The 55,856-nt window shown below is 71.0% G+C and carries 54 protein-coding genes and 3 pseudogenes (1 of these 57 running past the window's edge); 22 read left to right on the top strand and 35 right to left on the bottom strand.

Translation table 11 applies throughout. The features are described from left to right. On the top strand, window positions 1-79 hold the 3' end of the coding sequence (locus tag AB0J66_RS46560) for a hypothetical protein (protein WP_364675002.1). It extends 227 nt beyond the left edge of the window; only the last 79 of its 306 coding nucleotides appear in the window; the start codon falls outside the window, past its left edge; it ends in the stop codon at window positions 77-79. Between the two features lie 441 nt (window positions 80-520). Here AB0J66_RS46560 and AB0J66_RS46555 read toward each other — a convergent pair whose 3' ends face one another. From AB0J66_RS46555 to AB0J66_RS46540, 4 genes are all read right to left on the bottom strand, one after another. Next, the gene (locus tag AB0J66_RS46555; RefSeq protein ID WP_364675000.1) at window positions 521-1,021 is read right to left on the bottom strand and encodes a hypothetical protein; all 501 of its coding nucleotides are present in this window, start codon (window positions 1,019-1,021) and stop codon (window positions 521-523) included. Window positions 1,022-1,064: 43 nt separating this feature from the next. After that, on the bottom strand, window positions 1,065-2,087 hold the full coding sequence (locus tag AB0J66_RS46550) for a GntG family PLP-dependent aldolase (RefSeq protein ID WP_364674997.1): 1,023 nt from the start codon (window positions 2,085-2,087) through the stop codon (window positions 1,065-1,067). Continuing rightward, window positions 2,080-3,486, bottom strand: a complete 1,407-nt coding sequence (locus tag AB0J66_RS46545; RefSeq protein WP_364674995.1) for a class II 3-deoxy-7-phosphoheptulonate synthase — start codon at window positions 3,484-3,486, stop codon at window positions 2,080-2,082. Before AB0J66_RS46545 ends, AB0J66_RS46550 begins: the two co-directional genes overlap by 8 nt. 81 nt (window positions 3,487-3,567) lie before the next feature. After that, complete coding sequence (locus AB0J66_RS46540; protein ID WP_364674993.1) at window positions 3,568-5,046, bottom strand: glycosyl hydrolase family 18 protein; 1,479 nt, start codon at window positions 5,044-5,046, stop codon at window positions 3,568-3,570. Window positions 5,047-5,265: 219 nt separating this feature from the next. On the opposite strand from AB0J66_RS46540, the gene AB0J66_RS46535 reads away from it, so the two are divergent. Then, window positions 5,266-5,943 (top strand): DUF429 domain-containing protein, encoded by a 678-nt coding sequence (locus tag AB0J66_RS46535; RefSeq protein WP_364674990.1) that lies wholly within the window; start codon window positions 5,266-5,268, stop codon window positions 5,941-5,943. Here AB0J66_RS46535 and proC read toward each other — a convergent pair. From proC to AB0J66_RS46510, 5 genes are all read right to left on the bottom strand, one after another. Next, window positions 5,930-6,751 (bottom strand): pyrroline-5-carboxylate reductase, encoded by an 822-nt coding sequence (proC, locus tag AB0J66_RS46530; protein WP_364674987.1) that lies wholly within the window; start codon window positions 6,749-6,751, stop codon window positions 5,930-5,932. The two genes, AB0J66_RS46535 and proC, sit on opposite strands and share 14 nt — an antisense overlap. A gap of 61 nt (window positions 6,752-6,812) precedes the next feature. Then, the gene (locus AB0J66_RS46525; RefSeq protein WP_364674984.1) at window positions 6,813-7,841 is read right to left on the bottom strand and encodes a 6-phosphofructokinase; all 1,029 of its coding nucleotides are present in this window, start codon (window positions 7,839-7,841) and stop codon (window positions 6,813-6,815) included. Window positions 7,842-7,988: 147 nt separating this feature from the next. Further along, window positions 7,989-8,486, bottom strand: a complete 498-nt coding sequence (locus AB0J66_RS46520) for a pyridoxamine 5'-phosphate oxidase family protein (protein ID WP_364674981.1) — start codon at window positions 8,484-8,486, stop codon at window positions 7,989-7,991. Window positions 8,487-8,515: 29 nt separating this feature from the next. Beyond that, the gene (locus tag AB0J66_RS46515) at window positions 8,516-9,007 is read right to left on the bottom strand and encodes a polyadenylate-specific 3'-exoribonuclease AS (RefSeq protein WP_364674980.1); all 492 of its coding nucleotides are present in this window, start codon (window positions 9,005-9,007) and stop codon (window positions 8,516-8,518) included. A 63-nt stretch (window positions 9,008-9,070) separates the two neighbouring features. Next, entirely contained in the window at window positions 9,071-9,925 is an 855-nt protein-coding gene (locus tag AB0J66_RS46510) for a phosphotransferase (protein ID WP_364674977.1), read from the bottom strand. A 263-nt stretch (window positions 9,926-10,188) separates the two neighbouring features. Here AB0J66_RS46510 and AB0J66_RS46505 point away from each other — a divergent pair, with 263 nt between their 5' ends. Continuing rightward, a complete protein-coding gene (locus AB0J66_RS46505) occupies window positions 10,189-10,878 on the top strand; it encodes a Crp/Fnr family transcriptional regulator (RefSeq protein ID WP_364674975.1) in 690 nt (229 codons plus the stop codon). Here AB0J66_RS46505 and AB0J66_RS46500 read toward each other — a convergent pair. Then, complete coding sequence (locus tag AB0J66_RS46500; RefSeq protein ID WP_364674973.1) at window positions 10,849-11,583, bottom strand: lysophospholipid acyltransferase family protein; 735 nt, start codon at window positions 11,581-11,583, stop codon at window positions 10,849-10,851. The two genes, AB0J66_RS46505 and AB0J66_RS46500, sit on opposite strands and share 30 nt — an antisense overlap. 147 nt (window positions 11,584-11,730) lie before the next feature. Here AB0J66_RS46500 and AB0J66_RS46495 point away from each other — a divergent pair, with 147 nt between their 5' ends. Continuing rightward, window positions 11,731-12,531 carry a DUF308 domain-containing protein gene (locus tag AB0J66_RS46495; RefSeq protein WP_364674971.1) on the top strand — a complete coding sequence of 267 codons (801 nt, stop codon included), beginning with the start codon at window positions 11,731-11,733 and terminating at the stop codon, window positions 12,529-12,531. Between the two features lie 47 nt (window positions 12,532-12,578). Next, window positions 12,579-14,057, top strand: coding sequence for a trehalose-6-phosphate synthase (locus AB0J66_RS46490; protein ID WP_364674969.1), 1,479 nt, complete (start codon window positions 12,579-12,581; stop codon window positions 14,055-14,057). On the opposite strand, the pseudogene AB0J66_RS46485 reads toward AB0J66_RS46490, so the two are convergent. The 6 genes and pseudogenes from AB0J66_RS46485 to AB0J66_RS46460 form a co-directional block, all read right to left on the bottom strand. Then, window positions 13,952-14,395 (bottom strand): annotated as a pseudogene (locus tag AB0J66_RS46485) (alpha/beta hydrolase); the annotation flags it as partial. The gene AB0J66_RS46490 and the pseudogene AB0J66_RS46485 sit on opposite strands and share 106 nt — an antisense overlap. 464 nt (window positions 14,396-14,859) lie before the next feature. Then, complete coding sequence (locus AB0J66_RS46480; RefSeq protein ID WP_364674966.1) at window positions 14,860-16,203, bottom strand: NAD(P)-binding domain-containing protein; 1,344 nt, start codon at window positions 16,201-16,203, stop codon at window positions 14,860-14,862. Between the two features lie 46 nt (window positions 16,204-16,249). Continuing rightward, window positions 16,250-16,933, bottom strand: coding sequence for an endonuclease/exonuclease/phosphatase family protein (locus AB0J66_RS46475; protein WP_364674964.1), 684 nt, complete (start codon window positions 16,931-16,933; stop codon window positions 16,250-16,252). Window positions 16,934-16,937: 4 nt separating this feature from the next. Next, complete coding sequence (locus tag AB0J66_RS46470) at window positions 16,938-17,888, bottom strand: ROK family glucokinase (protein WP_364674961.1); 951 nt, start codon at window positions 17,886-17,888, stop codon at window positions 16,938-16,940. A gap of 859 nt (window positions 17,889-18,747) precedes the next feature. Then, window positions 18,748-19,374, bottom strand: a pseudogene (locus tag AB0J66_RS46465) (hypothetical protein); the annotation flags it as partial. Window positions 19,375-19,396: 22 nt separating this feature from the next. Next, the gene (locus AB0J66_RS46460) at window positions 19,397-19,849 is read right to left on the bottom strand and encodes an SRPBCC family protein (RefSeq protein WP_364674959.1); all 453 of its coding nucleotides are present in this window, start codon (window positions 19,847-19,849) and stop codon (window positions 19,397-19,399) included. Between the two features lie 152 nt (window positions 19,850-20,001). On the opposite strand from AB0J66_RS46460, the gene AB0J66_RS46455 reads away from it, so the two are divergent. Next, complete coding sequence (locus tag AB0J66_RS46455; protein ID WP_364675058.1) at window positions 20,002-21,627, top strand: GAF domain-containing sensor histidine kinase; 1,626 nt, start codon at window positions 20,002-20,004, stop codon at window positions 21,625-21,627. Window positions 21,628-21,634: 7 nt separating this feature from the next. After that, window positions 21,635-22,303 (top strand): response regulator transcription factor, encoded by a 669-nt coding sequence (locus AB0J66_RS46450; RefSeq protein WP_020512124.1) that lies wholly within the window; start codon window positions 21,635-21,637, stop codon window positions 22,301-22,303. A gap of 49 nt (window positions 22,304-22,352) precedes the next feature. Here AB0J66_RS46450 and AB0J66_RS46445 read toward each other — a convergent pair whose 3' ends face one another. Together AB0J66_RS46445 and AB0J66_RS46440 are read right to left on the bottom strand one after the other, a co-directional pair. Then, a complete protein-coding gene (locus tag AB0J66_RS46445) occupies window positions 22,353-22,757 on the bottom strand; it encodes a DUF4395 domain-containing protein (protein ID WP_364674956.1) in 405 nt (134 codons plus the stop codon). Window positions 22,758-22,783: 26 nt separating this feature from the next. Then, window positions 22,784-23,287: a MarR family transcriptional regulator gene (locus AB0J66_RS46440; protein WP_364674955.1), complete on the bottom strand. Its 504-nt coding sequence runs from the start codon at window positions 23,285-23,287 to the stop codon at window positions 22,784-22,786. Between the two features lie 69 nt (window positions 23,288-23,356). Here AB0J66_RS46440 and AB0J66_RS46435 point away from each other — a divergent pair, with 69 nt between their 5' ends. Next, window positions 23,357-24,595 carry an MFS transporter gene (locus tag AB0J66_RS46435; protein ID WP_364674952.1) on the top strand — a complete coding sequence of 413 codons (1,239 nt, stop codon included), beginning with the start codon at window positions 23,357-23,359 and terminating at the stop codon, window positions 24,593-24,595. Window positions 24,596-24,599: 4 nt separating this feature from the next. Here the strand turns inward: AB0J66_RS46435 and AB0J66_RS46430 are convergent, their stop codons facing one another. Both AB0J66_RS46430 and AB0J66_RS46425 read right to left on the bottom strand, forming a co-directional pair. Then, window positions 24,600-25,004, bottom strand: a complete 405-nt coding sequence (locus AB0J66_RS46430; protein WP_364674951.1) for a thioredoxin family protein — start codon at window positions 25,002-25,004, stop codon at window positions 24,600-24,602. Window positions 25,005-25,442: 438 nt separating this feature from the next. Beyond that, complete coding sequence (locus tag AB0J66_RS46425; RefSeq protein ID WP_364674948.1) at window positions 25,443-27,440, bottom strand: ABC transporter ATP-binding protein; 1,998 nt, start codon at window positions 27,438-27,440, stop codon at window positions 25,443-25,445. Window positions 27,441-27,689: 249 nt separating this feature from the next. On the opposite strand from AB0J66_RS46425, the gene AB0J66_RS46420 reads away from it, so the two are divergent. Further along, window positions 27,690-28,541: a hypothetical protein gene (locus AB0J66_RS46420; RefSeq protein WP_364674946.1), complete on the top strand. Its 852-nt coding sequence runs from the start codon at window positions 27,690-27,692 to the stop codon at window positions 28,539-28,541. A gap of 101 nt (window positions 28,542-28,642) precedes the next feature. Here AB0J66_RS46420 and AB0J66_RS46415 read toward each other — a convergent pair whose 3' ends face one another. The 4 genes from AB0J66_RS46415 to AB0J66_RS46400 form a co-directional block, all read right to left on the bottom strand. After that, window positions 28,643-29,770 (bottom strand): glycosyltransferase family 4 protein, encoded by a 1,128-nt coding sequence (locus AB0J66_RS46415; RefSeq protein WP_364674944.1) that lies wholly within the window; start codon window positions 29,768-29,770, stop codon window positions 28,643-28,645. Continuing rightward, window positions 29,770-31,020 carry a M48 family metallopeptidase gene (locus AB0J66_RS46410; RefSeq protein ID WP_364674942.1) on the bottom strand — a complete coding sequence of 417 codons (1,251 nt, stop codon included), beginning with the start codon at window positions 31,018-31,020 and terminating at the stop codon, window positions 29,770-29,772. Before AB0J66_RS46410 ends, AB0J66_RS46415 begins: the two co-directional genes overlap by 1 nt. A gap of 38 nt (window positions 31,021-31,058) precedes the next feature. Further along, complete coding sequence (locus AB0J66_RS46405) at window positions 31,059-31,280, bottom strand: hypothetical protein (protein WP_364674939.1); 222 nt, start codon at window positions 31,278-31,280, stop codon at window positions 31,059-31,061. Between the two features lie 95 nt (window positions 31,281-31,375). After that, window positions 31,376-32,746: an NYN domain-containing protein gene (locus AB0J66_RS46400; RefSeq protein ID WP_364674937.1), complete on the bottom strand. Its 1,371-nt coding sequence runs from the start codon at window positions 32,744-32,746 to the stop codon at window positions 31,376-31,378. A gap of 105 nt (window positions 32,747-32,851) precedes the next feature. Between AB0J66_RS46400 and AB0J66_RS46395 the strand changes: the two genes are divergently transcribed. The 4 genes and pseudogenes from AB0J66_RS46395 (at window position 32,852) to AB0J66_RS46380 (ending at window position 38,044) form a co-directional block, all read left to right on the top strand. Then, window positions 32,852-34,651 carry a DEDD exonuclease domain-containing protein gene (locus AB0J66_RS46395; RefSeq protein WP_364674934.1) on the top strand — a complete coding sequence of 600 codons (1,800 nt, stop codon included), beginning with the start codon at window positions 32,852-32,854 and terminating at the stop codon, window positions 34,649-34,651. A gap of 89 nt (window positions 34,652-34,740) precedes the next feature. Next, on the top strand, window positions 34,741-36,531 hold the full coding sequence (locus AB0J66_RS46390; protein WP_364674931.1) for an HD domain-containing protein: 1,791 nt from the start codon (window positions 34,741-34,743) through the stop codon (window positions 36,529-36,531). Window positions 36,532-36,551: 20 nt separating this feature from the next. Then, window positions 36,552-37,001 (top strand): annotated as a pseudogene (locus AB0J66_RS46385) (NUDIX hydrolase); the annotation flags it as partial. A gap of 200 nt (window positions 37,002-37,201) precedes the next feature. Next, on the top strand, window positions 37,202-38,044 hold the full coding sequence (locus AB0J66_RS46380; protein WP_364674929.1) for a sugar phosphate nucleotidyltransferase: 843 nt from the start codon (window positions 37,202-37,204) through the stop codon (window positions 38,042-38,044). A 32-nt stretch (window positions 38,045-38,076) separates the two neighbouring features. On the opposite strand, the gene AB0J66_RS46375 is transcribed toward AB0J66_RS46380, so the two are convergent. The 5 genes from AB0J66_RS46375 to AB0J66_RS46355 all read right to left on the bottom strand — a co-directional run bounded on the left by AB0J66_RS46375 (window position 38,077) and on the right by AB0J66_RS46355 (window position 42,668). Continuing rightward, entirely contained in the window at window positions 38,077-38,364 is a 288-nt protein-coding gene (locus AB0J66_RS46375) for an Lrp/AsnC ligand binding domain-containing protein (protein ID WP_364674926.1), read from the bottom strand. Between the two features lie 100 nt (window positions 38,365-38,464). Next, window positions 38,465-40,072, bottom strand: coding sequence for a ubiquinol-cytochrome c reductase cytochrome b subunit (locus tag AB0J66_RS46370; protein ID WP_364674923.1), 1,608 nt, complete (start codon window positions 40,070-40,072; stop codon window positions 38,465-38,467). Beyond that, complete coding sequence (locus AB0J66_RS46365) at window positions 40,069-41,172, bottom strand: Rieske 2Fe-2S domain-containing protein (RefSeq protein ID WP_364674920.1); 1,104 nt, start codon at window positions 41,170-41,172, stop codon at window positions 40,069-40,071. Before AB0J66_RS46365 ends, AB0J66_RS46370 begins: the two co-directional genes overlap by 4 nt. Next, window positions 41,169-42,017: a c-type cytochrome gene (locus AB0J66_RS46360; RefSeq protein WP_364674917.1), complete on the bottom strand. Its 849-nt coding sequence runs from the start codon at window positions 42,015-42,017 to the stop codon at window positions 41,169-41,171. Before AB0J66_RS46360 ends, AB0J66_RS46365 begins: the two co-directional genes overlap by 4 nt. 51 nt (window positions 42,018-42,068) lie before the next feature. After that, window positions 42,069-42,668 carry a heme-copper oxidase subunit III gene (locus AB0J66_RS46355; protein WP_364674914.1) on the bottom strand — a complete coding sequence of 200 codons (600 nt, stop codon included), beginning with the start codon at window positions 42,666-42,668 and terminating at the stop codon, window positions 42,069-42,071. A gap of 108 nt (window positions 42,669-42,776) precedes the next feature. On the opposite strand from AB0J66_RS46355, the gene AB0J66_RS46350 reads away from it, so the two are divergent. From AB0J66_RS46350 to AB0J66_RS46335, 4 genes are all read left to right on the top strand, one after another. After that, complete coding sequence (locus AB0J66_RS46350) at window positions 42,777-43,751, top strand: cytochrome c oxidase assembly protein (protein WP_364674911.1); 975 nt, start codon at window positions 42,777-42,779, stop codon at window positions 43,749-43,751. A gap of 51 nt (window positions 43,752-43,802) precedes the next feature. Continuing rightward, window positions 43,803-44,228, top strand: a complete 426-nt coding sequence (locus AB0J66_RS46345) for a hypothetical protein (protein ID WP_364674908.1) — start codon at window positions 43,803-43,805, stop codon at window positions 44,226-44,228. A gap of 3 nt (window positions 44,229-44,231) precedes the next feature. Then, window positions 44,232-45,290 carry an anthranilate phosphoribosyltransferase gene (trpD, locus tag AB0J66_RS46340; protein ID WP_364674906.1) on the top strand — a complete coding sequence of 353 codons (1,059 nt, stop codon included), beginning with the start codon at window positions 44,232-44,234 and terminating at the stop codon, window positions 45,288-45,290. 119 nt (window positions 45,291-45,409) lie between these two features. Further along, on the top strand, window positions 45,410-45,613 hold the full coding sequence (locus AB0J66_RS46335; protein WP_364674903.1) for a hypothetical protein: 204 nt from the start codon (window positions 45,410-45,412) through the stop codon (window positions 45,611-45,613). 44 nt (window positions 45,614-45,657) lie between these two features. Here AB0J66_RS46335 and AB0J66_RS46330 read toward each other — a convergent pair whose 3' ends face one another. Both AB0J66_RS46330 and coxB read right to left on the bottom strand, forming a co-directional pair. Continuing rightward, the gene (locus AB0J66_RS46330) at window positions 45,658-46,083 is read right to left on the bottom strand and encodes a cytochrome c oxidase subunit 4 (protein WP_364674901.1); all 426 of its coding nucleotides are present in this window, start codon (window positions 46,081-46,083) and stop codon (window positions 45,658-45,660) included. An 8-nt stretch (window positions 46,084-46,091) separates the two neighbouring features. After that, window positions 46,092-47,039, bottom strand: a complete 948-nt coding sequence (gene coxB, locus AB0J66_RS46325) for a cytochrome c oxidase subunit II (protein WP_364674899.1) — start codon at window positions 47,037-47,039, stop codon at window positions 46,092-46,094. Between the two features lie 177 nt (window positions 47,040-47,216). Here coxB and AB0J66_RS46320 point away from each other — a divergent pair, with 177 nt between their 5' ends. Both AB0J66_RS46320 and AB0J66_RS46315 read left to right on the top strand, forming a co-directional pair. After that, on the top strand, window positions 47,217-48,353 hold the full coding sequence (locus tag AB0J66_RS46320) for an aminotransferase class V-fold PLP-dependent enzyme (protein WP_364675055.1): 1,137 nt from the start codon (window positions 47,217-47,219) through the stop codon (window positions 48,351-48,353). Then, the gene (locus AB0J66_RS46315) at window positions 48,350-48,562 is read left to right on the top strand and encodes a sulfurtransferase TusA family protein (RefSeq protein WP_364674896.1); all 213 of its coding nucleotides are present in this window, start codon (window positions 48,350-48,352) and stop codon (window positions 48,560-48,562) included. The genes AB0J66_RS46320 and AB0J66_RS46315 overlap by 4 nt, the downstream gene beginning before the upstream one ends. Here AB0J66_RS46315 and AB0J66_RS46310 read toward each other — a convergent pair. The 4 genes from AB0J66_RS46310 to AB0J66_RS46295 all read right to left on the bottom strand — a co-directional run bounded on the left by AB0J66_RS46310 (window position 48,555) and on the right by AB0J66_RS46295 (window position 51,883). Further along, window positions 48,555-49,100, bottom strand: coding sequence for an ATP-binding protein (locus AB0J66_RS46310; RefSeq protein ID WP_364674893.1), 546 nt, complete (start codon window positions 49,098-49,100; stop codon window positions 48,555-48,557). The genes AB0J66_RS46315 and AB0J66_RS46310 overlap by 8 nt on opposite strands. An 11-nt stretch (window positions 49,101-49,111) precedes the next feature. Then, window positions 49,112-50,092: a carbohydrate kinase family protein gene (locus AB0J66_RS46305; protein WP_364674890.1), complete on the bottom strand. Its 981-nt coding sequence runs from the start codon at window positions 50,090-50,092 to the stop codon at window positions 49,112-49,114. Between the two features lie 187 nt (window positions 50,093-50,279). Continuing rightward, the gene (gene erpA, locus AB0J66_RS46300) at window positions 50,280-50,651 is read right to left on the bottom strand and encodes an iron-sulfur cluster insertion protein ErpA (RefSeq protein ID WP_097319992.1); all 372 of its coding nucleotides are present in this window, start codon (window positions 50,649-50,651) and stop codon (window positions 50,280-50,282) included. Between the two features lie 128 nt (window positions 50,652-50,779). Then, window positions 50,780-51,883, bottom strand: a complete 1,104-nt coding sequence (locus AB0J66_RS46295) for a glycerate kinase (RefSeq protein ID WP_364674888.1) — start codon at window positions 51,881-51,883, stop codon at window positions 50,780-50,782. A gap of 99 nt (window positions 51,884-51,982) precedes the next feature. Between AB0J66_RS46295 and nadA the strand changes: the two genes are divergently transcribed. From nadA to AB0J66_RS46280, 3 genes are all read left to right on the top strand, one after another. Next, entirely contained in the window at window positions 51,983-53,161 is a 1,179-nt protein-coding gene (nadA, locus tag AB0J66_RS46290) for a quinolinate synthase NadA (RefSeq protein WP_364675053.1), read from the top strand. A gap of 189 nt (window positions 53,162-53,350) precedes the next feature. Next, window positions 53,351-54,721, top strand: coding sequence for a UDP-N-acetylglucosamine 1-carboxyvinyltransferase (gene murA, locus AB0J66_RS46285; protein ID WP_364675050.1), 1,371 nt, complete (start codon window positions 53,351-53,353; stop codon window positions 54,719-54,721). Window positions 54,722-54,826: 105 nt separating this feature from the next. Continuing rightward, on the top strand, window positions 54,827-55,444 hold the full coding sequence (locus tag AB0J66_RS46280) for a DUF3043 domain-containing protein (protein ID WP_364674885.1): 618 nt from the start codon (window positions 54,827-54,829) through the stop codon (window positions 55,442-55,444). The last annotated feature ends 412 nt before the right edge of the window (window positions 55,445-55,856 follow it).

Here is a 55,856-nt window from a genome sequence, read left to right as displayed (position 1 = left end):
CGAACAGGCGATGGCCGCCGGAGAACGCGCCGCCCGCGGCACCACCAACACGGCAGTGATCGGCGCCATCAACTCCTGATCAGCACACGCGGCGGGAGGCTCCTCGGAGCCTCCCGCCGCGAACGCTGAAGGGCTCGATGTCGGCCGCTGGCTCGATCGCGCGATCCGCCATGAGGCAGCACGAGGCGACGTCGACGTGATCGCCGACTGGGAGGCCGCCCTGCCCCCGGACGATCAAGAAGTTCTAGCCGCTCTCGACGCCATCAACCGGCACGACCTCGATGCCGCGTGACCCGTGGTGACGTCTACGAGTACACGATCGGCAAAGCCCGCGCTCGCATCGCCATCGTTTCTGCAGCGCCGTACAACCCTCGACGCGCTACCTCACGGCTTCGGCCGACCCCGTACGCGGCACCATCGACGTGACCAGATTGCGCCCGGTCGTCCCCGACAATGTCGGCGCGCGCGTGGGCCGGCTTTCTCGGACCACGCTGTCCCGCATCGACGACGCGCTGCGCAACTACTTGGGAGTTTGAAGAACATCGTCGGCCGGCTGAGCGAGGAAGCCGACGGCGTCGGCGTAGTACAGCGAGCCCTCGAGGTGGAAGGCGATCTGCCGGGGTGACCAGGCGTCGCCGTCGCGGTGGTCGAGGGCGGACGGGGGCGCGGCGCGCAGGCGCAGGTTGTAGAGCTGGGCCAGGCGGGTCAGGCGGCTGCGGGCCTCGTCGAGGTCCTCGGTGGTGAACGGGGCCAGGTCGGCCGGGGTGGTGATGGCCGAGGCGTGCCAGTGGTCGGGGATCGTGGGGGCGCCCGCGAGGCGGGCCTCGATCTCGGCCAGGTGGTCGATCAGGTGGTCGGTGATGCGCCGGATCGCCTTGTGCGGGGTGTAGACGCGGTCGTCGGCGGGACGGGGGATGCCGTCCCACGCGGGCCAGGTGGCGGCCCGCGTGAGACAGGCGTCGATCATCGCGGTGACCACGTCCGCCGGGTGGCGGTCGTCGGTCTCGGGGGTGTCGGTCATGGCCCCATCAGATCGCGCCGATCGTTCGGCCCGGAGCGAACTGTCAGTGCGACAGGATGTCGGTCAGGACCTCGATGGCCTGGTCGACGCCGGCGTCGTCGACGTCGAGGTGGGTGATCAGGCGGGCGATGCTCGGGAGCATCGGGGAGATCAGGACGTTGCGCTCGGCGGCGCGGGCGGCCAGGGCCGGGGCGTCCAGCGGGGTCTTCGACAGGTCCAGCATCACCAGGTTGGTGCGGACGCGGGACGGGTCGACCACGCCGAAGGGGGCCAGGGCGTCGGCCAGCCGGCGGGCGCGGGCGTGGTCGTCGGCCAGCCGGGCGATGTGGTTGTCCAGGGCGTAGCGGCCCGCGGCGGCGAGGATGCCGACCTGGCGCATGCCGCCACCCATCCGCTTGCGGATGACGCGGGCCTGGGTGATCCGCTCCCGCGAACCGACGATCAGCGAGCCGACCGGGGCGCCGAGGCCCTTGGAGAGGCACACCGACAGAGTGTCGAAGACCGCGCCATAGGAAGCGAGCGGCACCTCGTCGGCTACGTGCGCGTGCCAGATCCGCGCCCCGTCGCAGTGCAGCCCGACGCCCGATTTCTCCGACAAATCGCGAAGAGCGCGCAAAGTGTCGAGCGGCACGACGGTGCCGCCACCAAGATTGTGGGTCTGCTCGACGGCGATGGCCCGCGTCGGCACGGACGGGTAGCCGGCCGGACGGATCATCGAGGCGATCTGGTCGACGTCGAGGTCGGCGCCGACCGAGGGCCAGGTCCGCGACGAGATGCCCCCGATCGCGGCGGCCGCGCCGAGCTCGTAGGTGACGACGTGCGCGTCCGCCCCGGCCAGCAGCTCGCCGCCCGGCGGCACGTGCAGCTGCAGCGCGATCTGGTTGGCCATCGTGCCGCTGGGCGCGAACAGCGCCGCCTCGTGCCCGAACATCGAGGCCACGTGAGCTTCGAGGTCGTTGACGGTCGGGTCGTCGGCGAAGACGTCGTCACCGACCTCGGCGTACGCCATGGCCTGCCGCATCTCCGCGGTCGGCTTGGTGACGGTGTCAGAACGTAGGTCAACCACGAAGCATCTCCGCAACGAGGAACGCGAGCTCGAGGCTCTGCTGGGTGTTCAATCGAGGGTCGCAGGCCGTCTCGTACCGGTCCGGCAAATCAAGATCTTCGATGCCCTGCGCGCCGCCCAGGCATTCCGTGACGTCCTCGCCGGTCAGCTCGATGTGGATGCCGCCCGGGTGGGTGCTGAGGCCGCGGTGGACCTCGAAGTAGCCGAGCACCTCGTCCACGATCCGGTCGAAGTGCCGGGTCTTGTAGCCGTTCGAGGACTCGTGGGTGTTGCCGTGCATCGGGTCGCACTGCCAGACGACCTTGGCCCCGGCCGCGGTGACCTTCTCGACGATCGGCGGCAGTGCGTCGCGGACCTTGCCGTTGCCCATCCGGCTGATCAGCGTGAGCCGGCCCGGGATGTTCTCCGGGTTGAGCTTCTCGCACAGCTCGAGCGCGGTGTCGGGCGAGGTGCCGGGGCCGAGCTTGACCCCGATCGGGTTGGCGATCCGGCTGATGAAGTCGATGTGCGCGTGGTCCAGCTGCCGGGTCCGCTCCCCCACCCAGAGGAAATGACCGCTGAGGCCGTACGCCCGTCCGTCGCTCACGCGGGTCAGGGCGCGGTCGTACTCGAGGGCCAGCGCCTCGTGCGAGCAGTACAGGCTGACCGTGCGCAGGGCCTCGTTGTCGGTCATGCCGCAGGCCCGGATGAAGTCGAGGGCCCGGTCGATCTCGCGGGCGATGGCCTCGTAGCGCTCGCCCGCCGGCGAGGCCCGGACGAAGTCCTTGTTCCAGTCGTGCAGGCCGTGCAGGTCGGCCAGGCCGCCCGCGAGGTACGCCCGGAGCATGTTCATCGCGGCGGCCGAGTTGGCGTACGCCCGGATCATGCGCTGCGGGTCGGCCCGGCGCGCGGCCTCGTTGGCGTCGAGCGAGTTGATCAGGTCGCCGCGGTACGCGGGCAGGCCGAGCGAGTCGGTGGCCGACGAGCGGGGCTTGGTGTACTGCCCGGCGACCCGGGCCACCTTGACCACCGGCATGGACGCGCCGTAGGTGAGCACGACCGCCATCTGCAGCAGGGTGCGCGCGTTGGCCAGCAGGTGGCTCTCGGTGTTGTCGGCGAACGTCTCGGCGCAGTCGCCGCCCTGCAGCAGGAACGCCCGGCCCTCGCAGACCTCGGCCAGCTTGACCCGCAGCTGGTCGACCTCGTAGGGGGCGACGATCGACGGGACGACGTCGAGGACCTCGCAGACCGAGGCGACCTCGGCCGGGTCCTCCCACGGCGGCACCTGTACGCGGGGCAGGCCGCGCCAGACGTCGAGGCCGAGCGCCGCGTCCTCGGCGGAGTCGGTCGAGGGGCGGGAGGTCTGCAGAGCCGTGTTGCCGACTCCGGGGTACGAAAGCTGATGCCACTCACGGCGCATGTGGAAAGCCTACGAGTGAGGGGCACCGACCTTGCGGCCGGTGCCCCTCTTCTCACCTGAGGAGATGAGACGCGGTGCTGCTCAGAGGTTGTTCTTGATGCTGGTGATCAGCTCACCGTTGCTGGTGTCGCCCGAGAACTCCCAGAAGAAGGCGCCGGCCAGCCCCTGGTTCTTCACGTAGGCCATCTTCCCGGCGATGGTCGACGGGGTGTCGTAGCTCCACCAGTTGCTGCCGCACTTGGCGTACGCCGTGCCGGCCACGGTTCCGGTCGACGGGCAGCTGTTCTTGAGGACCTTGTAGTCCTCGATACCGGCCTCGTAGGTGCCCGGGGCCGCGCCGGTCGCCGTACCGCCCGGGGTGGCCTGGGTGACGCCCGTCCAGCCGCGGCCGTAGAAGCCGATGCCGAGCAGGATCTTGTTGGCCGGGACACCCTTGCTCTTCAGCTTCTGGATCGCCGCGTCCGAGTAGAAGCCGGCCTGCGGGATGCCGGTGTACGAGGTCAGCGGCGAGTGCGGGGCAGTCGGGCCCTGCGGGGCGAAGGCGCCGAAGTAGTCGTAGGTCATCGGGAAGACCAGGTTCAGCTTCGAGATGCCCGACGCGTAGTCGGCCACGTCCAGCTTGCCGCCGTTGGAGCCGTCGGCCGTGATGGCCGAGGTGATCAGGAAGCTCGAGCCGAACTTGTTGCGCAGCGCGGTGATCACGTTGTTGTACGCCGCCGGGCCGGACGCGTCGCAGCTCAGGCCGCAGGCGTTCGGGTACTCCCAGTCGATGTCGATGCCGTCGAAGACGTCCGACCAGCGCGGGTCCTTGATCAGGTTGTAGCAGGAGTTGGCGAACGCGGTCGGGTTGGCCGCGGCCTGGGTGAAGCCGCCGGACCAGGTCCAGCCGCCGAACGACCAGATGATCTTGATGTTCGGGTACTGCTTCTTGAGCTTGCGCAGCTGGTTGAACGAGCCGCGCAGGGCGCCGGCGTCCCAGGTGTCGGCCACGCCGTCGACGCTGTTGGCCGCGGTGTACGCCATGTCGTAGTCGGCGTAGGAGTCACCGATCGTGCACTGCCCGCCGGTGGTGTTGCCGAACGCGTAGAGGATGTGCGACAGCTTGGCCGCCGAACCCGAGGTGACCAGGTTCTTGACGAAGTACTGGCGCTGGTAGACACCCCACTGCGCGAAGTAGCCGACGACGTTCTTGCCACTGGTGCCCGGAGGCGTCGTGGTGGGCGGCGTCGTCGGGGGCGTCGTGGGTGGAGTCGTCGGCGGGGTCGTCGGCGGGGTCGTCGGCGGGGTGGTGGGGGGCGTGGTGCCGCCACAGACACCGTTGTCGATCCAGACGTCCCACTGTCCGCTGTGGGTGGCCGGGGACTCGTTCTGCGTCCACCACTTGGCGGTGTAGTTGTGTCCGCTCTGCGAAGCGACGTTGTCCTTGACGTAAGTGGCGGTGGAGGACCAGGCGGGGGCACAGGCCGCAGCGGCCGACGCCTGGGTCGCCGGGACCGTGGCGGTCGCCGCGACCACCACGATCGCCGACACCAGGGTGGCGCGACGGAGGGATTTCTGCACTTCTGTCTCCTCGTCGAACGCTTAGGAAACTTTCCTGAAAGTTCAGTGAAGGAGACGGTAGTCACATGCATTCACACTCGTCAAGATGAGGTGACGGGATTACGCAAAGGCTTAACTTTGCGGTGCGGACCGCTACGGGGTGCACACCAATGGACACAACGCGTAGTCTTCGGGCATGACCATCTTCGACGTCGAAGCCCTCGAGCCCGCACGCCGCCGATGACCGTACGAGTAATAGGCGTCGATGCGTACGCCCTCGGCTGGGTCGGGGTCGAACTCCGCGACGGGGCCTTCGGCCGCGCCGTGCTGGCCTCCACGCTGTACGAGATAGTCGCCGGCAGCTCCGGCGCCTCGGTGATCGGGGTGGACATTCCGCTCGGCATGCTGCCCGACACCTGGCGCGCGGCCGACACCCTCGCCGCCGACCAGCTCGGGCCCCGCCGCGGCAGCGTCTTCCGGGTGCCGCCGCGGGCGGTCTGGCAGGAGGCCGACTTCGCCGCGGCCAACCGGCTCTGCCGGGAGCTGACCGGGGCCGGGCTCAGCCGGCAGTCCTGGGCCCTGCGGCCCAAGCTGCTCGAGGCCAACGCGATCTGGGAGCGGCACCCCGGCCTGCTCTTCGAGGCCCACCCCGAGGTCTCGTTCCGCACCATGGCGGGCGAGCCCCTGCAGTACGCCAAGAAGACGTGGACCGGTCAGGCCCGCCGGCGCGAGCTGCTCGCCCGCAACGGGATCGTGCTGCCCGACGCGATCGGCCCGGCCGGTCAGGCCCCGCCGGACGACATTCTGGACGCGGCCGCGGTCGCCTGGTCGGCCCACCGGATGGCCACCGGAACCGCCCTGAGCCACCCGTCGCCCCCCGAGGAGAACAACGGCTCCAAGATCGCTATTTGGTACTAGACATATCCGTGGCGATGGCGCGGGCGCGGTCCCGCGCCGCCTCGAGGGCGGTGAGGAACGCGGCCCGTACGCCGTGGATCTCGAGCTCGCGGATGGCCGAGATGGTCGTGCCGGCCGGCGAGGTGACCGCCTCGCGCAGCTTGACCGGGTGCTCGCCGGAGTCGCGCAGCATGGTGGCCGAGCCGATCGCGGTCTGCACGACCAGCTCGTGCGCCACCTGGCGGGGCAGGCCGAGCAGGATGCCGGCGTCGATCATGGCCTCGACCAGCAGGTAGAAGTAGGCCGGGCCGGAGCCGGAGAGCGCGGTGACCGCGTCCTGCTGGGACTCGGGCACCCGCAGCGTGCGGCCGAGCGGCCGGAAGATCTCCTCGACGACGGTCAGGTGCTCCACCGTCGCGTACGGACCCGGGGAGATCACGGTCATCGCCTGATCGACCAGCGCCGGGGTGTTGGTCATGACCCGCACGATCGGGATGCCGCCGGGCAGCCGGTCGGCGAAGAAGCTGGTCGGCAGGCCGGCGCAGAGCGACACGACGAGCTTCTCCGGCGGCACCTTGGAGCCGAAGTCGTCCAGCAGCTTGCCCGCGTCCTGCGGCTTGACCGCGATCAGCAGCACGTCGGCCTGGGTCACGGCGGTCAGGTTGAGCACCGGGCGGATGCCGTACCGGTCGGCCAGCTCGGACGCCCGCTCCGGGCGGCGGGTCGTGGCCAGCAGCTGCTGGGCCGGCCAGCCGGAGCGCAGCAGGCCGGAGAGGACCAGCTCGCCGAGCTTGCCCGCCCCGATGACGGCCACCGTTTGCTTGGTCATTCCCCGCCCCTCGCAGAAAGAAGGAGGGCGGCCTCCCGGCCGCCCTCCGACAAGTCGTAGCTCAGCTACCGAAGAAGACCTCGGCCTCTTCGTACCGCGACAGCGGAACGGTCTTGAGCTCGCCGGTGCCCTCGATCAGCGGCACGCGCACGATGTCGGTGCCCCGCAGCGCCATCATCTTACCGAAGTCGCCCTCGTTGACGGCGTCGATCGCCTGCAGGCCGAAACGGGTCGCGAGGACCCGGTCGAACGCCGTCGGGGTGCCACCGCGCTGGATGTGACCGAGGACGACGGTGCGCGCCTCCTTGCCGGTCTTCTCCTCCAGCTGCTCGGCCAGCCACTGGCCGATGCCGCCGAGGCGGACGTGGCCGAACGAGTCGAGCTCCTTGCTCTGCAGCGACATCTGGCCGTCGAGCGGCTGGGCGCCCTCGGAGACGACCACGATCGGCGCGTACTCGACCTCGAAGCGCTTGGTCACGTACGTCGCGACCTGGTCGACGTCGAACGGGCGCTCGGGCAGCAGGATCACGTTGGCGCCACCGGCCAGGCCGGCGTGCAGGGCGATCCAGCCGGCGTGCCGGCCCATGACCTCGACGACCAGGGTGCGGTGGTGCGACTCGGCCGTGGTGTGCAGCCGGTCGATCGCCTCCATGGCGATGTTGACCGCGGTGTCGAACCCGAAGGTGAAGTCGGTCGCGTTGAGGTCGTTGTCGATCGTCTTGGGCACGCCCACGACGTTGACGCCCAGGTCGTTGAGCTTGGTGGCGACGCCGAGGGTGTCCTCGCCGCCGATCGCCACGAGCGCGTCCACGCCCTGCTCGGCCAGGTTCGCCTTGATCTTCTCGACGCCGCCCTCGATCTTGAACGGGTTGGTGCGCGAGGAGCCCAGGATGGTGCCGCCGCGCGGCAGGATGCCGCGGACCTCGGCGATGCCGAGCGGCTTCGTCAGACCCTCGAGCGGGCCCTTCCAGCCGTCGCGGAACCCGACGAACTCGTGACCGTACGCGGCGACGCCCTTGCGGACCACCGCCCGGATCACCGCGTTGAGACCGGGGCAGTCGCCGCCGCCGGTGAGCACGCCGATACGCATGATGCTCGTCCTCCACTGATCTCAGGTACGAGATGGCTCTAGCCCGTCGAAGCCCCAGGGAGCGAGTGATCGGCAGCGTTGCCGGGCCCGGGGCGGGCCGCAAGCCGAACTTTAGCGGTCCGGCTCACAGCGCCCCGAAGCGCCCCGCTACAGCTTGACGGTTTCGTTCTCCCCCGCGTCCGGGGTCTTTCCGGTTACGGCCGCCTTGGCGTAGCCGAGCATGGTGACAACCTTCGAACTGTGCGCCGCGGCCCAGTACTCGGCGGTGTCCGCGTGCACCTTGACCAGCGTAAGCGTCGGCGTCTCGAGCCCGTCCGGGAACCACGCTTTCAGCGCCGGGTTCCACAGTTCCTTCGCCTTCTCCGGGTTGTCCGTACGCTCGGCCGCGCCCGAGATGGAGATCCAGTTGTTCTGCTTCTGGTCACTGAACGCGACGTTCACCTGCGGGTGCAGACCGATCTCGGTGACCAGGTCGGCGTCGGAGTAGGTGAAGAACCAGAGGTCGCCGTCGAACTCGACGTCCTGCAGGGCCATCGGGCGGCTCACGTGCTTGCCGTCGGCCGTCATGGTGGTCAGCATGCAGATCCGGGCGTCCGCCACCATCTGCTTGACCTTCTCGCGCTGCTCCTGCTCGTTGTCAGTCATGGCTGTGGCCATTCCCCGATGAGCGGCGCTCAACCACCCATGGCCCGCCAGCGGGCCAGATTGTGCCGGGCGTCGACCAGGGCGTCGTGCCGGCCGGACATCGAGGGCAGGTGCGGGCGGCCCTTGTCGTCCCAGAGCTGGCGCAGGTCCTTGGTGAAGCGCGGGATGTCGCGGGGCAGGGCCGGCATGGCCCCCCAGAGCTGGGCCAGCGCGACGTGGTCGTACGCGGCGAACCAGGCCCACAGCTCGATCTGCTCGTCGCGGCCGCGGACCGGCTCGGCCAGGAACGCGTACAGGTCGTCGCGGATCCGCTCGCGGGAGCGCCACGCCTTGTCCGAAGGTGAGGGGAGCTTGTCGAGGACGTTGCGGCGGACCCACGGGATCGCCTTGGTGTCGTCGAACTCCGTGCTGATCGCGTAGAACTCGCGACCGAACTCGTCGACCACGCCGATCGAGACCAGGTCGATGGTGCGCCCGTCCTCGATGAACTCGCAGTCATAGAAATAGCGATAGGACCCCATCCGACCTCCCCTCCACCGCCCTTAGATCGACTAAAGGCTCTTCCTGATCATCCTCCCCCACGATCATCCCGGCGTGGCGTCCAGGGCCGCTTTTGCCCTCCGGAGGGGTTCCGGGAGGCCCAGGCGGGCGGCCCGGTCGGCCAGGACGGCCCAGCGCAGCCTCAACAACACCGGCAGTACGGCGTGCAGCTCATCCGCCCCGACCGGGCCGGCCGCGACGTAGCCGTCGATCAGGTCGGTCGCGTGGTCCGGTCCCCCGGCGTACGCGACGGCGGCGGCCACGTCGTAGACGAGCGGGCCCAGGCCGCCGGCGCCGCAGTCGAGCAGCCCGGCCCGGCCCGTGCCGGGATCGACCACGAAGACGCCGGGCGCCGGGTCGCCGTGCAGCACCCCGTACGTCAGACGGTCGGTGACCGTCAGCCGCGTGGCCGCGGTGACCGCCTCGGTGATCGCGTCGCGCAGCCCGGGATCGACGGCCAGATGGGCCGCCTCCGGGTCGAGGAGCTGCCACGGCCGCAGGCCGGGGTGGTGGAAACCCTGCAGGGCCCGGTGCACGACACCCAGGCGGTCGCCCCAGAACTGCTGGTCGATCGGGTCACCGCCGTCGAGGTGACGGCCGGGCACCCGGCGCAGCACGGACAGCGCGCCGTCGGCCGTCTGCGCGGTGAGACCGCCGGCCAGGGTCCGCACGGGCTCCCCGGCCGCGATGCCGTGGCCGCGCAGGTGCTCGGCGGCGGCCAGGCCGGCCTCGACCGGCTGGCGGCTGCAGGCCTCGCTGAGCCGGACGACATACCGCTCGGAACCGGCGGTCACCTCCCATCCGTGTGACATGAGCACGTCCGGGAGGGCGGTCATCTCGCCGGGGAGGAGATGCCACTGCTCCCGCAGGGTCGATTCAAGAAGCTCGTGATCCGGCACGGCGGGATTATCGGCGCACATGACTAAAAACCGACGGACAGCCCGTCCCGGGCTTCCGAACGAGAGCACTCGTTCACCGTTCGCAATTGAGAGGTTTACAGATAGCGACCGGCACGGAATGATCCTATGAGGCGCTCGCGGCCACACGTGCGCAGAAATGGCGCCGGTGGGTGCCTCTGTGCTAAGAGTGATCGTTCGCGCCGGGGGGCGGCGCGACCGGCCGCTCGCAACACACGCGGTCCCACCGGGGGAGGGATGACGCCGTGGACAATCGCATGCCGGACAACGGCGACGCGCTGACCGGCGTCGACATGTTCGCCGGGCTCGAGCCGGACGTCCGGCAGCGGGTGATCGCCACCGCTGTGCCCCGGACGTACCGCAAAGGACAGATCCTCTTCGTCGAGAACGACCCGGGCGAGTCACTGATCATTCTGCGCCGCGGGGCGGTGGCGATCTTCCGCACCGCGCCGACCGGCGAGCGCGCCGTGCTGACCGTGGTGCGGCCCCCGGGCGTACTGGGTGAAGTGTCCCTTCTGGACGCGTCGACCCGGAGCACCTCGGCCGAGGCGATCGAGGACTGCCAGGCGCTGACGCTGTCCCGGTCCGCGTTCATGGATCTCGTGCACTCCAACCCGCGGATCCTCGACGCCGTCATGCGGTCGGTCGGCGCGCTGATCCGCCGGCTCACCGAGCAGAACACCGACCACGTCTTCCTCGACCTGCCCGGCCGGGTGGCCAAGACGCTGGTCCGGCTGGCCGGCGAGAGCCAGGCCCCGATGATCACGATCGAGCTCAACCAGAGTCAGCTGGCCGAGATGGCCGGCGGCTCCCGGCAGAGCGTCAACCAGGCCATCGGCTCGTTCGCCAGCCGCGGCTGGCTGCGCACCGAGGGCCGCCGCATCGTCGTCACCGACCTCGCGGCCCTACGACGCCGCGCCGGGATGGTGGGGTAGGTGGGTGAGCTGGCTGGTCGCGCTCGGGGCCTCGATTGAGGTCTTGAGACTGGCCGCGTAGACGTCTACGTACTCGCGGCCGGCCAGGGCTCGGATCTCGTACATGATCTCGTCGGTGACGGCTCGTTCGACGAAGCGGTCGCCCTTCGAGGCGGCGTAGCGGGAGAAGTCGAGCGGGGCGCCGAAGCGCATCCGAACCCGGGTGATCTTGGGGATGAGCTTGCCGGTGGGCTGGATCTCGTCGGTGTTGAGCAGCGCCACCGGCACCACCAGGGCGCCGCTCTCCAGGGCGAGCCGGGCCACCCCGGTCTTACCGCGGTAGAGCCGGCCGTCGGGCGAGCGGGTGCCCTCGGGATAGATGCCGGCCACCCCGCCCTCACGCAGCACCCGCAGCAGGGTCTCCAGGGCCGCCTGGGCGGCCTTCCCACCGGAACGGTCGACCGGGATCGTCCCCGTGCCCGCGAAGAACTGCCGCATGAGCCAGCCTTTGATCCCCTTGCCGGTGAAGTATTCGGCTTTCGCGACGAAGGTCACCCTGCGATCCACCATCAGGGGTGTGAAGATCGAGTCGGAGAACGACAGGTGGTTGCAGGCCAGGATCACCGGCCCCTCGCGGGGCAGCTGGGACAGTCCGCGCACGTCGGGGCGGAAGAGCAACTTGAGCAGCGGCCCGAGAACCACGTACTTGAGGAGCCAGTAGAACACGGTGTCCTTTCCTGGACGTCCTGGACATCCGGCGACATCCGGCGCAGAGGAAGCGTACGAAGCGGGACGGCGCGCCACAACGCACTCCCGCAACCGGTCCATGTCGTGTCACCATTCAAGGCACGGTCGGGCGGAGGAGTGTGCAGATTGACAGCGGGTGGCGCTCGCCGGGGGCGGCGGGACAACGGGCTCGACGCGGCCGACTACGCGGCCGCGGGCGACGTGGATCCGCGCGTCGGTGAACACCTTCTCGACGTGCTGGCGGCCGGCGGCATCGCGGCGTACCTCCAGCCCACGGCCGATCTCAATCCGATCCTGCGCGCCACCACGCTGCCGGCCCGGCCCACCGACCGGCTCTTCGTCGACCGGGTCCACCTCGAAACGGCTCGCGAGCATGTGCACAAGGTGACCGGGGGCGCGCTGCCCACCCCGCCCGAGGACCCCACCCGTGAGCCGGACATCGAGGCGGAGTGGGCCAAGATCGTGGCCGGCTTCCACACGACCGTCGATCCGACCGCGGCGCCCTGGCCCGAGGCCGAGGGCATCGAGAAGACCAAGGAGCCGCCCCGCCTGGGCGGGCTGCAGTCGGCGGCCGACTTCTCCGGCGTCTCGCTCAACCGCCGGCGCACCGATCAGCCCGATCCCGATGCGGTGCTCGACGGCCTGGGCGACCTGCCGGACAACCCGGATGACGACGACGAGGACGAGCGGTACACCCCGCCGCCGCCCCCGCCCCTGCCGAAGATCTCGAAGTACGCGGTGTTCGGCGTGCTCGGCGTGGTCATCGGCTTCGTGCTCTTCCTGTTCCCGCGACTGCTGCCGATCGACCGCGACTACGTGACGCTGCTCGGCTTCGCGGCCATCGTCGCCGGCGCCGTGATGCTGGTCTGGCGGCTGCGCTCGGGGGACGACGACGAGGACGACTACGACGACGGCGCTGTTGTATAAACCACCGTCACTATAGATCGACGGTAATCGTCCGGTAACCTTCGGTGATGTGCCAGAGCTCGCTGGTCGTCGTCGCCAACCGTCTTCCGCTCGATGACAGCGCGGCCCCGGACGGGGCGTGCGAATGGCGCCGAAGTCCGGGCGGCCTGGCCGGGGCGCTGCACGCGATCCTCCAGCAGACCCCGGCGACCTGGGTCGGCTGGGACGGGACGGTCGGCCAGGGACGCCCGCCGGCCGACCTCGGCACGCTGCGGCTCCAGCCGGTGGCCCTCGACGAGGACGAGACCCGCGGCTACTACGAGGGCTTCGCCAACACCACCCTGTGGCCGCTCTACCACGACGCGGTCGAGCCGCCCGTCTTCGACCGCGGCTGGTGGGAGACGTACCGCGCGGTCAACCGGCGCTTCGCCGAGGCCGCGGCCGAGGTGGCCGAGCCCGGCGCGACCGTCTGGGTGCAGGACTACCACCTGCAGCTCGTGCCGCAACTGCTGCGGGAGCTGCGGCCCGACCTGCTGATCGGGTTCTTCATGCACGTGCCGTTCCCGCCGCCGGAGCTGTTCATGCAGCTCCCCCGCCGGGTCGAGCTGCTGCGCGGCATGCTCGGGGCCGACCTCGTCGGCTTCCAACGGCCGCAGGCGGCCCACAACGTGGCCCAGCTGGCGACGAAACTGCTCGGGGCGGAAGGCGAGGACGACGCGATCATCCTGGACGACCGGGTGGTACGCACCGGAGCGTTCCCGGTGTCGATCGACGTGGCCGAGATGCGGTCGCTGTCCGCGCGCCCGTACGTCATCAGTCAGGCCAAGAAGCTGCGCCACGACCTCGGCTCACCGAAGAAGGTGCTGCTCAGCGTCGACCGGCTCGACTACACCAAGGGCATCGAGCACCGTCTCACCGCGTACTCGGAGCTGCTGCGCGACGGCCGGGTCAAGGTCCGCGACACGGTGATGGTGCAGGTGGCCGTGCCGAGCCGGGAGCGGGTGGAGACCTACCGGGCGCTGCGCGACCGGATCGAGCGCGAGGTCGGGCGGATCAACGGCGAATACGGCCGGGTCGGTGAGCCGGCCATCCACTACCTGAACCAGCCGTTCGACCGGGCCGACCTGGCCGCGCTCTACCAGACCGCCGACGTCATGGTGGTGACGCCGCTGCGCGACGGGATGAACCTGGTGGCCAAGGAGTTCGTGGCGGCCCGGCGCGACGACACCGGCGCCCTGGTGCTCAGCGAGTTCGCCGGGGCGGCGGCCGAGCTGGAGGACGCGTTCCAGGTCAACCCGCACGACGTGGACGGACTCAAGGAGACGTTGCTGCAGGCGATGAGCGCCGACCCGGCCGATCTGGCCCGGCGGATGGCCGCCATGCGCCACTACCTGACCGTCCACGACATCCACGCCTGGGCGCAGGACTACCTGACCACGCTCTCCTTCTCCAGCCAGTCCAGGACGGCGTCGATCGGCTCGGCCCAGTTGGCGTCGACCATCAAGTCGTGGTCCATGCCCGGGAAGAGCAGCGGCGCCACCCCGTAGAGCCCGGCCACCCGATCCAGCGCCGCCCGCGGCACCACCCGATCGTCCGGGCTCCCGGCCACCAGCACGCTCGGCCGCCCCACCGCCCGCGGCACCGTCTTGTCCTTCACGACCGGGCAGATCAACACCCCGGCTGCCGCCGGATAACGACCCAGGGCGTACGCGACCACGCGCGCCCCGCCCCCATGCCCGACCAGCACCACCCGCCGCGGCAACGACACCGCCACCTGAACCACGTCATGCACATGCTGCCGCAGATCCCCACCCGGCCGCGGCGCCAGCACGTGAGCCGCATAGCCACGCCCCGCCGCATGCGGCAACCAGTGCTCAACAAACGCACCGACCTCGCCGCCAGCTTTCGCCGCGCCGCGCCCGCTCTTCATCGCCGCACGCGCGGTCGCACCCCGGCGGCTGGCCCTGCTTTCCCCGCCCGCAGCCTCGCCTCCACGCCCGGCCCCGATTTCCCCGCGCGCGACCTCGCTCCCGCGCCCGACCCCGATTTCCCCGCGCGCGACCTCGCTCCCGCGCCCGGCCCCGATTTCCCCGCGCGCGACCTCGCTCCCGCGCCCGGCCCCGATTTCCCCGCGCGCGGCCGCGCCCCGGCGCCCAACCGCCTTCTGCGCGCGCCCGGCCCGGGCCGCGCGGCGGCCCCACAGGCCACGCCCGTCGCCAACTCCCGGCACAAAAAGGATATCTACCGATTTACCGCCTTCGTCGCCCTCGGGGAGGCGAGACGTGACCTCGCGGGCGTGCGGGAGCACGGGGGAGGTCCAGTCGATGAGGCGGATCGGGCCGAACTCCATCACGCGGGCTCCATCTCGCGCAGCAGGCCGTCGACGGCCCGGAGGTAGTCGAGGTGGTCGACCTCGAACCAGTGGCGGCGGGCCGGGACGACGCGGCGGCGCGACCACGACGCCAGCGGGCGGGCCGACTCCTTCTGCTGCACGGCGGCGGCCCGGGCCGGGTCCTCCAGGCGCAGCCGGAGCCAGCGGGCCACGGCGACGGCCTGCCAGTGGGCCAGCGGCAGCAGACCCGAGTCGGGCTGGAGCAGGCCGACCACGGCGAGCGTCGGGTGCTTACGGGCGAAGGCGTGCAGGTGCAGGTCGGGGCGCCCGTCGGGGTCCGTGTCGATCAGCTCCGGGTCGAGGAAGTCGAAGCGTGGTTGGTAGCCGGTCGCCGTGATCACCAGGTCGGGTTCGACGCGCGTGCCGTCGGCCAGCTCGACCGCCTTGCCGTCGTAGGCGGCCACGTCGGCCACCGGCGTGATCCGGCCGTGGCCCAGGTAGTACGGCAGCTGGCTGTTGATCAGCGGGTGGCTCTCGTACGGCTTGTGGTCGGGCGCCGGCAGGCCGTACCGCGTCAGGTCGCCGGTCGTGAGCGCCAGCGCGCGGCGGTACAGCCACTGACGTACGGCCAGAGGCACTTTGAACCGCAGCAAGCGGTCGTTGATCTGGTCGGCGGGCCGGCCGAGGAGGTATTTCGGCGCGTACCAGTAGCCGCGCCGGGTCGAGTGCCAGACGGTCGCGGCCTGCTGGGCCGCCTCGACGGCGATGTCGCAGCCGGTGTTCCCGCCGCCGATCACCAGCACCCGCTTGCCGCGCAGCTGGGCCGGGTCCTTGTACTGGGCCGAGTGGATCACCTGGCCGCGGAAGTCGCCCGGGATCTCGGGCCGGGCCGGGGACCAGTTGTGACCGTTGGCCACGACCAGACCCGCGTACCGCTGGATCCGCTCCTCCGAGCCGCCACCGGTCGACCGGGTCGTGACGTCCCAGCGCCCGTCGCCGACCGGGACCGCTCGGACGACCTCGGTGCCGAACCAGACGTCGCCGGTCAGCCCGAAGTGCTCGGCGTAGCGCTCCAAATAGGACAGCACCTGGCTGTGGTGCGGGTAGTCGGGCCAGGTGTCCGGCATCGGGAAGTCGGGGAACTCGGTGAGCGGCCGCGACGAGATCACGTGGGTGCCGGCGTAGACCGGGCTGCGGTCGTGCCGCCAGTTCCAGGCCCCGCCGACGGCCGTCTCCCGCTCGTAGCAGTCGACCTCGAAGCCCTGCTCGCGCAGGTTCTTGATCGCGGTGAGCCCGCTGGCGCCGGCCCCGACGACACAGACAGCGTGTCGACGGTCGGCGATCTCTGGCGTGTCCGGCACGGCCGAGATCCTGCCAGAAGGGTGGGCCCGCCCGGAAGATCCAGTTTTACCGTCCGGCCGGGAGCCGCAGGTCGGCCACGACCGGAAGATGATCACTCGCGCGGCGGGCCCGGTCGTCCTCGACGATCTCGTACTTGTCGATGGTGATGTCCGGGGTGACGAACAGGCCGTCGAGGCGCCGGGCGGGCACCGTGGCCGGGAAGGTGGGCCGGTTGTCGTCCGAGGTGACCAGGCCGTCGGAGACCGTGCGCCAGGCCCCGCCGCCCGGGCCCTCGTTGAGGTCGGCGGCGGCGATCAGCGGGCCGTCGACCGCGGTCAGCGCCTCTTTCCAGAGGGCAGCCTGGTGGGGCCGCTCGGCCGGGTCGGTCGCCAGGTGCGAGCCCGCCACGGTGAACGTACCGCCGCGGACCGAGCCCCGGGCGAAGACCGCGCCCCGCAGGTGCCGGCCCGGGGTGAGCGGGTAGCGCATCACCCACGTGTCGAGCACCCGCACCCGCAGGTTGACCAGCAGCAGGTTGCCCAGCGCGGGCAGGCCGCCGGCCGCCACCACCATGCCGAGGTCGTCGGCCAGGGCTGCGCAGCGGTGCCGCCAGCGGAAACGCCGCGGCGCCTCCTGCACGACCAGGACGTCCGGGGCGAGCTCGCGGACCAGCTCGACCAGGGCGGCCCGGTCGTCCTTCATGCCGTGGACGTTGTAGCTGACGACGCGCAGCGCGGGGGGCTCGGCCATGCGGTCAGGGACGCCGGGCCAGGTCGGCCGCGCCGACGACGCCGGCCGTGTTGCCGGTCTCGGCCGCGTGCAGCTCGGCCACCGGGAAGCGGCCGCGCTGCTTGAGCTGATCCCGGTACGTGGTCTGGGTCGGGGTCATCAGCAGGTCCCCCGCGTCGACCACGCCGCCCCCGACGACCAGGATCTGCGGGTCGAAGCTCTGCGCCAGGTCGGCCATGGCCACGCCCAGCCAGTAGCCGATCTGCCCGAACGCGTCCCGGGCGACGCCGTCACCGGCCCGGGCCGCCTCGGTGATCTGCCGGCCGGTGATGGCAAGCGGGTCGCCGCCGGCCAGCTCCAGCAGCTGGGCCGCGCGCTCGGGCTCCTGCCGGGCGCCGGCCCGGGCGAAGCGTACGAGGGCGTTGCCGCTCGCGTACTGCTCCAGGCAGCCCAGCCGGCCACAACCGCAGGGATGGCCGTCCGGCACGGACTGGATGTGACCGAGCTCGGCCGCGATGCCGTGGGCGCCACGCCACAACCGGCCGTTGAGCACGATGCCACCGCCGATGCCGGTCCCCACGGTGATCATCACCATCGAGTCGTCCATGTGCCGGGCCACGCCGTACCGGAACTCGGCCCAGGCGGCCACGTTGGCGTCGTTCTCGAGCACGGTGGGCAGGCCCACGGCCTTGCTCACGTAGTCCCGCAGGGGCTCGTCGCGCCAGGCCAGGTTGGGCGCGAACAGCACGGTCGAGCCGGCCGCGTCGATCCAGGCGGCGGCGCCGATGCCGATCGCGGTGGCCTCCGGGTAGGCGGCGGCGAGCTCGGCGGCGACCTCGACGATCGTGTCCCGGGTGCCGGCCGGGTCCTCGGCGGGGGTGTCCCGGCGATTGGAGTGCAGCACGGTGCCGTGCTCGTCGACCACCCCACCGGCCACCTTGGTGCCGCCGACGTCGACTCCGATGGTCAGCGTCACGCTGCCCGTCCCCTCTGTCCCATCACTCCGCGCCGCCGTCCCGGCCGTCGCGGGGCTCACTGTCCCTGAGCGCCTCCGCGCCCGCCACATCATGATCCACCGTCGCGCTCGGCGCCACGTCGGCAACACCCGCATCCGCGGTGGCCGCGGCCCACACATCAAACCTTCGAGGGGTACGGCTTTCCCGCGCCGCCCCACCCGCAGTGTCCCCCGTCTCGCCGGACCCCAGCTCAGCGCCCCCGGCCGCCGCCCGCGCGGCCGCCTCAGCCTCCCGCGCGGCCGCCGCCGCCCGCTGCGCCCGCGCCTGCGCCGCCGCCTCGGCCACCCGCCGCTCGGCCTCAGCCGCGGCCCGCCGAGCCGCCTCGCGCCGCTCCCTCAGCTCCGCCGCATGCTCAGCCGCCACCTCGGCCGCACTGGCCGACGTAGCCGCCGCCCAGGCGTCCCCGGCGGTGCCGCTACCCCCGGCGGCCCTGCTGTTCCCGGCGGCACCGCTACCCCCGGCGGCACCACTGCCCTCGGCCGCGGCGGTCGCACCGGTCGCCGCCGACCACGCGTCCCCGCCCATACGGTGCCCCTCTCCCCCCGGTACGGCGCGCCCACCGGGAGCGGCGTCCCCAGCGGAAGCCGCGTGCCCACCGGAAGCCGCGTGCCCAGCGGAAGCCGCGTGCCCACCGGGAGCGGCATGCCCACCCGGCATGGTCTGCTCATCGGGAGCGGCGTACCCATCCGGCACGGCCTGCCCACCCGGAGCGGTGGCGTTTGTCGCGGCCGACCAGGCTTCGCCGGCGGTGTTGCGCGTGTCGGTGGTGCGCTTGTTCGCAGAACGGGTCGCTGTCGACCAGGTCTGGTCCGCGTTGCCGGGAGTCGCCGGTTTCGGCGCGGGGCGCGGCTTCTTCCTCTCCCCCGTCATCGCGGAGAACGCCCGCATGAGGTGGGCGGCACCCGTGGCCAGGTCGCCCGCGCTGCTCGCCAGACGGGCGGCCGTCATCGGACTCGGGTCCCGAGTGGCCGCGATGGCCTTGCACACCGGGCATACACAGCATTCCGCGCTCCCCGTGGCCCAGTGCCCGCGCTCGCTTGTACGATTTGCGCCGCTTTGTCGACGGGCGTGGCCGGCATTGGAATGATCATCGCCCGCACGGCCACCAGCCGCCCGCTCGCCGGCCACTCCGTCTTCCGCGGCGGGGTCGTCGCTGATCAGGCCGCCCAGATCGCCGAGCCGGTCACCGGCGGCGCGGATCGCGGAGGCCAGGCCACTGCCCAGCCGGGCCCAGTCGGGCCCCCCGCCCGGCCCACCTGACGAACCATCGCCCGGGCCCGACGGGCCACCGCCCGGGCCCGACGGGCCGCCGCCCGGGCCCGACGAACTGCCGCCCGGCCCCGACGAACGGCCGCCCGGGCCACCCGCCGAGCCGCCGGCGGTTGACATCGAGGCCAGGACCGTGGCGACCAGGCGCTCGGCCTCCTCCCGTGCGGAACCGGGCATGTCGCGCTCCTAGGGGTGTTGCTCAGCTCGTAGGCAGGCTCTCGACGCGGCGCTTGAGCTGCTTCAGCGCCGTATCCATGATCATCTTCTCCGCCTTACGCCGGAACATGCCGAGCATGCCGATGGAGAGCTCCACCTCAAGTGTGTACGTCACCGTCGTGTTGCCGTGGCCGTCGTCGACAAGGTCATAGGAGCCGCGCTGTGACTTCTGCGTCTTCGAGGGCCGGACCAGGTGCCACTCGATCCGGGAGAGATCCTCGGCGTACTCGTACTCCAGGGTGTAGTCGTCGGCCATCACCCCGGCGTCGATCACGAACCGGACGGTGGCCGCGTAACCGTCCTCGTACTCCTCGAGGACCTCCACCTGTTTCATCGCTTCGGCCCACTCGGTGTAGCGCGGGAAGTCGCTGATCACCGCGGCCACGCGGTCGAGGGGCGCATGGACCTGGATCGACTGCGTCGAGGTGTCCGCCATGCACGGGAGACTACCCACCCGGTACGACATTCCCGGCGACGGGCCAGCGCGGCGAGCCGCCCGGCCCCGGGGCGGCTACCATCCGTCAGGTGCCGGTCCTAGCCAGCGTCTCCGCGCGCGTCCAGCCCCTTGCGGTGGCCGCGCGCATCGTCATGCTCGCGCTGGTCGCGGCGCTCACCCTGATCGCCACGGGAGAGGTACGCCAGCTCGGCTGGATCGCCCTGCTGGTGATCGCCGCCCTGCCCGCGTTCCTGGCGCCCGATCATCACCTGTTCGCCCCGCTCGGGCGGTTCGCCGAGGTCGCGATCACCGGGCTGGCGGCCGGTTCGATCGCCGCCGCGGCCGAGGCCCACGGCACTTTGGACGCGGGTTTCGGGGCGGAGGTCGTTCTTCCGTACCTCACCGTGCCCTTGCTGACCGCGGCCCTGCGCCGGCGCCCGACCGAGGGCGCCGCGTTGCTGGGTGTGGCGGCGGTGTCACTGGTGGTCGGCGGTACGCTGATCGGTGACGTCAGCCCGATCACCCAGCCCGGGTTCCTCGCGGCCGGTGGCCAATGGCTGGTCCTCGGCGCGATCATCACGTTCGCGGCCGACACGATGCGTCAGCTGATGCAGCCCACCGAGCCCACCCCCCAGCCGTACGCCGAGGCCACCCGCCTGCTGACGCAGTTGCGGAGCGTGGCCCGGTCGCTGCCGGGGGCCACTCTGGACCCGGGCGGCATCTCCGAGCACCTGCTCGAGGAGCTGCGCCTGGTCACCCCGTCCGATCGGTCGGCCGTGCTGTCGGCCTCCGGCGGCGGCCGCCTGGTGGTGCTCGCGCAGACCGGCGCCGAGCGGGTCGACTGGGAGACGACGCTCGACGCCGACTCGGCCATCGCCGACGCCTGGGCCACCCAGCAGCCGATGACGGCCAACCGGTCGCAGGCCCGCTCCGGCCGCACGGGTGACACCTCGTCGCTGGTCGTGCCGCTGGTGGCCGGGGTGCGAACGATCGGGCTGGTCATCCTGGAGACGGATGTCGCCAACGCGTACCCCTCAAGTGTGGTCAGCGAAGTGACCTGGGTGACCGACCCGGCGGCCCTGCGGCTGGAAGCCGCCCTGCTCTTCGACGACGTGCGCTCGCTGGCCACCAATGAGGAGCGTCAGCGGCTGGCCCGCGAGATCCACGACGGGGTCGCGCAGGAGCTGGTGATGGTCGGCTACGGCATCGACAACGCCCAGGCCACCCTGCCCGAGGGGGCCGAGGAGACGGCCGAGGAGCTGCGCTCGCTGCGCAGCGAGGTGACCCGGGTGATCACCGAGCTGCGGCTGAGCCTGTTCGAGCTGCGCTCCGAGGTGGACCGCAACGGCGGCCTGGCCGCCGCCATCGCCGAGTACGCCCGGACGCTGGGCACCTCGGCCGGCCTGCGGGTGCACTTCACTTTTGACGAATCGACCGCCCGGCTGCCCGCCGCGACCGAGGCCGAGTTGCTGCGTATCGCCCAAGAGGCGATCACCAACGCGCGCAAGCACGCCGGAGCCTCTAATCTGTGGGTTACCTGCACGGTCGACCCGCCGTTCGCGGAGATCGAGGTCTCCGACGACGGCAGGGGCTTCGCTGACGACCGCCCGGACGGTCGTTATGGTCTGACCATCATGGCCGAGCGGGCGGAACGGATCCGGGGCCGACTGAAGATCACGCCGCGACACCCCAGCGGGACAACCGTTGCCGTAGTGCTCGGTTCTTCCGCCAGGCGCGATAGCGTGCGGGATAGCGTTTCCGCTCCAGAAGGGGAGTAACCCGAGCATGTCGACCAGTCCGGCGCCGACGACGCGCACCAAGGTCCTCCTTGTCGACGATCATGACTTGATTCGTAAGGGGCTGCGACACGCATTCGAGCGCGACCGTCAGTTCGAGGTCGTGGGTGAGGCGGCCACGGCCGCCGAGGCGGTCCGCCAGGCCGGCGCTTTGCAGCCGGACGTCGTGATCATGGACCTCCGCCTGCCCGACGGCAGCGGTCTCGAGGCCACCAAGGCCCTCCGCAAGAACAACGCCAACATGGGCATCGTCGTCCTCACCATGTACGCGGGTGACGACCAGCTCTTCGGCGCCCTCGAGGCGGGCGCCAGCGCGTTCGTCCCCAAGACCGCGCCCGCGGACGAGGTCGTGGCCGCCGCCCGGCACGCCGCCTCGGCCCCGAGCGCGTTCACCGCGGCCGACCTGGCCGAGGCGATGAAGCGCCGCCTCGCCCCCTCCGGCCCGCAGCTCTCCCCGCGTGAGGGCCAGGTCCTGCGCCTGCTGGCCGACGGCATGAGCGTGGCCGGCATCGCCAAGCAGCTGTTCGTCTCCGAGTCGACCGCGAAGACCCACATCTCGAAGCTGTACGAGAAGCTGGGTGCGGCCAACCGGGCCCAGGCGCTCATGACGGCGCTGCGGCTCGGCCTCCTCGAGGCTCCGGACGCGCCGAAGTTCTGATCCCCTCGTCGCTGTCGTTCGTGTGAAGCCCGGTTCCCCCGCCGGGCTTTTATGCTCTTACGCGCCGCATGGCCAGATACATCTCGCAGCCCAGGCACAGGCCGAAGGCCGCGTTGAGGAACGCCGCGAGCAGGCCGAAGCCGGCGAAGACGACACCGAGCGTGGTCACCCCGCTGAGGTAGCCGACACTCGCGACAGCCAGAAAGCTAAAACCGACTAACTGCGCGAAGCGCACGGGCGCGGCCGGCTCACGCTCGGCCGGTGGCCCCAGCCGGGGCAGGACCAGGGCGCGATAGACGTACGAGTACGGGCCGCGCCGCGGATCGGCCGCCGTGACCGCGAAGATCACCGTCTGGACGAGCGCCAGCCAGCCCCAGCCGGTGGCCAGCACGACGACGAGGACGATGCTGGTCAGCGTGGCCGCGAACCGCTGGCCACGGGGATCGAGTTCCATACCTGATTTATATCCTACCGGGCCGATCAACTTTCCAGGCTCAGGAGCACCTTGCGCAGCAGGCCGTTGAGCTGGATCAATTCCTCGTGCGAGAGGGCGCCGAGCAGCTTCTGATCGCGGGCCATCCCCTCGAAGATGTACTTGCTCCAGGCCGCCCGCCCGGCCGCCGTCGGCCGGATCAGCACCCGCCGCCGGTCCCCCTCGTCGTGCTGGCGGGTGACCAGCTCGGCCGCCACCAGCCGGTCGAGCCGGCTCGTCATCGCGGCCCGGGTCACGTTGGACGCCTCGGCCATCTGGGCCGGCGTGGCCTCGATCGGCCACGGCTGGATCATCAGCACGTGCAGCGTCTTGTAGTCCTCGAAGGTCAGCTCCTTGGACTCGGCGAACGCGGCCGAGTCGGCCCGCCGGGCCTCGCGCTGGATGTAGTTCATCCGCACCAGCGCGCCCTCGACCTCGGGCGCGAACGCGGGCTCGTCCTTCCAGAAGGCCGCCCACCGCGCCACATGCTGATCGACGCTGTCCTCTTCCATCCGGCCACTCTATCGTGCGCCTGACTTTTCGATTGCTAATAGTTAGACGTTGAACTACTGTCCTGGCTCATGCGACGGTTCACCGACTTCCAGCTGCTGACCGGCGGCCTGACCCTCTCCTGGATCGGCAACGGGTTCCAGACCGTGGCGCTCGCCGTCGCGGTCCTCAAGGCCGGCGGCGGCCCCGGCGACCTCGGCCTGGTCATGGCCGCGTCGATCGTGGCCCGGCTGGTCTGCACCCTCTTCGGCGGCGTCTGGGCCGACCGCCTCCAGCCGCAGCGCGTCATGGTCGCCTCCGACCTGGTTCGGCTGCTGTCGGCGGGCGCGATGGCCGTCATGTTCTTCAGCGGCGGATACCACCTGATCCTGCTCTGCGCGCTGGCCGCGATCTCCACCGGCGCCGCCAGCTTCTTCGACCCGGCCTTCGGGGCGCTGCGCCCGCTGCTGGTCCCGGTCGAGAAGCGCCAGTCGGCCAACGCCACCATCAGCATGCTGCAGACCGGCAGCCAGGTCGCCGGTCCCGCGCTCGGCGGGGTCACGGTGGCGGCCTTCGGCGCCTCGGCCGGCTTCACGGTCAACGCGCTGAGCTTCCTGGCCTCGATGATCGCCGCGCTGCTCCTGCACGTCCGCGTGGAGCGCGGCCCCCGCTCCTCCATGCTCAGCGAGCTGGGCGACGGCTGGCGCGAGATCCGCAAGCGCGACTGGCTGATGTTCGGCCTGTTCGGCGCGACCGTCTACCACATCGCCAACGGCATCATCCTGGTCCTGGTGCAGGTGGTCGCCATCGAACGCCTGGGTGGCCCCTCGGCCGCCGGCTTCATCGCCGCCGCCGAGGGTCTGGGCGGGGTGATCGGCGCCGCCGTGGCGCTGCGCTTCAAGCCCCGCCGCCTGCTCCGGGCGGGCTGGTTCACGCTGCTGCTGATGCCGCTCTGGGCCCTGGCCTACGTCTGGCCGGCCGAGCTGGTCGCGGTGATCGCGGGCGCCATCGTCGGCTACGCGGGCCTGATCTTCTTCGACGTCGCCTGGGAGACCGCCATCCAGGACCAGGTGCCGCAGCGCATGCTCGGCCGCGTCTCCTCCTGGGACTACCTGACCTCGTTCATCGCCATGCCCATCGGCAACGTGCTGGCCGGCCCGCTGTCCGCCAAGTACGGCACGTCGCCGATCCTCACCGCCTGCGCCGCCGTCCTGTTCCTCTCGGCGGCGTCCCAGTTCCTCGTCCCCGGCACCCGCCGCCTGACCCGCTTGGGCGTTTCACCCGCCCCGGCCGCCAAGACCCCGGAGCTGACCGAGACCACGGGGGTCTGAGGGGTCAGAGCACCGCGCCCAAGGCGGCGATCAGCTGCGGCTTGGCCGGGACGCCGGTGGCGCGCTTTACGACCCGGCCCTCCGCGTCGAGCACAAGGAGGGTCGGGGTGCGCCAGATGCCGAGCGCCCGGACGGCCTCCAGGTGACTCTCGGCGTCGACCTCCACGTGCTGTACGCCGGGAACCAGCGCCGCCACCTCGGAGCTGACCCGGCGCACGGCCCGGCACGGCGCGCAGAACGCCGACGAGAACTGCAGCAGCGTCGCCTTCGCGTCCCCGACCCCGAGCTCCCGCAGCAGAGCCGGGTCGAGCCGGGCTCCGTCGGCGCTGGGGTCGGCGCTGGTTTCCTCGATCACGCCCGGCTCCTCCCGCGCGTCCGGCACCACTCGCCGTTCTTCCGCGCTGTCCACTCCCCTAGTCTCCGCAGCCGCGAGCCGATCACCAACCACGCCCACCGCGGCGGACGCGGGGGCAGCGGGCGCGGAGGCGGCAGCAGGCGCGGCGCCGGGAACGGGCGCGGAGGCGGGAACGGGCACGGCGACGGAAGCAGGCGCGGAGGCGGGAACAGGCGCGGCGACGGAAGCAGGCGCAGCGACGGGAGCGGCGGGCGCGGCCGCTGGGCCGGCGGGGGCGGCCGCTGGGCCGGCCGGGGCGGCCGCTGGGCCGGCCGGGGCGGCCGCTGGGCCGGCCGGGGCGACGTCGCGGAAGTGGCCATCGGTGCGGCGGCGCCACAGGCCGATCGCGAGGCCAATGAGCAGCACGGCCGCTATCACGACCAAGCCTATAGAGTCCATAGGACAACACTGCCACGAGACCGGCGGACGCGGCAGTGCGTTCCACCTGGTGAATCAGGCCATCTGGTAGGCGCTGGCCTGCAACGTGAACATCTGGGCGTAAATGCCGTCGGCTGCCATCAGTTCGTCGTGGTCGCCCTGTTCGACGATCGAGCCGTGGTCGAGGACGTAGATCCGGTCGGCCTCGCGCACGCTGGCCATCCGGTGGGTGATCAGGACCACCGTGCGGCCCTCGGCCAGCTCGCGCAGGCGCTGGTAGACGTCGTGTTCGGCCCGGGCGTCCAGGTTGGCGGTGGGCTCGTCACAGATGAGCAGCGGCGCGTCCCGGAAGAAGGCGCGGCTGACCGCGAGCCGCTGCCACTGCCCGCCCGACAGGTCGGCGCCATCGATGAAGTGGCGGGACAGCAACGTCTCGTACTGCCGGGAAAGCTCCATCACGAAGTCGTGCGCGTTGCCGGCGCCGGCCGCCGCGTGCACCTCCGGCGTCGACGCGACCCGGTCGTGCCGGCCGATCGTGATGTTGGCGCGGGCGGACAGCGGCCACCGGGTCGGCTCCTGCATCACCACGGCCACCCGCTCACGGACCGAGTCCGGGTCGAGGCGGGCCGCGTCGGCGCCGTCCCACAGGATCCGGCCCTGCTGCGGCCGGTGCAGCCCGGCCAGCAGGGTGGCGAGGGTCGACTTGCCGGAGCCGTTCTCCCCGACCAGGGCGATCACCTCGCCGCGGCGCAGGGTGAGGCTGACGTCGCGTACGGCTGGGTGGTCCGCGTCCGGATAGCTGAAGGTGACGCCCTCCAGGGCGATCTCCTCGAAGGCGGACGGGGCCACGCCGCCCGGCGCCGGTTCCGCCCGCGAGCGCGACAGTTCGCAGAAGCCCTGGAAGTCGGCGAAGTAGAGGCCTTGATCGAAGACCCGGTTGGCCGAGAAGGCGATCTCGCTAAGCTTGCCGATGCCCATGTTGATGGCGTACGCCGCGGCGCCGCCGGCCGCCAGCTCCATCCGGCCCGTCCATAGCAGCCAGAGCAGCACGACGTACGCGAAGGCCGTCGCGAACCCGCTGAGGATCGTGCCGAGCAGGGTCGCGCGGACCTGCAGCACCGACACCCGGATCTCCTCGGTGGTCGAGACCGCGAGCAACCGCCGCACATCCGCCAGCAGGAACGACCGCAGGGTGAAGGCCCGGAGTTCGGGCGCCGGCTCCCGCGCCGCGAGCAGCTCGGCCAGCATCCGCTGCCGGCGCCACACCGCGATCAGCCGCAGCATGCGCCGGTGGCCGAGCCGGGCCGAGCGCACGGCGGCCCAGCCGATCGGCACCACGGCCAGCACGAGCAGCGGCAGCAGGATCGGATGCAGCACGGCCAGGACACCGGCCGCCGCGATCAGCCCGGTCAGGTTCGTCACCAGCTCGATGGCCCGGTTGACCAGCTGTTCGGCGGCCGAGATGCCCCGGTCGCGGGCCCGCTCCATGGCGTCGCGCCAGTCGACGTTGTCGAAGGTGGACAGCTCGACCTGGGTGGTGAGCGTCAGCAGCCGCATCTCGGCCGCCTGGTAGACCTTCGGCCCCAGCCGCCCGTTGGCCGCCGCGGCGGCCGACGTGAGCGCCCCGCGCACCGCCGTCGCGCCGACGACCAGGAGCAGAGACGGCACGGCGGCCCGTACGCGGTCCGGCGTCGGCACGTCCTGCAGCAGCCCGTCGAAGACGCCGACCACGCTGATCATGCCGACGGCGCTGGCTACCCCGCCCGCGACCTGCAGCACGAGCAGGGCGGCGGTGGTCCGCGGGTCGGCCCGCCAGGCGAGCAGCCAGGCCTCGCGCAGCAGCCGCGGCAGCCGTTTGAGCATCTCCCAGAAGGACGTGTTGGCCGCCTCTTCGGTGCTGGTCAGCCAGTAGGGCAGGGCCAGCTCGCCGTCGTCGAACTCGGCCTGGACGTCCTCGTCGGCGGCTCGCGGCTTCTCGGGATCGGGGCCGGCCTTCGGCCGGCCGGAATCGGGGGTGGCCTTCGACTGGCCGGAATCGGGGGTGGTCGGCTGGCCGGAGTCGGCGTCCCGCATCGAAGCTCCATCTCGGACGTCCCGCAGCGCAGACTCCGCGGCCGGGCACGCGGGGCCTTTCACCCTTCCTACGCCGGGCCACCGATCGCGTCTGTCGGCTTACGGTCAGTCACCTATTCATTCACGGTGGAACCACTCGCCCGGTGCCGGCGTCCGACCGGTATGCACCCAGCAAGATCCATCGCCGCCGCTGTGACGGCGCTGTTGCTAGCCGCCTGTGGATCATCACCGCCCGAGGTCACGCTCTCGGTGCAGACGGACAAGCGGCCGCCGCTCCCGTCCGGGTGGCGCTGGGAGTCCTACGGCGGCATCCAGGTCGGTGTCCCGTCCGAGTGGGGCTGGGGCGACAGCGGCCTGCGCCTCGACGCCTGGTGCGTCTCGCCCGGCGACGACCACCCTCCGGTGGTGGCCCGTCCCGGCGGCCCGGTTCCCGCGATCGGTTGCCCCGCCGGCGGGACGAAACTGAAGAACACCGGCCCGGTGGTCGCCCTCGGCCACTCCTCTGCCCCGGACGGCGTCGAGCAGCGGGACGACCGCACGACGGTCCGCCGGGCCGGCGTCGAGATCATCGTGCAGGCGCCACTCATCCTGCGCGGCCGCATCACGGCCACGATCCACCGGGTCACCACCGACGAGTACGGCTGCGCCACCACCCACCCGATCAGCGAACACCCGGACCGGCGCCCGGCCCCACCGGCCGACGTCACCACTCTGCGCGATGTCATCGCCGTCTCGGCCTGCCGCTACGAGATACCCGACCCTGACGCGGCGCCCGCGCCGGACGTCCAGCCGCGCTTGATCTCCAGCGTGCGCCTGGAAGGGGCCGCGGCGGCGGCCGCGATCCAGCGGATCGCCCGGTCCCCGACGGGCGGCGGCCCCGACCACCCCGGGGACTGCCTGCCCGAGGTCGCCGACGGCAACGAGGCCATCGTCCTGCGCGTGCGCTCCACCTCCCCCGGCCCGGCCGAGATCGTGCTCCGCTACGCCGGCTGCGACCACCACGGTTTCGACGACGGCATGGCCATACGCCGCCTGACCGCGACCGCCATGGCCCCGTTCACCACCGGCCCCAACAGCGTGGCTCCTGCGCCGAGCCGGTAGCACCTTTCTTCGATGTCACCTCCGTCCACACGGGAGCCGGTGACATCGAGTGAGCTGCACCTTCCCTCGAACGGGGTAGACCAACCCGCGAGGCGTGGCGGTCAGGGCCTGTCGAGCATGTCCGACAGGCGGTCGGCCTGGGACTCCCAGCGCCACTCGCGTTCCACCCAGGCCCGGCCGGCCTGGCCCATCTTCCGGCGCAGCGGCTCGTCGGTGAGCAGGTCGGTCAGGCGGGCGGCCAGGGCGGCCACGTCCCGGCCGCCGACCACGTAGCCGGTCTCGCCTTCGCGGACGGCGTCCGGCGCTCCGCCCGAGTCGCCGCCGACGACCGGGAGGCCGGAGGCCGAGGCTTCGAGGTAGACGATGCCGAGGCCTTCCACGTCGAGGCCGGCGGCGCGGGTGCGGCACGGCATGGCGTAGACGTCGCCGGCCGCGTAGTGGGCCGGCAGCTCGGACCACGGCACCGAGCCGGTGAAGACCACGTCGGACGCCACGCCCAGGTCGCGGGCCATCCGTTCCAGCTTGGCGCGGTACGGCCCGCCGCTGACCAGCAGCAGGGCGGCGTCGGGGACGCGGCGGCGGATCGTCGGCAGCGCCTTGATCAGCATGTCCTGGCCCTTGCGGGGCACGAGGCGGGAGACGCAGACGATCACCGGGCGGCCGGTCAGCCCGTGCCGGGCGCGGACCTCGCTGCCGTCCACGCCGGGGTGGAACGTGTCGACGTCGACGCCCGGGGCCAGCCTTTCCAGGCTGGTCAGCCCGTGCAGGGCCCGATCGAGGCGGCTGCGCTGGTATTCACCGAGGTACGTCATCACGTCGTTGTTGCGGGCGATACGGCGCAGCAGTTGCCGGGCGCCGGGCATTGCCGCCCAGCCGATCTCGTGGCCGTGGGTGATGGCCACCGCCCGTTCGATGCCGGCGCGGCGGCGCAGCCCCTCGGCCAGCAACCCGAGCGGCGCCGCGGCCCCGAACCAGACCCGGTCGCAGCCGTGCTCGCGGGCGAGCGAAGCGGCCCGCCGCGCGACAGCCGGGGTCGGCAGCAGCATCCCGGTCTTCTCGCGGATCACCTGGAAGGGCTGCTCGGCGTCGAATTTCTCGGCGCCGCGCCACGTCGAGGCGTAGACGACCAGCGAGCCGGCCGGGCGGCGGACGGCCAGGTTGTGGATGAACTGCTGGATGCCGCCGGGCCGGGGCGGGAAATCGTTGGTGATCAGCAGGGTGCGGGACATCAGCGCTCACCCCGGGCGTACGCGCGGGCCGCGGCCATGCGCTCCACGGTGGACGGGTGTGAGGCGAACAAGGTGTGCTCCCAGGCGGGCGGGTCGGGATCGGACAGATTGACGGTGCCGAGGCGGCGCTGCATCGCCTCGAACGTGGTGGCGTCGCCCGTCAGGTCCAGCGCGTGGGTGTCGGCCCGGGCCTCGACGCGGCGGCTGACGAACGACTGGGCCGGGCCGGAGATCAGCCCGGCCAGGGTGACCATGGCGAGCAGCAGGGCGATGGCCCGCGGCTCGCCGATCGACTCGACGCCGGCCCGGTCGAGCAGCCACTGCCAGGAGCCGAGCAGGTAGAGCGCGATCACGGCCACGGCCGCGCCCAGTGCGCCCAGGATCGTCCCGGTGAGCACGTCACCGTCCTTGGCGTGGCCGAGCTCGTGGGCTGCGACCGAGACCACTTCGTCCGGCGTGGCCTCGGTGAGCATCGTGTCGTAGACGACGATCCGCCGGGTCGGGCCGATGCCGGAGACGTACGCGTTCACCGCCCGCGTGCGCCGCGAGGCGTCGGCGACGAGCACGTCCTTGACCGGTACGCCGTCACGGGCGGCCAACTGCAGCAAAGAAGTCCGCAGCGGGCCGTCGGCCATCGGGGTGAACTTGTTGAAGACCGGCTCGACCAGCACCGGCAGCACGAATGAGAGCAGCACGACCAGCCCGGCCGCGCCGGCCGCCCCGATCGCCCACCACCATCGCGGCGCGAAGTGGGTCACCGTGAAGAAGCCGGCCAGGGCCAGCCCGCCGATGACCGCGCCGACCGCGAACGACTTGAGCAGGTCGATCACCCACGCGCCCCAGGTCTGGGTGGAGATCTGGTACTCGACGACGATGGCGTGCCGCCAGGCCGCGAGCGGCAGCGTCACGATCTCGGCCACCAGCACCACGGCGAAGCCGCCGAGCACGGCCTGGGCCAGCCAGTGGCCGCCGAACGGCCGCCCGGCCTGCGTGACGATCCACGCGCCCAGCGGCGTGAGCCCCAGCACCAGCGCGATGATCAGGCCCACCGCCATCGACCCGTACGAGCCGGGGCGAAGCGCCGTGTGAAAGGCCCGGGACCGCGCTATCTGCTCCGGCGGGAAGGAACCCAGCGCCGCAAGTTGATCCGGGCGGGGCGCCGGTGACCGGTGCCATGGGATGGTCAGGGCGGCGACGACGGCGAGGCCGGCGAGCAGCAGCAGAAGGGCGACGAAAGCCCAGAGCCGCATCGCAACAACCTCCCCGGGGACGACGAAAAGACCAACGACTACGCCACGTTACGGCCTCGCGGATACAGCGGCACGACCACCGGCGGCTCCGGGGTCTCGAGCAGCTCGACCTCGAAGCCGGCGAGCTCGAAGACCTCGATCGCGCGCAGCTCGCCGGGCGTCAGATCCTCAATGCCGTCGGGCGTGTTGGCCAGCGCCGAGACCAGGCAGCCGGAGCACTCGCCGGGGGCCCGGTCACAGCGACCGCAGTCGATGATCATCACTCCTCCTCCCCTGTGGCGGCCGGGGGAAGGACAGCCACCATCAGTGACCATCACGGTACGAGGGGGGTATGACAAAAACGGGAAAGCGCAGGTCAGGAGCGCGAAAGCCGCCGTAGCAGAGAGTCCGCGCCCATCGGGTAGGCGCCGTGGCGGCGCACCCCGTCGGCCACCTCGCGGTCGGACGAGATGACCACCAGCGGCCGCCCCGTCGGCTCGGCCCGCACCAGCTGGCGGATCAGCTCGTCGGCGGTGTCACCCTTGCGCGAGAACAGCACCCGCACCCCGCGCGGGGCCGGCGGCAGCCCGTGCACCCGCTCGGCGCCGTCGAAGACGACGGTCACCTCGTCACCGGTCTGGGCCGCGATGCCGCCGAGCCCGGTGATCAGGCGCTTGCGCTGCTGCTCGAGCGACATCTCGGCGAAGCCGCGCTTGGTCACGTTGTAGCCGTCGACGATCAGGTGGGCCCGGGGCAGGGCGAGCAGCTGGTCGAGCCGGCCGGGGTCGTCGGTGTCCTGGGCCCGGGCCCGCGAGCGCTCGGGCGAGCCGGGCACCTCGGCCGCGGTGTCGGCCACGAAGTCGGCCGGCAGCTTGCCGGCCGGGTTGAGGGCGAGCTCGCGCCGCAGCCCCGACGCGGCCTGCCCGATGGTCTCGAGCAGCAGCCAGAGCCGGGCGTCGTCGACCGCCCGGGCGTCCTTGGCGCTCTGTTTGCCGGTGGCCGCCGCCGCCTCGGCCTCGGCCAGCCGGGTCTTGAGCCGGCGCACCTCGGCGTCGTGGTCGGCCGCGGTGCGGGCGATCCGGCCCTTCTCGGTGGCGAGCAGGTCGGTGGCGCGCTTGGTGGCGGCCTGGGCCTCGCGCAGGGCCTTGGCCGTGGCGCGGGCCTCCTCGCGGAGCTGGCCCATCTCCTCACGGACCCGGGCCAGCTCGTCGCGGAGCTTGTCCGCCTCGACCTTGGCCACCGTGCGGTCGTGCTCGGCCCGGACGGCCCGCTGCTCGGCCTCGCGGACCTGGCTCGCGATGGCGGCGCTGTCGGCCTCGGCGACCACCGCGTGGCCGGCCTCGTCGATCAGCTCGCGCCAGCCCTCGGGGCGGGCCAGGTACGCCAGCGCGGCCACCTCGACCGGGTCGGCCGCGGCCGGGGCCATGCCGCTCGCGACGGCGGCGCCCAGGTCACCGGTGTCGGCCACCACGCGGGTGCTGATCCGCTGGCGGAACAGGGGGTCGGCGGCGAGCTGGGCGGCGATCTCACGGCCGCCGAGCCGGGCCCGGCGGTTGGGGGCGAACCGGGCCACCTTGCGCATCTGGACCGGGATCTCGTCGGCCGGCAGCGTGGGCAGGGCGGCCGCGGCCAGCGTCATGATCCGCTGCCGGACCGGCTCCGGGAGCATCGGTTCCGGGCCGTGGTCCGCATCCTGGACGGCCGCCTCGGCATCGGGGCGGTCGTGCGACGGATCTGGTGCGGACATCTACCTATTCTCACACCGCAAGCTGCGGAAAAGCTTGTCGAAGCAAGTGATCTTTTATAAGGGCCGACCGGGAACATGTCATACCCCCTCTTTAAAGTCCCCGGCGTGGCACAACCGGCATACGTCCAGGGCACTCTGGACACGCTTCTCAGCGCCGACGGCTCGGTCGAGCCGGCGGCGCTCTCGCTCTCCGACACGACCTTCGTCGTGCTCGACCTCGAGACGACCGGCGGCGCGGCCGACGGCGCCGGCATCACCGAGATCGGCGCGGTCAAGGTGCGCGGCGGAGCCGAGCTGGGCGAGTTCCAGACCCTGGTCAACCCGGGCGAGCGGCTGCCGCCGTTCATCACCGTGCTGACCGGCATCACCGAGGCGATGCTGGCCCCGGCCCCGCCGATCGAGTCGGTGCTGCCCAGCCTGCTCGAGTTTCTGCGCGGGGCCGTCCTGGTGGCCCACAACGCGCCGTACGACGTGGGCTTCCTCAAGGCCGCCTGCGCCCGCCACGGTTATCCCTGGCCCAACCCGCGCGTGCTCGACACCGCGGCGATCGCCCGCCGGGCCCTGACCCGCGACGAGGTGCCCAACCGCAAGCTGGGCACGCTCGCGCAGTTCTTCCGCTCCGAGGTCCAGCCCACCCACCGCGCCCTCGACGACGCCCGGGCCACGGTCGACGTGCTGCACGGGCTGATCGAGCGGATGGGCAGCTTCCGGGTCCACACGCTGGGCGACGCGATCGACTTCGCCCGGGCCGTCACGCCGGCCCAGCGCCGCAAGCGCCACCTGGCCGACGGGCTGCCACACTCCCCCGGCGTCTACGTCTTCCGGGCCGCCGACGACCGCCCGCTCTATGTGGGCACGTCGAAGGACATCGCGACCCGCGTACGGAGTTACTTCACCGCCAGCGAGAAACGCGCGCGGATGTCCGAGATGATCGGCGCCGCGACCCGGGTCGAGGCGGTCGAGTGCGCCCACTCGCTGGAGGCCGAGGTCCGGGAGCTCCGGTTGATCGCGGCGCACTCCCCGCCGTACAACCGCCGGTCGAAATATCCCGATCGGGTGGTCTGGCTCAAGCTGACCGACGAGCCCTACCCGCGGCTGTCGGTGGTCCGCGCGCTGGCCGACGACAACGCGGCCTATCTGGGGCCGTTCTCGTCGCGGCGCACGGCCGAGCTGGCCGCGGCCGGGGTCTACGACGCCGTGCCGCTGCGCCAGTGCACCCACAAGCTCTCGCTGCGTACCCCGATCGCCGCCTGCGCCCTGGCCGAGCTGGGCAAATGCCCGGCCCCGTGCGAACACAAGATCACCCCGGAGGAGTACGCGGCGAGGGCCGCCCTGCCCTTTCGGACGGCCACCTACGGTGATCCCGAGCCGGTGATCCGGGCCCTCGTCGACCGGATGGAGGCGCTGTCCGAGCGGCGGCGCTACGAGGAGGCGGCGACGCTGCGCTCGCGCCTGATCGCGCTACTGAGAGCGACCGTCCGCATGCAACGGCTGGCCGGGGTGACCAAGCTCGCCGAGCTGGTGGCGGCCCGCCGCGACGACGTCGGCGGGTGGGAGATCGTCGTCGTGCGGCACGGCCGGCTGGCCGCCGCGGCCACCTCCCCGCCGTACGAACATCCTCGCCCGACGCTCGACGCGGCCCGGATGACCGCCGAGACGGTCCTACCCGGACCGGGTCCGGTGCCGGCCGCGACGGCCGAGGAGACCGAGCGCGTCCTGGCGTGGCTCGAGCGGCCCGACACCCGACTGGTGGAAACTTCCGGCGACTGGGTGTCACCGGTTCGTGGCGCCGCGCGCTTCACCGACCTGCTCAACCGGGCAGAAGCGGCAGCTTCGGGCAAAGACTCGTCCGTTCGCTCATCCGTAACTGACCGTTCGGATGACGCTCGCTCGCTTAGGCTGTAAGGCAAGCGAAACTCCCCGGCCTGGTTCGCGGGGCTTCGCGGCGATTTGGCTCGCGGCCGCGCGGGCCACTGCGGTGAGGGGGTGTCCAGGTGGACGTCGACGCCGGCCACGGCGCCGCCCTTGGACGTGCCCTCCCGAAGCCTGCCACCGAGCTGACGATCGGCCGTCGCCTGAAGTCGTTCCTGAGTTTCCAGGGCAACGACGACGACCCGGTGACCGTCCTCACGCGCACGCATCGCGCCATCCATCCCTCGGCCGACGCCGGGGTGCTGCGGCGCAGCTACGCCATCGCGGAGAACATGCACCGCGGCCAGATGCGCAAGAGCGGCGACCCGTACATCACGCACCCGCTCGCCGTCGCCCAGATCTGCGCCGACCTCGGCATGGACACGACGACCCTGGTCGCCGCCCTGCTGCACGACACGGTGGAGGACACGAGCTACACGCTGGAGGCGCTGCACGGCGACTTCGGCCCCGAGGTGGCCCACCTGGTCGACGGGGTGACCAAGTTCGACAAGGCGTTCTACGGCAAGGCGGCCGAGGCCGAGACGATCCGCAAGATGATCGTGGCCGCCGGCAAGGACGTCCGTGTCCTGGTCATCAAGCTGGCCGACCGGCTGCACAACATGCGCACCCTCGACGCGCGCTCGCCGTCGAGCCGGGCCCGGATCGCGACCGCCACCCTCGACGTCCTCGTGCCGCTCTGCGACCGCCTCGGCATCCAGGCCCTCAAGCGCGACCTCGACGACGTGGTGCTGTTCCACCTCGAGCCCGATTCGTACTCGCGCATCGACGAGCACGTGAAGAACCGGCCGGGCTGGGACGACTACCTCTCCGAGGTCAGCGCCAAGGCGCGTACGGCCATGCGCCGCTCGCGGGTGTCGGCCGAGGTCACGCCCCGGCCCCGGCACTACTACTCGATCTGGAAGGACACGGTCGCCGGCGGCCACAAGGTCCCGTTCGACCTGCCCCGCATCGCCGTCGTCGTGGACGGCCCGGAGACCGACTGTTACGCCGCGCTCGGCGCCATCCACGGCCAGTGGCGCCCGGTGGCCGGCCGGTTCAAGGACTTCATCGCCTCCCCCAAGAACAACCTCTACCGGTCCCTGCACACCACCGTGACCGGCCCGGACGGCCGCCTGGTGGAAGTGCTGATCCGCACCGAGGCGATGCACGACTACTCGGAGTACGGCGTGGCCACCACGTACCGATATCCGAAGTACGCGCAGGACGCCGAGGCGTCCGGCGCCGACCAGCTGACCTGGCTCAAGCGCGTGCTCGACTGGCAGCAGGACACCACCGACGCCGCCCAGTTCCTGGCCTCGCTGCGCTGCGACCTGGCCGAGGCCCAGATCACCGTCTTCGCCCACGGGCACGCGTTCGAGCTGCCCAGCGGCTCCACCCCGGTCGACCTGGCCTACGAGCTCGGCCCCGAGAAAGGCGACCAGTGCCTGGCCGCCACGATCAACGGCCGGCTGGCCCCGCTCAGCTCCCAGCTGCGCGACGGCGACGTGGTCGAGATCTTCTCCGAGACCGAAGGGCAGGTCGAGCTCGAGCCCAACGCTCCCCGCGGCCCTCGCAGGGAATGGCTCGGCTTCGTCAAGTCGAGCCAGGCCCAGATGCAGATCAACCGGTACTTCGACGAGAAGAACGAGCCCGGCATCAGCATCGCCGACAAGGTCCGGCTCGGCCGGGCCACGATCGGGCTGACCCTGCGCAAGCACGACCGCGGCCTGGCCAGCGAGGTGCCGCTGCGCCGCCTGGCCGAGGAGCTCGGCTACCCCGACCTGGAGACCATGCTGGTCGCGGTCTGTGAGCGCAACCTCGAGCCGGACGCGGTCGTCGAGCAGCTCATCGCCCTCGTCGACCACCCGGACTGACGCCCAGTAACCTAACGCGCGTGAGTTTCTCTCGGGTCGTTCGGGCGTACGCGTATCAGGCGTTCTACAGGCTGCCGAGCGCCGCCCGCCGCCGCATAGCCGGCCTGGTCGCCCCGAGATACCTGGTCGGCGCCGTGGCCGTGATCCGCGACGCCGAGTCGAGCGACCCCGACCGGATCCTGCTGCTGCGCCAGCCGCCCAACCGGGGCTGGAGCCTGCCCGCCGGCCTGCTCAAAAAGGGCGAGCGGGCCGAGGTCGGCGCGGCCCGCGAGCTGTTCGAGGAGACCGGCGTCCGCCTCGCCCCGGGCGACCTCACCCCCGGCGCGCCGAACGCGATCATCCACCCGGTCGGCGTGGTCGACACGGTCTTCTTCGGCTCGGTGCCGGCCTCCACGACCGCGCTCAAGGTCGACGGCGGCGAGATCCTGGAAGCGGCCTGGTTCCCGGTCGACGACCTGCCGCGCCTGACCCTCAACACCGGCCACCTGCTCAGCCAGTACGGCATCGGCGGCCAGAAGACCGAGGAGCTGGCCCGCCGCAAGGCCGAGCGCGCCCGCCGCCAGGGCATCGACGAGACCGCCGGCCCCACGACCGGTCCCTCCGCCGGCGGAGGGACCGACGCCGCCGGCCCGGAGGGTCAGGACGCCACCGGGGCGGAGGCCGAGGGCCGGTGAGCGAGGTCTGCGGCATCGTCCTGGCCGCAGGCGAGGGTCAGCGGCTCCGCCCGCTGACCGAGATCCTGCCCAAGGCGCTCTGCCCGGTCGGCAACGTGGCCCTGCTCGACCGCGCGCTGGCCCGGCTGGCCGCGCTCGGCCTGTCCGGCCCGGCGACCACCGCGGTCAACGCGGCCTACCTGGGCGAGCAGGTCGTCGCGCACGTCGGCGACCGCGCGCACCTCTCGGTGGAGCCGGACGGCCCCGTCGGCACCTCGGGCGGCGTGGGCCGGCTCAAGGGCTGGGTCGACGGCCGGGGGGCGCTGGTCGGCAACGCCGACGCGTACCTGTCCGACCCGGGTCGTGAGCCGGGTAAGGACATCGCCGCGCTGCTCGACGGCTGGGACGGCGAGACCGTGCGGATGCTGACCAAGACCAATCCGCCCGGCGCCACCGGCGGCTTCAGCGGGCGGCGCTTCGCCGGCTTCTCGCTGCTCCCCTGGCGGTACGTCCGTGAGCTCTCCACCGAGATGAGCAACCTGGTCCGTACGGTGTGGCGCCCGGCCGAGGCCGAGCGCGCCCTCGAGCTGATCGACTACGCGGGTTCCTACATCGACACCGGGACCCCCGGCGACTACCTGACGGCCAATCTGCACGCCGCGCGGGCCCGAGCCCTCATCGACCCCTCGGCCACGGTCACCGGGAGCGTCAGCGACGCCGTGGTGGGCGCCGGCGCCACCGTCCACGGCGAGATCACCCGCTGCGTGGTGTGGCCCGGCGCCGAGGTCGCGGCCGAGGAAAAGCTGGTCGACGTCATCCGCGCCCCGGGGCCGATGACGGTGAAGGTCGCGGTTCCGTAGGGCACCGGCCGCGCGAGGACGGGCGCGGTGGTTCAGTCGGCGTCCGGCAGGCCGATCGCGAAGGCGTCCTCGAGGTCGTGCTTCGAGTAGGCGCGGAACGCGATGTGCGACTCCGTGTTGACCACGCCCGCCGTCTTGGAGATCTTGCCGGCGATCACCTCGGCGATGTCCTCGAAGCGGGACACCCGCACGATCGCGATCAGGTCGACGTTGCCGGCCACCGAGTAGACCTCGCTGACCCCGTCCAGCGCGGCCAGCGCCTCGGCCACCTCGGGGATCGAGTCGGTGGCGCAGTCGATGTGCACGATCGCGGTGTTCACCAGCGGGGCTCCTCGCCTCTGAGGTAGTAGACCGATCAATGCTAAACGAGAAGGGGCCCGCCGAAGCGGGCCCCTTCTCGTCACGTGACAGCGGGCGGGATCAGCGGCCGGAGCCGATCTCCTCGCGGTCCTTGCCGGAGACCGGCGGCATGCCCGGCGAGACCGGGGCCTCGGCCGGCTTCTCGACCGGGAAGAAGAAGCCCTTGATCGCCGGCGCGAGCGCGCCGACCCGGTTCATCTTCTTCGGCACGACCCAGCCGCCGTACTCCAGCGGCACGGGGTGACCGTGGTCGTCCACCGGGCCGAGCGGCTGGTGGACCTCCATGAACTGGCCGTTCGGCAGGCGACGGATGATGCCCGTCTCCACGCCGTGGGCCAGCACCTCGCGGTCGTGCTGCTGCAGGCCGAGGCAGATGCGCACGGCGAGCCAGTACATCAGCGGCGGGCCGATGATCAGGCCGAGACGGCCGGCCCAGGTCATCGCGTTCAGGCTGATGTGGAACTTGTCGGCGATCACGTCGTTGGCGCCGGAGATCGTGGCGACCAGGAAGAACGTGAACGCCATGGCGCCGATGCCGACCCGCTCCGGGTTGTCGCGGGGACGCTCGAGCAGGTTGTGGATCCGCTTGTCACCCGACTTGCGGGCTTCCAGCCACGGCCAGAGCATCGGCAGCGTGAAGATCACGCCGAGGCCGACACCGGCCGGCCAGAACAGCGGCGGGATGCTGTAGTCGCCGATGTAGATCTGCCAGTTCGGCATGAGCCGGACCAGGCCGTCCATGAACATGACGTACCAGTCGGGCTGCGAGGCCGAGGAGACCTCGGAGGCGCGGTACGGGCCGAACAGCCAGATCGGGTTGATCTGGAAGAGACCGGCCAGCAGCGCCACCGTGCCGAAGACGGCCATGAAGAAGCCGCCCTGCTTGAGCGCGTAGCGCGGGAACATGCGCTCGCCGACCACGTTGGTGTTGGTCCGCATCGGGCCCGGCCACTGGGTGTGCTTCTGCTTGAAGACCAGGCCCAGGTGGACGGCGATCAGCGCCAGCAGGCCGCCCGGGATGAGCAGCACGTGGGCGATGTAGAACCGGCCGATGATCAGGTGGCCCGGGAACTCGCCGCCGAAGACCGCGGCCGAGAGCCAGGTGCCGATGACCGGGAAGGACAGCATGATCGCGGAGGCGATGCGGAGACCGGTGCCGGACAGGCCGTCGTCCGGCAGCGAGTAGCCGGTGAAGCCGGCGAAGAAGCCGAGGAGGAACAGGATGATGCCGATCACCCAGTTGATCTCGCGCGGCTTGCGGTAGGCGCCGGTGAAGAAGATGCGGGCCATGTGCACGACGATTGATGCCATGAACAGCAGGGCTGCCCAGTGGTGCATCTGGCGCATGAACAGACCACCACGGACCTCGAACGAGAGCCGCAGCGAGGACTCGTAGGCGGCCGACATCTCGGTGCCGCGCAGCGCCGAGTACGGGCCGTCGTACGCGACTTCCTTCATCGACGGGTCGAAGAAGAGGGTCAGGAAAACACCGGTCAACAGCAGGACGATGAACGAGAACAGCGCGATCTCGCCCAGCAGGAAGGACCAGTGGTCAGGGAAGACCTTGTTGAGCAGGGCCCGCAGCGGGGTCGCCGCCTGGAACCGCTCGTCGGTGCCCCGCGCGACGGCCACGGGGGCCTGCGCGAGGTCTACTTTGCGCCGCTTCACGGCCGCTCCCAGAAGTCAGGTCCGACAGTGTCCTTGAAGTCGGACTTTGCCACGAAGTAGCCCTCGTCGTCCACGCCCAGCGGCAACATCGGCAGACGCCGGCTGGCCGGGCCGAAGACCGGCTGCGCGTTGCGGGTGATGAGGAACTGCGACTGGTGGCAGGGGCAGAGCAGCCGGTTGGTCTGCTGCTCGTACAGGCTCGCCGGGCAACCGGCGTGCGTGCAGATCTTCGAGTACGCGACGTAGTCGCCGTACATCGAGCCGCGGTTGCGCCGGTCGTTCTCCGCGTTCCGCCGGGTCTCCTCCGCGTCGTCGGCGCGCAGGTGGATCAGCAGGGTCGGGGAGTCGGCGTACTCGTTGGTGGCGCCGCCGGGGATGCCGGGGAAGACCGTCGCCTGACCACCCGTGGAGATGTCCTCGGGGCGGATCGGCGTGCCGTCCTCGCGGGCCAGCCGCACGGGCTGGCCGTTGTTGTGCACGGGGTTGAAGCCGGTCGAGAACAGCGGCGGCGGGTCGCCCTTGTGCGGGTTCTCGATCAGGCCACCGATCAGCGGCGCAGCGGCCACGACGCCCAGCGGGGCGGCGGCGAGGCCGATCGCGCCCTTGAGCAGCGGCCGGCGCTGCACGCCACCCGCCAGCTCGTCGCCCACGAACAGCGCGGTCTGCCCGGTGATCAGCTGCTCGTCGCTGGGCGACGCGCCGTCGTGCCGGGTCTGGATCGACACCTCGTGCGGCAGCAGCTTCTTGGCCCAGGCCAGGATCGCGAAGCCCAGGGCGAACAGCGAGATGCCGAGGGTCAGGCCGAGCGCCGGGGTGTAGAAGTCGCTCATGGTCTCGCCGAGCTCGAACCGCCACGGCCACCAGATGTAGAAGCCGAGGAAGGCGAGCGCGGCCAGGCCCGAGATGATGAACAGCAGCGCGATGTTGCGGACGACGCGCTTCTCGGCCTTGGAGTCACGGCCCTGGAACTGCGACTCGTACGTGACGAGCTCGATCTCGTCGCGCCGCAGGCCCTCCCGGACGATCTCCATGCGGGAGAGTTTCGGGTCGTGGACGTCGACCGGCTGGGCCGGCTCGGTGTCGTGGTGCACAGCCGTCATGACTTCCCCGCAATCCACAGCGACGTGAAGACCAGGAGGGTGATGCCCACCAGGAAGACCGCCATGCCTTCCGTCGACGGGCCGTACCGGCCGAGGTTGAACAGGCCACCCGGGTCCCGGTCGCCCTGAACCTGCAGGTTGATGTAGGTGATGATCTCGCGCTTCTGCTCCGGCGTGAGCTGGTTGTCGCCGAACACCGGCATGTTCTGCGGGCCCGTCAGCATGGCCGCGTAGATCGTCTCGGGCGTGGCGTCGTGCAGGCTCGGGGCGTACTTGCCGGACGACAGGGCGCCACCGCCACCACCGAAGCCGTGGCACGAGGTGCAGTTGACCCGGAACAGCTCGCCGCCGCGGGCCAGCGCCTCGGGGTTGGACTCGAGGTTCTCGACCAGCTCACCCTGGGGGATCTGGGGGCCTCCACCCAGCTCCTGGATGTACTGCGCGAGCTGCTTGGTCTGCGTCTCGTCGAACTGCGGCTTCTTCTCCTCGGCCTGGGCCTCCTGCCGGGTCATCGGCATGCGGCCGGTGCCCACCTGGAACTCCACCGAGGCGGCGCCGACGCCGATCAGGCTCGGGCCGCGGTCGTCGACACCCTGCGCATCCTTGCCGTGGCAGCTGATGCAGCTGTTGTCGAAGAGCTGCTTGCCCTCCTGCGCGGCGGCCGACAGCTGCCGGTTGTCCTCGGCGAAGGCGCCCGGGGCGAAGGCGGTGTAGATGCCACCGGCAAGCGCGAGGGCGGCGAGCATGCGCACCGCCGCGCCGAACCGCCGGCGCGCCCGGCTCGGCGTTTTGCGCCGCCGGGAGAACACCCTGAGGCGCCGTCCGGCGGGGGTGTCTGAAGTCATGGGCTGAGTCCCTCTAGGTTTTGACCTGAAGCTCATGGACGGATGCGGGGGCTACTGAAGCCAATAGATCATGGCGAACAGCGCGATCCACACGATGTCCACGAAGTGCCAGTAGTACGACACGACGATCGCCGAGGTGGCCTGCGCCGGGGTGAACCTACCCATGGTCGTACGGATCATGTAGACGATGAAGGCGATCAGACCGCCGGTCACGTGCAGGCCGTGGAACCCGGTGGTCAGGTAGAACATCGAGCCGTAGCCGTCGCCGTTGAGCTTGATGCCCTCGTGGACGAGGTTGCGGTACTCGTTCGCCTGCCCGAGCACGAAGATCAGGCCCATCACGAAGGTGATCGTGAACCAGCGCCGGAGCGCGAACACATCACCCTTCTCCGCGGCGAACACGCCGAGCTGGCAAGTGACCGAGGAAAGAACCAGGATCACCGTGAACGTCGTCGCGTACGGGATCTTGAGCGCTTCGGTGTGGTGCTCCCAGAGCTCCGGCGCCGCTGCTCGGATCGAGAAGTACATGGCGAACAACGCCGCGAAGAACATGAGTTCGCTGGAGAGCCACACGATCGTGCCGACGCTGACCATGTTCGGTCGGGTCAGCGAGTGGATCCTGCTCTTGTCGATGGCTGAGGCCGCTGTCACGAGGCTCATTATTGCCCCGCGATCAGTCCAAGGTGATGCGGGGGGTCGAATCCGTCATGAGATTCCAGCCCGGAAGAAGTGGTCCCGACCGGATGGGCCTAGCCTCGAATGGTGCACCTAGCCGAAACGCCCACACTCGCCGCGCCCAGCGGGGATACTGGTCTTCCGCCGTTCACCCCGGCCGCGATCTTCACCGAGATCCACATCGGCAGCCTGGTCGCGCTGTTCCTGCTGGTGGCGGCGGCGCTGTACGGCTACGGCGTCTACCGGCTGCGGCTGCGCGGCGACCACTGGCCGGCCGGGCGCACCGTGGCCTTCGTCGCGGGTGGACTCGGCTCCATCGCGGCCGTCACCGTGACCGGCATCGAGAAGTACGACACGGCGCTGCTCTCGGTGCACATGGTCCAGCACATGACGTTGTCCATGGTCGGGCCGATCTTCCTGGCCCTGGGCGCGCCGGTCACGCTGGCCCTGCGCGTGCTGCCCGCCCATCCGCGCAAGACGCTGCTGGCCGTGCTGCACAGCCGGGTCGCCCGGGTCCTGACGTTTCCGCTGGTCGCGTTCGGGATCTTCGTGGCCAACCCGTTCGTGCTGTACTTCACCGACCTCTACCGGCAGACCCTGCTGCACCCGTGGCTGCACGAGTTCATCCACATCCACTTCATCGTCACCGGCTGCCTGTTCTTCTGGCCGCTGCTGGGTCTCGACCCGCTGCCCAACCGCTGGCCCTACCCGGGCCGGGCCCTGCTGATGGTGCTGTCGGTGCCGTTCCACACCGTGCTCGGCCTGACGATCATGCAGGCCAGCACCCTGCTGGCCGGCGACTACTACCCGAGCCTGGGCCTGAGCTGGGCCGACCCCAAGGCCGACCAGGTCACCGCGGGCGGCATCCTCTGGGCCGGCGGTGAGATCGTCAGCGTCACCATGCTCGGCATCCTGATCATGCAGTGGATCCGCCAGTCCGAACGTGAGGCCCGCCGGGTCGACCGCGCCCTGGACCGCCAGGAGGCCGAGGAGGCCGCAGCTGCTGCCAAGATCACAAATGCCGGAGGCGCCGGGCGACCGGGGTCCGACACCCCGTAGTGAGGTCCGTTACGATCGGGCGGCACCTACGACGTGAACCCCGGGGGCATCATGAGCGACGAGTACACGGTCCTGCTCTACAGCGACGATCCCGCGGTGCGCGACCGGATCCGGCTCGCCATCGGCGAGCGGCCCGCGGCTGACCTCAAGGTCGAGTTCGCCGACGCCGCCACCTGGGAAGACTGCCGCAACCTGCTCGACAAGTACGAGATCGACCTGATGGTCCTCGACGGCGAGGCGGCCCCGGCCGGCGGCCTGGGCATCGCCCGCCAGACCAAGGACGAGTACGCGTCTCCCCCGCCGACCTGCGTCGTCATCGCCCGCGCGGCCGACCGCTGGCTCGCCGCCTACTCGCAGGTCGACCAGACCCTGGTCGCCCCGCTCGACCCGGTCACGACCGGCCAGACGGTGGCCGCGATGCTCCGGGCCCGCCGCGACGGCGCGATCCCGCTGGGCACGCTCGGCAAGCTCGCCTGAGACATGGGCGCACGCACCTGGCCCAACCTGACCATGGCCCTGCTCCGCGGCGAGGAGCTCGCCTCGGCCGACACGGCGTGGGCGATGGGCGAGATCATGGCCGGCAACGCCACGCCGGCCCAGGTCGCGGGCTTCGCCGTCGCGCTGCGGGCCAAGGGCGAGACGCCGGGTGAGCTGGCCGGTCTAGTCGAGGCCATGCTGGCCAACGCCACCCTGGTCCCGCTGCCGGAGGAGATCCGGACCACCGCGGTCGACGTCGTCGGCACCGGTGGCGACCGGGCCAACACCGTGAACATCTCCACCATGGCGGCGATCATCACAGCCGCCTCGGGTGTGACGGTGGTCAAGCACGGCAACCGCTCGGCGTCCTCCACCACCGGCACGGCCGACCTGCTCGAGCGCTTCGGCATCCCGCTCGACCTGGGCCCGGCCGGCGTGGCCGCCACGGTCGGCGAGGCCGGCATCGGCTTCTGCTTCGCCGCCCGCTACCACCCCGGCATGCGCCACGCCGCGGTTCCGCGCCGTGAGCTGGGCGTGCCGACGTTCTTCAACGTGCTCGGCCCGCTGACCAACCCGGCCCGCCCGACCGCGGGCGCGGTCGGCTGCTTCGACGTCCGGATGGCTCCGGTGATGGCCGAGGTGTTCGCCCGGCGCGGCGACTCGGTGATCGTGATGCGCGGCGAGGACGGCCTCGACGAGTTCACCACCGCCGCCCCGACCCGGGTCTGGGTGGCCGCCGGGGGCAAGGTCGAGGAGCAGGTGATCGACGCCGTCGAGCTCGGCCTGCCGCGCTCCGAGCCAACCGCGCTGCGCGGGGGCGACTCGGCCTTCAACGCCGACGTGGCCCGGCGCACCTTCGCCGGCGAGCCCGGGCCGGTCCGCGACGCCGTGGTGGTCAACGTGGCGGCCGCCCTGGCCGCCCAGGGAGGCTTCCCGGGCGACCTGAGGGCCACGCTGCGGGCCGGAATAGCCCGGGCCCAGGAGACGATCGACTCCGGGGCCGCCACGGCTCTCCTGGAGCGCTGGGTGGCTGCGGCACAGGCCGCCAAGGCGGCCGAATAACGAGTTTCATAGGCAACACGCCGCCGGTAATACGAGGCAATGCCCTATTTCCGTGGCAGCGTCTGAATCGAATTCGGGTCATCCACCTTCCGGCGAGTCGGCGAAGAGAGGAGCCACCCGTGTCGGACCGAGAAATCCGCTGCGTCATCTGTGACGGAGACATGATGTTCGAGGTGCCGCCCTGTTCGGACGGCCACGACGACTGCCCCGAGCTGGTCTGCACCCGCTGCGGCGCGGCCGAGGTGGTCGCGCCTATCGTCGTCCACTGGTTCGGCCCGCGCCGGCCCGGCAAGATAGCCCCGCAACAGCGACGAGCCGCATAAAAAAACCCGCGCCCCTGAGGGGCGCGGGTTTTTTGTGGTCTGGCCTAATGCTCGGCCGGGTGCCGGGTGCCGCTGTAGTACTCGAAGATCATGGCGGACGACGCGAAGATCACGAGGATCAGGCCGGCCGCGACCAGCCACCACATCCAGAACGCCAGGCCGATGCCGGCCACCGTGGCCGACAGGGCGATGCCGAACGGCCAGTAGCTGCCCGGGCTGAAGAAGCCGATCTCGCCGGCGCCCTCGGCGATCTCGCCGTCCTCCCGGTCCTCCGGGCGCAGGTCGATGCGCCGCGAGACGAACCAGAAGAAGCCGCCGCACATCGAGCAGAGCAGACCCGAGAGGATCAGCGCGACCGTGCCGACCCACTCGACGTGGGTGCCGGTGCCACGGGTGTAGAACCCGTAGACGATCGCCGCGCCGAAGAGGAAGGCGGCGACCCCGACGAAGATCTTGTATTCGGTCTTCACGGTCTAGCTCACTTCCCCGCGGTGGTGCCGGCGGCGACGGAGTTGGTCTGGTTCCAGCTGTGGTTCTGCCGGCGCGTGTCGAACGGCTTGGTGGTCACCGCGTACTGCTGGTCGCCGGTGAAGCCGATCGCCGCCATGCCCTCCTGGGTGGACTTGCCGGCCTTGCGCGCCGCCAGGTACTGGTCGAACTTCTCGGGCGAGACCACGACCAGCTCGAACTGCATGAACGCGTGGTACGTGCCGCAGAGCTCGGCGCAGCGGCCGACGTAGCGGCCCTCGCGGTCGAGGGTGACCTCGAACTGGTTGCGCACGATGCCCGGGAAGACGTCGCGCTTGAAGAGCATCTCCGGCACCCAGAACGAGTGGATGACGTCCTTGCTCGTCTCCTCGAACCGGATCTTCTCACCGGTCGGCAGCACCAGCAGCGGGATGACCTCGGACGAGCCGGTGGTCGAGGCCACCGTGTTGGCTTGATCGCCCAGGCCGTCGCGGTAGTTGAACTGCCAGTTCCACTTGAAGGCGACGACCTCGACCACCTGGTCGGGGTTCTTCGACAGCTTGTCCACGTCGGTCTGCACGATGGCGGTGTAGTAGAACAGCACCGCCACGATCAGCACCGGGGTGACCGTGTAGAGGACCTCCATGGGCATGTTGAACCGGGTCTGCACGGGCAGCTCGTCACCGCGCTTGCGGTACCGGATGATGCACCAGAAGATCAGGCCCCAGACGAAGATGCCGACGACGAGCGCCGCGATCACCGAGGCGATCCACAGGTCGTACATCCGGTGCGCCTGCAGGCTGATGCCGTTGCTGGGCCACCCGAAGTGGCTGAAAGCATCGCCGATGCCGTTCACCGAACAACCCGAGAGCAGCAACAGCAGCGCCGACCCGCCGAGACCGAGGCCGGCGAACCGGACTGCCGCTCGCGGCCGTACGGCCGAACTCTTTGCGCCCACCTGCTTTTGCCTCCCTTAGCAGCGCCGCCCCGCCCGAAACCGGACACCGAGCGGCAAGGCGTCACCGTCGGTCGCAGATTACTCGACCTGGCCCTAACCTCCGGGCCGGGGGTCCGATCTTCGACGGTGCACGGTTACCCCTCAACAACCGGACGATACCGTTCCCGGGTGGAATACATGGGCATTCCTGGTGGTCCGGCGGCATACATGGACGCGGCGACCGCCGCTCCACTGCATCCGGTCGCGCGCGAGGCGTGGCTGGCGGCGCTCGACGACGGATGGGCCGATCCGGTCCGTCTCTATTCCGCGGGCCGGCGGGCCCAGCAGCTTTCCGACGCGGCCACGGCCGCTCTGGCCGAGGCCCTGGGCGTACGCCCGGACGAGGTGTCGATCTGGCCCTCGGGCACCGCGGCCGCGCAGGCCGCCGTGCTGGGCGCCCTGGCCGGACGGGCCCGGCAGGGCGACACGCTGGTGCATTCCGCGATCGAACACTCGGCCGTCCTGCACGCGGCCCGCCGCGGTAAAGCGGTCGAGGTCGGAGTGGACCGTCTCGGCCGGCTCGACCTGGCCGCCTGGGACGACGCGGTGTCCACACCGGGCGTCGCGCTGGCCGCGCTGATCAGCGCCAGTCACGAGGTGGGCACGGAGCAGCCCGTCGCGGCGGCCGCGGATTACTGCGCGGAGGCCGGCGTTCCGTTGTTCGTGGACGCGGCCCAGTCGATCGGGCGCGCGCCGGTGGCGCCGGGGTGGTCGCTGCTCAGCGCGAGCGCGCACAAGTGGGGCGGCCCGCCCGGAGTGGGCGTCCTCATCGTACGCAAGGGTGTGCGCTGGATCTCCCCGCTTCCGCAAGATGATCTTTATCGCCCGGGCGTGTCAGGCGCCCTCGACCTGCCGGCGGTGGTCGCCGCGGCGGCCGGCCTGCGGGCCGTCCAGGCCGAGGCCCAGATCGAGGCCGTACGGCTGTCGGCGCTGGTCGACCGCATCCGGGAACGCGTGGCGGCTACCGTGCCCGACGTCGAGGTGGTCGGCGACCCGGTGCAGCGGCTGCCCCACCTGGTCACGTTCTCCTGCCTCTACGTGGACGGCGAGGCGCTGCTGCACGCGCTGGACCGGGCCGGGTTCGCGGTCTCCTCGGGCTCGTCGTGCACCGCGTCGACGCTGCGGCCGAGCCACGTGCTGGAGGCGATGGGCGTGCTCAGCCACGGCAACGTCCGGGTCAGCCTGCACCGGAACACCACCGAGGAGGACGTCGAGCGCTTCCTCGCCGTACTGCCGGGCCTGGTCGCGGAGATCCGGAAGGAGGCGGGGATGTGATCGAGCTCGACTGCCGGGGCCAGAAGTGCCCGCTGCCGGTGATCAACCTGGCCAAGGCCATGACCAAGGTCAAGATCGGCGAGGCCGTACGGGTTCTCGCCGACGACCCGGCCGCCGCCAACGACATCCCGGCCTGGTGCCGCATGAAGCAGCAGGAGTACCTCGGCTCGCCTTATGAGAACGCCTTCGAGGTACGGCGTCTCAGCTGAGGTAGTCGAGGACCGGGCCGACCGGGTCCTTGGCGAAGAAGGTGTCCACGACCAGGCGCGGGCCGAGATACGGCTCGTACTCTTTCTGCCGCTCGAGGACCCGCACCCAGTCCGGGATATCGCCTTTAGTCCGGTTAAGGGTGGCCGGTGGGGTGGTTGGACGGGCATCGTGGTCCCGCGTTTCGTAGCGCTTCTCGACGCGGCGGCGGTGCTCGGCGTCATCGCCGCACACCACCTCGACCACGCGCAGCGGCACGCCGAGCCGCTCGGCCAGGTCGACCCAGAGCTGCCGGGCCGCCTTCACCGGGTTGACGGCGTCGATGATCACGTGCTGGCCGTTCGCCAGTTGCACCTCGGCCAGGGCGGCCACGACCCCGTAGGCGGCATAGCCGGGCCGCGGCTCCGACACCTCGTACCGCTGAAGTGTGAAGTCGACCGTATCGACGGCGAGCACGCAGGCCGGCAGCTCGGTGGCCACCCGGGCCGCGAGCGTGCTCTTGCCGACACCGGGCAACCCGGCGAAGACGGCCAGCACCATGGGAAGAGTCCTCAGAGAGTGGGCAGGAACGGCTTGATCTCGGCCGCCGCGTCGTCGCCGTACGAGTCGGCGAAGCGCTTGGCGAAGTCACCGGCCCGCACGTCGTACTCCTGGGCGCCGTCCGACTCCAGGACCAGCGCCGCCAGCAGCGAGCCGACCTGCGCGGCCCGCTCGAGGCCCAGACCCCAGGAGATCGCGGCGAAGAAACCGCCACGGAAGCCGTCACCGACGCCGGTCGGGTCGGCCGGGATGACGTCGCGGGCCACCGGCACGTGGATCCGCTCGATCCCGCGGCCGGTGATCTCGACGCCGTCCTTGCCCAGCGTGGTCACCCGGATCTTGACCTGCTCCAGCACCTCGTCCGAGCTCAGGCCGGACTTGGTCTCCAGCAGCGAGCGCTCGTACTCGTTGGTCAGCAGGTAGTCGGCGCCGCTGATCAGGGTCAGCACGTCGCTGCCGTCCATGCGGGCCAGCTGCTGCGACGGGTCGGCGGCGAACTTCAGGCCTCGCGACCGGCACTCCTGGGAGTGGCGCACCATGGCCGCCGGGTCGTTGGCGGCGATGATCACTAGGTCGAGGCCGCCGGCCCGGGCGTCGACCGGGGCCAGCTCGATGTTGCGGGCCTCGGCCATCGCCCCGGCGTAGAACGAGGCGATCTGATTGAGGTCCTCGTCGGTGGTGCAGACGAAGCGGGCGGTGTGCGCGACGTCGCTGATGTGCACCGAGTCGCAGTCCACGCCGTGCCGCTCGAGCCACGACCGGTAGTCGGCGAAGTCGGCGCCGACCGCGCCGACCAGGATCGGGTGCAGGCCCAGCTTGCCCATCCCGTACGCGATGTTGGGGGCCACGCCGCCCCGCCGGACCACGAGGTCGTCGACGAGGAAGCTCAGCGACACCTTGTGCAGCTGGTCGGCGATGAGCTGGTCGGCGAACCGTCCCGGAAAGTGCATCAGGTGGTCGGTGGCGATCGAGCCGGTGACGGCGATCTTCATGATGGGCCCTTGGAGTTCGGGAACGGGGGGCTTACGTACGCAGCCTACCGGCTCGTTACGCGCAGCAGGCCGCCCCGTGAACGGGACGGCCTCCATCCGACCACCCCGCCCACCACCCTTAACACGACTGAAGGCCTCCCACCCCGGTAAACCCGGTTTGAGAGGCCCACAGGCGCAATTGAGCCGATCAGTGGAACGAGTCACCACAGGCGCAGGAGTTCTGCGCGTTCGGGTTGTCGATGGTGAAGCCCTGGGCGTCGATCCGGTCCGCGAAGTCGATCGTCGCGCCGGCCAGGTACGGCGAGCTCATCCGGTCGACCACGACCTCGACCCCGCCGAAGTCGCTGACGACGTCGCCGTCGAGCGAACGCTCGTCGAAGAAGAGCTGGTAGCGCAGGCCGGAGCAGCCACCGGGCTGAACAGCGATGCGCAGGCGCAGGTCGTCGCGGCCTTCCTGCTCGATCAGGGCCTTGACCTTCACCGCGGCGACGTCGGTCAGGAGGACGCCGGTCGGGGCGGCAGTCGCCTCGGTCGACGGGGTGTGCGCTTCAGCAGTCACTGCGTATCTCCCTGCAGGGTCGACTAACGATCTTGCCTGGGTTTTCCGCTGCGGGAAAGCTCGAGGCAGGTGCAGTACTTGCCAACGCTAACCCCATTCCCCGAGATTCCCAATTGGGGTGGCTTAGTTCACCGGCTCCACTGGGACGCGAGTCGCGCCGAGAGTTCCCGCAGGCCACGGGCGGGCTCCCGCATCGCGATTTCTTCGCTGCCGAAGTGCTCGGTCAGCGAATACGTCTCCGTGACGCCTGCGGAAGCCGCCTCCCGGAACCCTGTTTCGTTGCGGCCGCAGAGCACAACGCAAGGCAGACCGCGGTCCCGCGCGCCGTTGGCGATGCCCGCCACGACCTTGCCGCGGAGCGACTGGTGGTCGAAAGATCCCTCTCCCGTGATCACGAGGTCGGCCGCGTCCAGCTCCTTGTCGAGGCCGATCGCGGTCGAGACCAGGCCGATGCCGGAGACGACCCGGCCGCCGAGGGCGATCAGCGCGGCCCCGATGCCGCCGGCCGCTCCCCCGCCCGGCGCGACCTCCAGGTCGGTCAGGCCGAACGTCCGCTCCAAAACCCCGGAGAACTGCTCCAGCGCGGCGTCCAGGCGGTAGACGTCCTCCTCGCTCGCGCCCTTCTGCGGGCCGAAGATCTTGCTGGCCCCGTGCAGGCCGGTCAGCGGGTTGTCCACGTCGGTGGCCGCCACCAGGCTGACCTGGCGCAGCATGGGCACACCGCCGAGCGCGGCCGCCGCGTTCAGATAGGCCCCGCCGTACGGAAGCGCGTAGCCGGCCGCATCCACCGGCGGGGCGCCGAGAGCAGCCAACATGCCGGCGCCGGCGTCGTTGGTGGCCGACCCGCCCAGACCGATCACCACCTCGGTCGCGCCCGCCTCGACCGCGGCCAGCAGCAACAGCCCCAGACCGTAGGAGCTGGTCGCGTTCGGATCCCGCTCCTCCACGGTCAGGAGGTGCAGACCGCACGCCTGAGCGCTCTCGACGTACGCCGTACCGCCAACAAGAAGGACCTCCCCCGGGACCGCACGCCCCAGGGGGTCGACGGTGTCGACCGGAATGCGCCGGCCGCCGAGCGACCCGGCCAGAACCTCGATGAACCCCGGTCCACCGTCGGCGATCGGCCGGCGGATCAGCTCGTCGTCCCCGGTCCAGCCCTCCACCACCGCCTCGGCAACCTCGGGGGCGGACAGCGTGCCGGCGAACTTGTCAGGGCAGATCAATACGCGCACCCCAGGAGTGTGCCCCGTCCAACCACCCCACCGCCGCCCTTGACCGGCCTGAAGGCTGTGCCGAACGGAACAGAGATGACCGTCTCGCGCTGTGCGACGATGACCAACGTGACGTCGACCTGGACCGAACCCTCGAACACCGCCACCGCCCTGCTACTGCTCGGCCGGGGAACCGACCCGGCCTCCGAGCGCGGCGTGGACTGCCCGGGCGACCTGCCCGCACCGAGCGACCCCGACCTGGTCGCCCGCGCCACCGCGGCCAAGGCCGCCCTCGGCGACCGCGTCTTCGTGCTCGGCCACCACTACCAGCGCGACGAGGTCATCCAGTTCGCCGATGTCACCGGCGACTCGTTCAAGCTGGCCCAGCAGGCGGCGGCCCGGCCCGACGCGGAGTTCATCGTCTTCTGCGGCGTGCACTTCATGGCCGAGAGCGCGGACATCCTCACTCGTAAAGAGCAGCGCGTGATCCTGCCGGACCTCGCGGCCGGCTGCTCGATGGCCGACATGGCCGTGCTGGGCCAGGTGCAGACCGCGTGGGAGCGCTTCGAGGACCTCGGGATCACCGGCGAGATCGTCCCGGTCACGTACATGAACTCGTCGGCCGACATCAAGGGTTTCGTCGGCCGCAACAAGGGCGTGGTCTGCACGTCGTCCAACGCCAAGCGCGCCCTCGACTGGTCCTTCGAGCAGGGCAGCAAGGTGTTCTTCCTGCCCGACCAGCACCTCGGGCGCAACACGGCCGTCCTCGAGATGGGCTTCGACCTGGACGACTGCGTGCTCTACGACCCGCACAAGCCGGGCGGCGGGCTGACCGACGAGCAGCTGCGCACCGCCCGCATGATCCTGTGGCGCGGGCACTGCTCGGTGCACGGGCGCTTCACCATCGACAGCGTGCGCGAGGTCCGCGAGCGCGTGCCCGGCGTGAACGTGCTGGTCCACCCGGAGTGCCGGCACGACGTGGTGCGGGCCGCCGACTACGTCGGCTCCACCGAGTACATCATCAAGGCCCTCGACGCGGCGCCGTCCGGGTCGGCCTGGGCGGTCGGCACCGAGCTCAACCTCGTACGCCGTCTCGCGCTCGCCCACCCCGACAAGCAGATCATGTTCCTCGACCGGACGGTCTGCTACTGCTCGACGATGAACCGGATCGACCTGCCGCACCTCGTGTGGGCGCTCGAGGAGCTCGTTGCCGGCCGGGTGCCGAACGTGATCACCGTCGACGACGAGACGGCCCACAACGCGCGTGTCGCGCTGGACCAGATGCTCGCCTTGCCGTAGTGACTCTGGGTAGTTGCCAAGATCCGCAGCGCGTCCGGGATTCTTAACTCTGTCCTATTTACCGTCCGCTGGGCGTTGTGATGGCTTCCTTATTTGTCACTCAGCGCTATGCTTCCTCGGTTGCTGAAGCGGGTACCCCCACCCGGCTTCCGCCCCCTCGATCATTTCGGGCGCCCCAACGCCCGCCAGCTGGAGGTTACGTTGACCGACGACGTCCTGGTCGTGCACGGCGGTACGCCGCTGCAAGGTCAGATCCGGGTCCGTGGCGCCAAGAACCTCGTGTCCAAGGCGATGGTCGCCGCCCTGCTGGGCGAGTCACCGAGCCACCTCTACGACGTCCCGCGGATCCGCGACGTCGAGGTCGTCCGCGGCCTGCTCGGCCTGCACGGGGTGAAGGTCTCCGACGGCGCCGACGACGGCGAGATCGTGATGGACCCCACCAACGTGGAGAGCGCCAGCACGGACGAGATCAACGTGCACGCCGGCTCGAGCCGCATCCCGATCCTGCTCTGCGGCCCGCTCCTGCACCGCCTCGGTCACGCCTTCATCCCGGACCTCGGCGGCTGCCACATCGGCCCCCGCCCGATCGACTTCCACATCCAGGCGCTGCGCGAATTCGGCGCGGTGGTCGACAAGGCGCCCGAGGGCATGCACCTGAGCGCGCCCAACGGACTCCACGGAGCCAAGCTCGAACTGCCCTACCCGAGCGTCGGCGCCACCGAGCAGGTGCTGCTCACGGCCGTACGGGCCGAAGGCGTCACCGAACTCCGCAACGCGGCCATCGAACCCGAGATCATCGACCTCATCTGCGTGCTGCAGAAAATGGGCGCGATCATCACGGTGCACACCGACCGGGTCATCGAGATCCACGGCGTGCCGAAACTGCACGGCTACAAGCACAAGCCGATCCCCGACCGGATCGAGGCGGCCAGCTGGGCCGCGGCCGCCCTGGCGACCAAGGGCGAGATCGAAGTCCTCGGCGCCCGCCAGGCCGACATGATGACGTTCCTGAACGTCTTCCGCTCCATCGGCGGCGAATGCGAGATCACCGACGACCGGGTCGCCCGCGACGGCGTGACCGCGGTCGAGGGCGGCATCAAGTTCTGGCACCCCGGCCACGAACTGCAGGCGGTGGCGCTAGAAACGGACGTACACCCGGGCTTCATGACCGACTGGCAGCAGCCCCTCGTGGTCGCCCTGACCCAGGCCCGCGGCATCTCGATCATGCACGAGACGGTGTACGAGCAGCGGCTCGGCTACACCGAGGCGCTCAACCAGATGGGCGCCACCATCCAGGTCTACCGCGACTGCCTCGGCGGCACCCCCTGCCGCTTCGGCCGGCGCAACTTCATGCACTCGGCCGTCATCGCCGGCCCGTCCAAGCTGCACGCGGCCGACCTGGTCATCCCCGACCTGCGGGCCGGCTTCGCCCACCTGATCGCGGCCCTCGCGGCCGAAGGCACGTCCCGGGTCTACGGAGTGGACCTGATCAACCGCGGCTACGAGGACTTCGAAGGCAAGCTGGCGGCGCTCGGAGCGCACGTCGAGCGGCTGAGCTAGCCCGCAGCGGAGAACCCATGTCAAATCGTCGGTAACAGGCTTCCGTTTCATCACTATCAGCGGCGCGGTGTGAATCACACCGCGCCGCTTGGCTACTCTCTGAACGTGCCCTCGCTTTTCCGCCGCAAGCAAGACGACACCCCCACCGCTGAAGTCGTGGAGGAGGTGACGTCCGACGCGCCGCGCCCCAAGAGCTACACCCCCAGCAAAAAAGAACTGGGAGTGACCACGCCGAAGCGGGTCAGCACGGGCCGCCGGATCTCCGAGCCCGTCCCGACCAACCGCCGCGAACAGGTCAAGCAGATGCGCGAGCGGCAGCGCGAGGAAAGAGCCGAAGCGACCGCGGGCATGAAAGCGGGCGACGAGCGCTACCTGCTCGCCCGCGACCGAGGCCCGGAACGCTCCCTGGTCCGCGACATCGTCGACGCCCGCCGAACCGTGGGCACCTGGTTCTTCGGCGGCGCGCTGATCGTGCTGATCGGCTCGACCGTCCAGGTCGCGGCGGTCCAGCTGGCCAGCAACGTGCTGTGGCTCCTGCTGGCCCTGGGCGTGATCGTGGACAGTGTGTTGATCTCCCGCAAGGTGAAGAAACTGGTCAACGAGCGCTTCCCGAAACACACCCAGCGAATGGGCTCCCTCCAGCTGTACGGCGTGATGCGCGGCCTCACGTTCCGCCGCATGCGCGTCCCCAAGCCGAAGGTCGAACTGGGCCAGAAGCTCTAGGGTTTCGCCGCTCCCAGCCCGCGCTCCCTTCCGAGCGCGGGCTTTTTGCTGCCGGGGCGACCTCGCCAGCCCAGCTGCCACCAGCCCCATCGACCCCAGCGCCACCTGGCGCCCGGTCCGCCGGTCCGGCCAAGCCCCATTTGGCTCGCCGACCTGCCGGCCCGGCCAGGCCAGGCCAGCCGCCCTGCCGCGCCGGCCCCAGCCCCAGCTCTCTCGCGCGGGGGTGGAGCTCTTTGCTGGTGGGCGGCGGCTTTGCGGGTTGGGCTCGCTTGCGCACGACGGCGGAGGGCAGGGGGTGACCACTCGCGGCCGAACTGCAGCCGGCCGAGACCGCCGCGGCCACGCCCGCGGTGATCCGGGCGACGTCGCCGGCGCCGGTGACGTACGGCGGCATCGTGTAGACGAGGTCGCG

This window comes from Actinoplanes sp. NPDC049598 (genome assembly GCF_040675435.1).
Lineage (GTDB): Bacteria > Actinomycetota > Actinomycetes > Mycobacteriales > Micromonosporaceae > Actinoplanes.
The sequence above is the reverse complement of the archived record's forward strand: the minus strand, read 5'-3'. Positions and strand labels throughout refer to the sequence as shown.

What these genes read in the sequence shown, in the direction of transcription:
- AB0J66_RS46435 (WP_364674952.1), top strand. Translation starts at nt 23,357, where the DNA reads ATGCGACGGTTCACCGACTTCCAGCTGCTGACCGGCGGCCTGACCCTC.
- AB0J66_RS46410 (WP_364674942.1), bottom strand. Translation starts at nt 31,020, where the DNA reads ATGCGGCTCTGGGCTTTCGTCGCCCTTCTGCTGCTGCTCGCCGGCCTC.
- AB0J66_RS46515 (WP_364674980.1), bottom strand. Translation starts at nt 9,007, where the DNA reads ATGGGGTCCTATCGCTATTTCTATGACTGCGAGTTCATCGAGGACGGG.
- AB0J66_RS46365 (WP_364674920.1), bottom strand. Translation starts at nt 41,172, where the DNA reads ATGACGGCTGTGCACCACGACACCGAGCCGGCCCAGCCGGTCGACGTC.
- AB0J66_RS46490 (WP_364674969.1), top strand. Translation starts at nt 12,579, where the DNA reads ATGTGCCAGAGCTCGCTGGTCGTCGTCGCCAACCGTCTTCCGCTCGAT.
- AB0J66_RS46445 (WP_364674956.1), bottom strand. Translation starts at nt 22,757, where the DNA reads ATGGAACTCGATCCCCGTGGCCAGCGGTTCGCGGCCACGCTGACCAGC.
- AB0J66_RS46425 (WP_364674948.1), bottom strand. Translation starts at nt 27,440, where the DNA reads ATGCGGGACGCCGACTCCGGCCAGCCGACCACCCCCGATTCCGGCCAG.
- AB0J66_RS46520 (WP_364674981.1), bottom strand. Translation starts at nt 8,486, where the DNA reads ATGACTGACAACGAGCAGGAGCAGCGCGAGAAGGTCAAGCAGATGGTG.
- proC (WP_364674987.1), bottom strand. Translation starts at nt 6,751, where the DNA reads ATGACCAAGCAAACGGTGGCCGTCATCGGGGCGGGCAAGCTCGGCGAG.
- AB0J66_RS46405 (WP_364674939.1), bottom strand. Translation starts at nt 31,280, where the DNA reads ATGATCATCGACTGCGGTCGCTGTGACCGGGCCCCCGGCGAGTGCTCC.
- AB0J66_RS46440 (WP_364674955.1), bottom strand. Translation starts at nt 23,287, where the DNA reads ATGGAAGAGGACAGCGTCGATCAGCATGTGGCGCGGTGGGCGGCCTTC.
- AB0J66_RS46525 (WP_364674984.1), bottom strand. Translation starts at nt 7,841, where the DNA reads ATGCGTATCGGCGTGCTCACCGGCGGCGGCGACTGCCCCGGTCTCAAC.
- trpD (WP_364674906.1), top strand. Translation starts at nt 44,232, where the DNA reads ATGGGCGCACGCACCTGGCCCAACCTGACCATGGCCCTGCTCCGCGGC.
- AB0J66_RS46555 (WP_364675000.1), bottom strand. Translation starts at nt 1,021, where the DNA reads ATGACCGACACCCCCGAGACCGACGACCGCCACCCGGCGGACGTGGTC.
- AB0J66_RS46310 (WP_364674893.1), bottom strand. Translation starts at nt 49,100, where the DNA reads ATGGTGCTGGCCGTCTTCGCCGGGTTGCCCGGTGTCGGCAAGAGCACG.
- AB0J66_RS46535 (WP_364674990.1), top strand. Translation starts at nt 5,266, where the DNA reads ATGACCGTACGAGTAATAGGCGTCGATGCGTACGCCCTCGGCTGGGTC.
- AB0J66_RS46345 (WP_364674908.1), top strand. Translation starts at nt 43,803, where the DNA reads ATGAGCGACGAGTACACGGTCCTGCTCTACAGCGACGATCCCGCGGTG.
- AB0J66_RS46320 (WP_364675055.1), top strand. Translation starts at nt 47,217, where the DNA reads ATGGGCATTCCTGGTGGTCCGGCGGCATACATGGACGCGGCGACCGCC.
- nadA (WP_364675053.1), top strand. Translation starts at nt 51,983, where the DNA reads ATGACCAACGTGACGTCGACCTGGACCGAACCCTCGAACACCGCCACC.
- AB0J66_RS46545 (WP_364674995.1), bottom strand. Translation starts at nt 3,486, where the DNA reads ATGCGCCGTGAGTGGCATCAGCTTTCGTACCCCGGAGTCGGCAACACG.
- AB0J66_RS46455 (WP_364675058.1), top strand. Translation starts at nt 20,002, where the DNA reads ATGCTCGCGCTGGTCGCGGCGCTCACCCTGATCGCCACGGGAGAGGTA.
- AB0J66_RS46475 (WP_364674964.1), bottom strand. Translation starts at nt 16,933, where the DNA reads ATGGCCGAGCCCCCCGCGCTGCGCGTCGTCAGCTACAACGTCCACGGC.
- AB0J66_RS46305 (WP_364674890.1), bottom strand. Translation starts at nt 50,092, where the DNA reads ATGAAGATCGCCGTCACCGGCTCGATCGCCACCGACCACCTGATGCAC.
- AB0J66_RS46400 (WP_364674937.1), bottom strand. Translation starts at nt 32,746, where the DNA reads ATGTCCGCACCAGATCCGTCGCACGACCGCCCCGATGCCGAGGCGGCC.
- AB0J66_RS46415 (WP_364674944.1), bottom strand. Translation starts at nt 29,770, where the DNA reads ATGTCCCGCACCCTGCTGATCACCAACGATTTCCCGCCCCGGCCCGGC.
- AB0J66_RS46360 (WP_364674917.1), bottom strand. Translation starts at nt 42,017, where the DNA reads ATGACTTCAGACACCCCCGCCGGACGGCGCCTCAGGGTGTTCTCCCGG.
- AB0J66_RS46450 (WP_020512124.1), top strand. Translation starts at nt 21,635, where the DNA reads ATGTCGACCAGTCCGGCGCCGACGACGCGCACCAAGGTCCTCCTTGTC.
- AB0J66_RS46350 (WP_364674911.1), top strand. Translation starts at nt 42,777, where the DNA reads ATGGTGCACCTAGCCGAAACGCCCACACTCGCCGCGCCCAGCGGGGAT.
- AB0J66_RS46460 (WP_364674959.1), bottom strand. Translation starts at nt 19,849, where the DNA reads ATGGCGGACACCTCGACGCAGTCGATCCAGGTCCATGCGCCCCTCGAC.